Origin of the sequence: Pseudomonas sp. R5-89-07, from assembly GCF_003851685.1 — a bacterium.
Classification (GTDB): domain Bacteria; phylum Pseudomonadota; class Gammaproteobacteria; order Pseudomonadales; family Pseudomonadaceae; genus Aquipseudomonas.
This window is the reverse complement of record NZ_CP027727.1, coordinates 4797280-4854439: the sequence shown is the minus strand read 5'-3', so window position 1 is coordinate 4854439 and position 57160 is coordinate 4797280. Positions and strand designations below refer to the sequence as shown.

The window sequence follows — 57160 nt, the reverse complement described above, 5'->3', positions numbered from 1 at the left end:
TCGGCTCCAAGCTGATCGTCCTCGGCGGCCCGGCGATGCTCATCGGCCTGGGCGGCGGCGCGGCTTCCTCCATGGCCACCGGCACCAGCTCGGCCGACCTGGACTTCGCTTCCGTACAGCGCGAAAACCCTGAAATGGAGCGTCGTTGCCAGGAAGTCATCGACCGTTGCTGGCAGTTGGGTGACAAGAACCCGATCAGCTTCATCCACGACGTCGGTGCCGGTGGCTTGTCCAACGCCTTCCCGGAACTGGTCAACGATGGCGAGCGCGGTGGCCGTTTCGAACTGCGCAACATTCCAAACGACGAGCCGGGCATGGCCCCGCACGAAATCTGGAGCAACGAATCCCAGGAACGCTACGTTCTAGCCGTTGGCCCTGAAGACTTCGCGCGCTTCCAGGCCATCTGCGAACGCGAGCGTTGCCCGTTTGCCGTGGTCGGCGAAGCCACTGCCGAGCCGCAGTTGACCGTTACCGACAGCCACTTCGGCAACAGCCCGGTGGACATGCCGCTGGAAGTGCTGCTGGGCAAAGCCCCGCGCATGCACCGTTCGGCGGTACGTGAAGCCGAGCTGGGCGATGATTTCGACCCAAGCACGCTGGACCTGGCCAACAGCATCGAACGCGTGCTGCACCACCCGGCCGTGGCGAGCAAAAGCTTCCTGATCACCATCGGCGACCGCACCATCACCGGCCTGGTAGCCCGTGACCAAATGGTGGGCCCATGGCAGGTGCCGGTGGCCGACGTTGCCGTCACCGCCACCAGCTTCGACGTCTATACCGGTGAAGCCATGGCCATGGGCGAGCGCACGCCGCTGGCCCTGCTGGACGCTCCGGCGTCGGGCCGCATGGCCATTGGTGAAACCCTCACCAACATTGCGGCCTCGCGCATCGGCAAGCTGTCCGACATCAAACTGTCGGCCAACTGGATGTCCGCTGCCGGCCACCCCGGTGAAGACGCGCGCCTGTACGACACCGTCAAGGCTGTCGGCATGGAGCTGTGCCCGGAACTGGGTATCACCATTCCGGTGGGCAAGGACTCCATGTCCATGGCCACCCGCTGGAACGAAGACGGCACCGACAAGAGCGTTACCTCGCCACTGTCGCTGATCGTCACCGGTTTCGCACCGGTCACCGACATTCGCCAGACCCTGACGCCGCAGCTGCGCATGGACAAGGGCACCACTGATCTGATCCTGATTGATCTGGGCCGTGGCCAGAACCGCATGGGCGCCTCGATCCTCGCGCAAACCCACGGCAAGCTCGGCAAGCACGCGCCGGACGTCGACGACGCTGAAGACCTGAAGGCCTTCTTCGCCGTGATCCAGGGCCTCAACGCCGATGGCCACCTGCTGGCTTACCACGACCGTTCCGACGGTGGCTTGCTGACCAGCGTGGTCGAGATGGCGTTTGCCGGTCACTGCGGCCTGAACATCGTGCTCGACAGCGTTGCCGAGGATGCTGGCGAAATCAACGGCATCCTGTTCAACGAAGAGTTGGGTGCGGTGATTCAGGTGCGCCAGGACGCCACTCCAGACGTTCTTGCACAGTTCAGCGCCGCTGGCCTGGCCGAGTGCGTGGCGGTGATCGGCCAGCCGATCAACAACGGCGAAGTGAATATCTCGTTCAACGGTGACACGGTATTTACCGGTCAGCGTCGCCTGCTGCAACGCCAGTGGGCCGAGACCAGCTACCAGATCCAGCGCCTGCGCGATAACGTCGACTGCGCCGAGCAGGAATTCGACGTGATCCTGGAAGAAGACAATCCGGGCCTGAGCACCATGCTCAGCTTCGACGTCAACCAGGACATCGCTGCGCCCTACATCAAGAAAGGCATTCGCCCACAGGTTGCTGTACTGCGTGAGCAGGGCGTCAACGGCCAGGTGGAAATGGCGGCCGCGTTCGACCGCGCCGGCTTCAATGCGATCGACGTGCACATGAGCGACATCCTCGCCGGTCGCGTTGACCTCAACGAGTTCAAAGGCCTGGTGGCCTGCGGTGGTTTCTCCTACGGCGACGTACTGGGTGCCGGTGAAGGCTGGGCCAAGTCGGCGCTGTTCAACAGCCGTGCCCGCGATGCGTTCCAGGGCTTCTTCGAGCGCAACGACAGCTTTACCCTGGGTGTGTGCAACGGTTGCCAGATGATGTCCAACCTCAGCGAACTGATCCCGGGCAGCGAGTTCTGGCCGCACTTCGTGCGTAACCGTTCCGAGCAGTTCGAAGCCCGTGTCGCCATGGTGCAGGTGCAGGAATCCAACTCGATCTTCCTGCAAGGCATGGCCGGTTCGCGCATGCCGATCGCCATCGCCCACGGTGAAGGCCATGCCGAGTTCGCCAGCGAAGAAGCGCTGCTCGAAGCCGACCTGTCCGGCACCGTGGCCCTGCGCTTTGTGGATAACCACGGCAAGGTCACCGAGACCTACCCGGCCAACCCGAACGGCTCGCCGCGCGGCATCACCGGCCTTACCAGCCGCGACGGCCGCGTGACCATCATGATGCCGCACCCGGAGCGTGTATTCCGCGCCGTGCAGAACTCGTGGCGCCCGGAAGAGTGGAACGAAGACGGCGCCTGGATGCGCATGTTCCGCAACGCTCGCGTGTGGGTGAACTAAGGCGGTGTATAAGCTCGCCTTCTTCGTACCCGACAGCCACGTGGAGACGGTGAAAACCGCCGTCTTCGCTGCCGGCGGCGGGCGCATCGGCGACTACGACAGCTGCGCCTGGCAAGTGCTGGGCCAGGGCCAATTCCGCGCGCTGGACGGCAGCCAGCCGTTTATCGGGCAGGTGGGTCAGGTTGAAGTGGTCGAGGAGTGGAAGGTTGAGCTGGTGGTGGCGGATGAGTTGATCGTGGCTGTGGTGGCTGCGCTCAAACTCAGCCATCCGTACGAAACACCGGCGTATGAGGTGTGGCAGTTGGCGGATTTTTGATGCGCTGGCTGTAAACGCAAAAAACCCGCTGGGCCTGTTTGGCCAGCGGGTTTTTTGTTGGCCGTCGGGGCCTCATCGGGGGCAGCCCCCTCCCACAGTTGACCGAGTTCCAGCTTTGGAATGCAGTCCAATGTGGGAGGGGGCTTGCCCGCGATGAGGCCAGAAAAGCCACTACTTTTCTAAACCCTGGCGCTGACCTCGCGGCCACTGACCAGCCGCTCCAGTGCTTCACCCAGCCCGGCCGCCGTGTCGCCAATCAACAGGTGCCAAACCCCGCTGTCGAGCTGGCTTACACCCTGGCAACCCAGTGCGGTCAGGTCCGCTTCGGACAACCCCGAGTCATCCGCCAACTCCACCCGCAAGCGGGTCATCGCCACCGCTTCCAGCTGGCGCACATTCGCGCGGCCACCCAACGCGCTCAGCCATTTCCCGGCCTCCTGCACATCCACCGCCACCGGCTTATCCACAGGCGCAACCGCCGCTGGCGCAGTGGCAACAAACGAAGGCATGGCCAGCCGGATCTCATCGGCAATGCTATCGGCCATCGGCCCGACCACCACCTGCAGGCTTCCGCCATTGCCTGGGCGAACCACCGCCATGGCGCCCAATGCTTTCAACTCACTGTCGATGGCCTTGTTGCGATCCACCATGTCCAGGCGCAGACGCGTGGTGCAGGCGCCGACGCTCAGCAGATTTTGCGCACCGCCCAACGCCTGGATATAAGCCGTAGCCCGCTGGTTATCGGTCATCACCTCGGCCTGCACCACCTGGATATCTTCACGACCCGGCGTCTTCAGGTTGAAGCGGCGGATGCAGTAGGTGAAGACCGAGTAGTAGATCAGCGCGTAAGCCAGGCCAACCGGGAACACCAGCCAGCCGTTGGTCGACTTGCCCCAACCGAGCACCATGTCGATGAACCCGCCGGAGAAGGTAAAGCCCAGGTGGATATTGAGCATATTGGTCACGGCCATCGACAGGCCGGTGAGCACCGCGTGGATCAGGTACAAAAAGGGCGCGAGGAACATGAACGCGAATTCGATGGGCTCCGTTACCCCGGTCAGGAACGAGGTCAGCGCCATCGACAGGAAAATCCCGCCCATCACTTTGCGCCGCTCCGGCAGGGCATTGCGGTACATGGCCAGGCACGCGGCCGGCAGGCCGAACAGCATCACCGGGAACATGCCGGTCATGAACTGGCCGCCTTTCGGATCGCCGGCGAAGTAGCGGGTCAGGTCGCCGGTGACCACTGCGCCCGTCGCCGGGTCGGTAAAGCTGCCGAACACGAACCACGCCATGTTGTTGAGGATGTGGTGCAGGCCGGTGACGATCAGCAGGCGGTTGAACACACCAAACACGAACGCGCCGAGGCTGCCGCTCTCCATCAGCAGCACGCCGAAGCTGTTGATGCCGTGCTGGATCGGTGGCCAGATCAGGCCAAAGATCACGCCCAGGCCCACCGCCGAAAACCCTGTGACAATCGGCACGAAGCGCCGCCCGCCGAAGAACGCCAGGTATTCCGGCAGTTTGATGTCCTTGAAGCGGTTGTACAGCCCGCCGGCCATCAGGCCGCTGGCGATACCGGCGAGCATGCCCATGTTGATGGAGGTGTCCATCACCTTGAGCGTGGAGATCATCACCAGGTAGCCAATCGCCCCGGCCAGGCCGGCCGTGCCGTTATTGTCGCGGGCAAAGCCGACGGCGATGCCGATGGCGAAGATCAGCGCCAGGTTGGCGAAGATGGCCTGCCCGGCGTCGTGCATCACCGCGATGTTGAGCAAATCGGTGTCGCCCAGCCGCAGCAACAGGCCGGCGATCGGCAGGATCGCAATCGGCAGCATCAGGGCGCGGCCCAGGCGTTGCAGGCCTTCGATGAAATGTTGGTACATGGCGTGTCTCCCTATTCTTGTTGTTTTCAGCTCAGCGGCCAGTGGTGTTGACAGGCTTGGCGAACGGCCTTGGCGCTGCTCAGGTTGAGCAGGCCCTGGCTCAGTTGCCGGCATTGCGCCGCGTCCAGGTGGCGGACGCGGTCCTTGATTTCGCCGATCTGCGGCGGGCTCACCGACAGCTCGCTGACGCCCAGGCCGACCAGCACGGGCGTGGCCAGGGGGTCGGAAGCGAGGGCGCCACACACGCCGACCCAGCGCCCGTGTTTTGCCGCTCCGTCGCAGGTCTGGGCGATCAGCCGCAGCAAGGCCGGGTGCAGCGCATCGACCCGGGCAGCGAGGCCGGCGTGGTCGCGGTCCATGGCCAGGGTGTACTGGGACAGGTCATTGGTGCCGATGGACAGGAAGTCCGCATGCTCGGCCAATTGCTCCGCCATCAGCGCGGCAGCGGGCACTTCGATCATCACCCCCAGTTCGGGGCGCTGGGTCAGCCCCAGCTCTTCGCACAATTGCTCCAGGCGCTGGCGGATCTGCAGCAGTTCATCCACTTCGCTGACCATCGGCAGCAGGATGCGGCAACGCTGCAGCGGGCTGACCTGCAGCAGGGCGCGCAATTGCTGGTCGAGCAGTTCCGGGCGCACCTGGGCCATGCGAATTCCGCGCAGGCCCAGCACCGGGTTGGCCTCGACGGGCAGCGGCAGGTAGTCCAGTTGCTTGTCGCCGCCCACGTCGATGGTGCGGATGATCACGGACTTTTCGCCCATGGCATCGAGCACGGCTTGGTAGGCCTGGCGCTGCTCCTGTTCGTCCGGCGCGGTGCGGCGGTCGACGAAGAGAAATTCGGTGCGCAGCAGGCCGACACCGTCGGCACCGTTTTCAAAGGCGAGCTGGGCTTCGGCGCTGGAGGCGACGTTGGCGGCGATTTCAATGCTCACGCCGTCGGTGGTGCATGCCGGCAATTGGGCCTGGGCCTGTTGCTGCTGGCGGCGCACCTTCTGCGCGTCGCGAATCTGATGCACCTGGGCATGGCGCGCGTCGCTGGGGGCCAGTTCCAGGCGGCCATTGACCGCGTCCAGCACCACGCGCTGGCCCTGGGGCACATCAAGCACCTCGGCACCCAGCGCCACCACACAGGGTAAGCCTTTACCCCGCGCCAGAATGGCCACGTGGGACGTGGCGCCGCCTTCGGCCATGCAGATCCCCACGGCCTGCTGTTCGCTCAGTTGCAGCAGGTCGGAGGGGGTGAGTTCATGGGCGCTGACAATCGAGCCGGCGGGCAATTCGAAGTGCCAGGCTTCGCCGAGCAGCGCCCGCAGTACGCGCTGTTGCAGGTCGCGCAGATCGTTGGCGCGTTCGGCAAACAAGGGCTTGCCCAGCGCCAGCAATACCGCGCACTGGGCTTGGATCGCGTCACGCCAGGCGTGGGTGGCGGCGCTGCCCTGGGCAATGGCGCCGGCAGCCGCTTGCAGCAGGGCTGGGTCTTCCAGCAGGGCGAGGTGGGCGGCGAAGATCTCTTCTTCGTCGACGTGCTTGCGTTGGCGGGCGTGGTCCAGGGTGCTGCGGATCTCGCCGCGCACCTGCTCCAGTGCCGCGTCCAGACGCTGCGTTTGCTCGCTGGCCGAATGGTTGCCGGTGTCTTCGGGCAGCTCGACGCCAGTCAAGCGGAACAACGGGCCACACACCAGGCCGGGCGCTGCACAAACGCCTTGCAACACATCGGCCTCCACACTGGCGCGACGTGGTACAGCAGCCACTACGCGAGTGTGATGTTCTTCGCTGACCGCAATGGACAGCGCCGCGATCAATGCGTGCAAGGCAGCATCGGCATCGCTGCCACGGCAGCTGACGCGCACCTCGTCACCTTCGCCAATACCCAATCCCATCAAGCCAATCAGGCTGTCACAGGCTGCCGACCTGTCACCGAAGTGCAGGTGCGACTGGCTGCTGAAACCCTGGGCTGTCTTGCGGATCAGCGCAGCGGGGCGCGCATGCAAACCGCCGCGGTGGGTGATGTTTACGCTGGCGCTGGCTTCGGCACTGGAGTTATCCACAGCCACGTGAACGGGGGCGGTGGAACGCAACGCCACTTGCATCAACGGCGCGCCGACCTTGACCGTGCCGAGCGGGCAGGGGCTCAGTTCAAAACGGTCGCTGTTGGTCAGAATGATCAGGCTCACCAGGCTCTTGCACTGGCGCGCAATGCGGTCCAGATCGAATTGCACCAGCGCCTGGCCCTGGCTCACCCGAGCGCTTTCCTTGACCAGCAAGGCAAAGCCTTCGCCATTGAGTTCAACGGTGTCGATACCGATGTGCATCAGTATCTCCGCGCCGTTGTCGGCACGCAGGGTCAGCGCATGCCCGGTGCGGGCGACGTGGATGACCACCCCATCACAGGGCGCGTGCAGGCAATCGTTCAACGGGTCGATGGCAATACCGTCGCCCATGGCGCCGCTGGCGAACACTTCGTCTGGGACACTGCCCAGGGCCAGCACCGGACCACTCAAGGGGGCGCTTAGGGTGAGTCGGTTATTGTTGTTGGACATGGGCACGGTACTCATCAGGAAAACACGGCACTCGACTCAGTGAGTGCGAGTGACTTTGCTCAGGTGACGCGGCTGGTCGGGGTTCATGCCCCGCGCAACCGCCAGGCCTGCGGCCATCACATAGAAACTCTGGATGGCCAGGATCGGGTCGAGGCTCGGGTGTTCGGCGCGGCTTAAGGTCAGGTCGCGTTCGGCGATATCGTCCGGCGCGGCCAGCAGCACGCGGGCGCCGCGCTGGCGCATATCGGCGGCCAGGGTCAGCAGGCCGGCCTGTTCGGCGCCGCGTGGGGCGAATACCAGCAACGGGTAGTCTTCATCGATCAAGGCCATCGGCCCGTGGCGCACTTCGGCGCTGCTGAAGGCTTCGGCCTGGATCGCCGAGGTTTCCTTGAGTTTGAGCGCGGCTTCCTGGGCGATGGCAAAACCGGCGCCACGGCCGATCACCATCAGGCGCTGGCTGTCTTTGAGGGCCTCGATGGCGGTACGCCAGTCCTGTTTAGCGGCGTCGCGCAGGCCCTCGGGCAGCGCCTGGCAGGCGTGCAGCAGGTCGGCTTCCTGGTTCCAGTGGCCGACCAGCAACGCGCTGGCGCTGAGGGTGGCGATAAAGCTCTTGGTGGCGGCCACGCTCAGTTCCGGCCCGGCGCACAGCGGCACGTGAAACTCGCAGGCAGCTTCCAGCGGCGATTCTTCGGCGTTGACCATCGAGATGCTCAAGGCCCCGCGCTTGCGCAGCAGGCGCAGGCTGTTGACCAGGTCCGGGCTCTGTCCCGACTGGGAGAAGCCAAACGCGACCTGGCCGCTGACCTTCAACGGTGCCTGCAGCAACGTCACCACCGACATCGGCAGCGACGCCACTGGTATCCCCACGTGCTGCATGGCCAGGTAGGCGAAGTAGCTGGCGGCATGGTCCGAGCTGCCACGGGCGACGGTCATCGCCACTTGTGGCGGCTGGCGGCGCAGGCGACCGGCGACTTCTTCCAGCATCGGCTCCAGGCGTTGCAGTTGCGCGGAGACGGCATCACAGGAGGCCAGGGCCTCTTCAAGCATTTTTGAAGTCAATGGTTTCTCCTTCGACCATTACGTCGGTGAGTGTCAGGTAGCGGTCCAGGCGCACGCAGTCGGCAAAGCTGCCGGGTTGCAGGCGGCCGCGTTCTTCCAGGCCCAGGTAATTCGCAGGAAATTGCGACAGGCGTTGTGAGGCTTCGCTGATTGGCAGGCCGATCTTCACCAGGTTGCGTAGCGCCTGGTCCATGGTCAGGGTGCTGCCGGCCAGGGTGCCGTCAGCCAGGCGTACGCCACCCAGGCATTTGGTCACGGTGTGGCTGCCCAGCTTGTATTCGCCATCGGGCATGCCGGCGGCGGCAGTGGAATCGGTGACGCAATACAGGCACGGGATCGAGCGCAGCGCCACGCGCATGGCGCCGGGGTGCACGTGCAGCAGGTCGGGGATCAATTCGGCGTACTGGGCGTGGGCCAGCGCGGCGCCGACGATGCCCGGCTCGCGGTGATGCAGCGGGCTCATGGCGTTGTACAAATGGGTAAAGCTGGTGGCGCCGGCGGCGAGGGCGGCCACGCCTTCTTCATAGCTGCCCAGGGTGTGGCCGATCTGCATGCGCACGCCGCGTTCGCTGAGGGCGCGGATCAGGCCGTCGTGGCCGGCAATTTCCGGGGCGATGGTGATCACCCGGATCGGCGCCAGGCGCAGGTAGGCTTCGACTTCGGCCATCAATGCGGTGTGGGCGAAGTTGGGTTGGGCGCCGAGTTTTCCAGGATTGATGTAAGGGCCTTCCAGGTGTACGCCGAGCACGCGGGCACTGCCGGTAGGACGCTGCTCGCAGAAGGTGCCGAGCTGGCCGAGCACGCGGGAGATTTCATCCACCGGAGCCGTCATGGTGGTGGCCAACAGCGAGGTGGTGCCAAAGCGCACATGGGTGCGGGTGATGGTCTCGAAGGCTTCGACGCCTTCCATGATGTCTTTGCCGCCGCCGCCATGCACATGCAGGTCGATAAAGCCCGGCAGCAGGTAGGGCAGGTTGTTGTCGGCCGGATCGCAAGGCGTGCCTTCGATGGCGACGACCTTGCCGTGCGCGTGCACCAGGCGGCCGCGCATCCAGCCGCTGGGCGTGAGGATATTGTCTTCGGACATGGGCAGTTCTCTAAGGCCGCAACGCGGCGGCAAGGCTTTACCTACGCAGCTCTGCGACAAAGTCGTAGTAGTCGTTGCGGCAATAGGTGTCGGTGATTTCTATGGGGGTGTTATCGATTGTGTAGCCGACCCGGGTCATCAGCAGCATGGCGGTGCCGGGGGCAATGCCCACCAGCTTGGCGAACTCATCCGACGCGTTGATCGCCTGTACATGCTGGAGCGCGCGGACGATGGGCTTGCCGATGCTTTCGAAGTATTCGTACAGCGAGCTGCCCAGGGCCTGGGGCTGTGGCAGCACCGAGGCGGGGACAGCGGTCATTTCAATGGCCATGACCGTGTCGTCGGCTTTGCGCAGGCGCTTGAGGCGCGCCACTTTGTCATTGGTCGACAGGCACAGGCGGATCAATTCTTCATGGGTGGGCGGGGTGATGTCGCGCTCCAGCCACTGGGAGCCCGGCACAAAGCCCTTCAGACGCAGCATCTCGCTGAACCCCGACAAGCGCGACAGCGGCTGCTCCAGGCGTGGCGTGATAAAGGTGCCGGAGCCCTGGCTGCGACGGATAAGGCCTTGCTCGAACAGGACTTCCAGCGCTTTGCGGGCAGTCACCCGAGAAATGCTCAGCTGCTCGCTGAGCGCGCGTTCCGAGGGCAGGGCTTGCTCGGACGTCCACTGGCCGGCATGGATCGCCGCTTCGAGCTTGCGCGCCAATTGCAGGTACAGCGGCGTGGATTGTTTGTCGTCGGGGCGCAAGGCCAGGATGGGATTCATCTGTCAGGTTTCCGATGCGTTATTGGAGTGTTGTCGCCCGGTATGGGTCGGAAATTAATACCACTTAAATACCATGTCAATGCGGCCACAACGGTGCGTTCAATGGATTAAGGCACCGCAACGGTGCCTGGTATCAAGTGGTATTAGAAAGGTCTTTATGACGCGCACAACGGCGCAGCCCGCGCGGTGAACTGGTATTCACAGGCGGGTGCTGCTCGGGGCAGGAAATATTTTCGAATTATTTTACGAGTGGTCGACGATCAGGGCCGAATCTCGATCAGCGTGCCATCCTTGACCAGGCTCCAGACCTCACGCATGTCCACGTTGCGCATGCCAATGCAGCCGTCGGTCCAGTCCAGGGTGTGGAACCACTGTTCCGGGTATTCCTCGGTGTCGGGGGTGCCGTGGATCATGATCATGCTGCCCGGTTTCACCCCTTCGCGGCGGGCACGGGCGGCATCACTGATGTTGGGGTAGGAAATGTGCATGGCCAGGTTGAAGCGCTCGCTGGTCTTGCGCCAGTCGATCCAGTACAAGCCTTCAGGCGTGCGGCGATCGCCCTCGAACAGCTTGTGGCCTTTGGGGTTTTTACCCAGGGAAATGCGATAGGTCTTGAGGGGCTTGCCGTCGTTGATCAGCTGCAACTGGTGGGCGGATTTGAGCACCAAGACCTTTTCGACGGGTTTGCCGCCGAGTGTTTCCACCGTGGAGGCCGAGGACAGGGCAGCGAACGACAGGCAGATCAGAGCAAGCAACCAACGCATTGAAACGATTTCCCTTTGGCGACGATTGGCCGGCTTGTTATTGGGCGGGCTTGGACAGCGGTGGCACGGACTCGCTGCGTACCGGGAACAGCTGTTGCCGGCGGTCGGCGAAGAAGCATTCTAAGGTACGCCCGACCGTGCGGAAAGCCAGCTCGGACCAAGGGATATCGGCTTCAGCGAACAGCTTCACTTCCAGGCTTTCGATGCCGGCGGCGAAGTCCAGGTCGATCAGTTCGGCGCGATAGAAGATATGCACCTGGCTGATGTGCGGCACATTGATCAGGGTATAGATGCTCAGGTTGCGCACGCGGGCGCAGGCTTCTTCCAGCGTCTCGCGCATGGCGGCCTGTTCCACGGTTTCGCCGTTCTCCATAAAGCCTGCGGGCAGGGTCCAGTAACCCAGGCGCGGCTCGATGGCGCGGCGGCACAGCAGCACCTTGTCGCCCCACACCGGTACGGTACCCGCGACGATATTGGGGTTCTGATAATGAATGGTCGAGCAGTGGTCGCAGACATAGCGCAGGCGTGCGTCGCCTTCGGGAATGCGTTGGGTAACCGGTTTACCGCACTGGCTGCAGAAGTTCATGCTGGGGTTCCTGGAGAGTGGGCCTATCTTGGCGTGGCGGGCAGGGCGCTGCAAGTTGTCGTTTAGCGACACGCCAGCGGTTTTGGGCTTGGGCGCCTGCGCGCTTTGGTGCATGATGCAAGGTAGCCAACAGACCGAGATGACTCATGCTGGACGAGCTACTTCGCCGGGTAAGCAATCACACCCCTCATACCCTGGAGACCGACGGGCGTTTTCCCGAGGCCGCGGTGCTGGTACCGATTACCCGCAGTGACGAACCCGAGCTGATCCTGACCCTGCGCGCCAGCGGCCTGTCGACCCATGGTGGCGAAGTGGCCTTTCCCGGCGGGCGCCGTGACCCCGAAGACCCGGACCTGATCTTTACCGCCCTGCGCGAAGCCGAAGAAGAAATCGGCCTGCCGCCTGGGTTGGTCGAAGTGATCGGGCCGCTGAGCCCGCTGATCTCCCTGCACGGCATCCGCGTCACGCCGTACGTGGGCGTGATCCCCGATTACGTCGAATACCTGGCCAACGACGCCGAAATTGCCGCTGTGTTCAGCGTCCCGCTGGATTTCTTCCGCCAGGACCCCCGCGAGCACACCCATCGCATCGACTACCAGGGCCGCAGTTGGTATGTGCCCAGTTATCGGTTCGGCGAATACAAGATCTGGGGCCTGACCGCAATCATGATCGTCGAGCTGATCAACCTGCTCTATGACGATGCGCAGATCAGCCTGCACCAGCCACCCAAGAGCTTCATCAATATCTAAGCCATCGCTTGAATGGCGAGCCGTGAGGGAAAACCATGAAATACCGCCTGGGCGATGCCAGCGTCGAGACCCATCCACACAGCTGGGTGGCACCCAATGCCACGCTGGTGGGCAAGGTAAAGCTGGAGGAGGGCGCCAACGTGTGGTTCAACGCGGTGTTGCGTGGCGACAACGAGCTGATCCTGATCGGCAAGAACAGCAACGTGCAGGACGGCAGCGTGATGCACACCGACATGGGCTACCCACTGACCCTCGGCACCGGCGTGACCATCGGCCATAACGCCATGCTGCATGGCTGCACCGTCGACGACTACAGCCTGATCGGCATCAATGCGGTGATCCTCAATGGCGCCAAGATCGGCAAGCATTGCATCATCGGCGCCAACTCGCTGATCGGCGAAGGCAAGGAAATTCCCGACGGCTCGCTGGTGATGGGCTCGCCGGGCAAGGTGGTGCGCGAGCTGACCGAAGCGCAGAAGCGCATGCTGGAAGCCAGCGCCGCGCACTATGTGCATAACGCGCAGCGGTACGCGCGGGACCTGGTCGAGCAGGCAGAATGAGTGCGGTTGAACGCCCCGTTGCCTCGCCTTGCGTGAGCATTTGCGCGCTGGATGATGACGATATCTGCACCGGGTGCCAGCGTACCGTGGAGGAGATTACGCGCTGGAGCCGCATGGACAACGCCGAGCGTCGGGTGGTGTTGGGGTTGTGTCATGAGCGGGCGGTGGCGAGTGGGTTGGTGTGGATGACGCCCAAGCGCTCGGGTGGCTGATCGATTGCTATCGGGGGCAAGCCCCCTCCCACATGTTGATCTGTGAACACATTCAAGTGGGAGGGGGCTTGCCCCCGATGAGGCCCTCCCAGACAACACATTTCCAAATCTTACCCACAGGTCCATCCTCCATGTTTTTCCTGATCGCCTACATCAGCAGCGTCGTGCTGATCAACTTCGCCTTTTCCACCGCCCCCCACCTGGACGTCATCTGGTCTGCCTGGGGCGGCCTGGTATTCATCCTGCGCGACATGGTGCAAACCCGCTTCGGTCACGGCGCGATCATCGCCATGCTGGCGGCGCTGGTGCTGTCGTATATCACTTCCGACCCGTCCATCGCCCTGGCCAGCGCCACGGCCTTTGCGGTGTCCGAATGCATCGACTGGCTGGTGTTCAGCATCACCCGGCGCCCGCTGCACGATCGCCTGTGGATAAGTTCGGCGCTGAGCATTCCCCTGGATACCTTTATCTTTTTCGGCCTGATCGGTGCGCTGACGCCGGCCGTGGCGGGCACTGCGCTGGTGTCGAAATTCGCCGGTGTCACCGTGGTGTGGCTGGTCATGGCCTGGCGCATCCGCCGGCGCGCCATCGCCAACTGAGGCCAATTTTTGCAGTTCATGTAAAATGCCGGCCTTTCTCCCCCTGATCCGCTCCCCTGAGGACCTGAGATGACCCGAATCGGAACTCCATTGTCGCCAACCGCGACCCGCGTTTTGCTGTGTGGCTGCGGTGAGCTGGGCAAGGAAGTGGTAATCGAACTGCAACGCCTGGGCGTTGAAGTGATTGCCGTGGATCGCTACGCCAACGCGCCGGCCATGCAGGTTGCGCACCGTAGCCATGTGATCAACATGCTCGATGGCGCCGCGTTGCGCGCCGTGATCGAGGCGGAGAAGCCGCACTTCATCGTGCCGGAAATCGAAGCCATCGCCACCGCCACCCTGGTGGAGCTGGAAGCCGAAGGCTTCACCGTGATCCCGACCGCGCGGGCCACCTCGCTGACCATGAACCGTGAAGGCATCCGCCGCCTGGCCGCCGAAGAGCTGGACCTGCCGACCTCGCCGTACCACTTCGCCGACACCTTCGAAGACTACAGCAAGGCCGTGCAAGACCTGGGCTTCCCCTGCGTGGTCAAGCCGGTGATGAGTTCCTCGGGCAAGGGCCAGAGCCTGCTGCGCAGCGCCGATGACGTGCGCAAAGCCTGGGATTACGCCCAGGAAGGCGGGCGCGCCGGCAAGGGCCGGGTGATCATCGAAGGCTTTATCGACTTCGACTACGAAATCACCCTGCTGACCGTGCGCCACATCGGCGGCACCACCTTCTGTGCGCCGGTCGGTCACCGTCAGGAAAAGGGCGACTACCAGGAATCCTGGCAGCCCCAGGCCATGAGCCCGATTGCCCTGGCCGAATCCGAGCGCGTCGCCAAAGCGGTGACCGAGGCCCTGGGTGGTCGTGGCCTGTTTGGCGTGGAGCTGTTCATCAAGGGCGATCAAGTATGGTTCAGCGAAGTGTCGCCGCGCCCGCATGACACGGGCCTTGTGACCCTGATTTCCCAGGACTTGTCGCAGTTCGCCCTGCACGCGCGCGCCATCCTCGGCCTGCCGATTCCATTGATTCGTCAGTTCGGGCCGTCGGCGTCGGCGGTGATTCTGGTGGAAGGGCAGTCGACCCAGACGGCGTTCGCCAACCTGGGCGCCGCGTTGAGCGAGCCGGACACGGCGTTGCGTCTGTTTGGCAAGCCAGAAGTGAATGGTCAGCGCCGCATGGGCGTGGCATTGGCGCGGGATGAGACGATTGAAGCGGCTCGGGCCAAGGCGACCCGTGCTTCCCAGGCTGTTGTGGTAGAGCTGTAAAAGCATCGGGGGCAAGCCCCCTCCCACATTTGAAAGTATTCACAGTTCAAAGTGTGGGAGGGGGGCTTGCCCCCGATAGCGGCTATCAGGCCACCCTGTTCAAATCATTATCCCGCGTCTCTTTCAGGCACAGCACAGCAATCAAACTCAGCAACGCCGCCGCCGACACATACCCGCCGACATAACTCAACCCGCCCATCGCCACCAGCTTGGTCGCGAAGAACGGCGCCGCCGAGGCCCCCACAATGCCGCCCAGGTTATACGCCGCCGAAGCACCGGTATAACGCACGCGGGTCGGGAACAATTCCGGCAGCAGCGCACCCATCGGCGCGAAGGTCACGCCCATCAGGAACAACTCCAGCGCCAAAAACAGCGCCACGGCCCAGGTTGAACCGTGGGTCAGCAGCGGCTCCATGGTAAAGCCCGACAGGATTGCCAAGACCGCGCCGACAATCAGCACCGGCTTGCGCCCGTAGCGGTCACTGGCCAGCGCCGCCAGTGGCGTCGCCAGGCCCATGAACAGCACCGCGAAGCACAACAGGCCGAGGAAGGTTTCACGGCTGTAGCCGAGGGTCGACACCCCGTAGCTCAGGGAAAACGCCGTAGTGATATAGAACAGCGCATAGCACACCACCATCGACGCGGCGCCCAGCAGCACCGGCAGCCAATGTTGGCTGAACAGTTCCACCAGCGGCACCTTCACCGGTTTTTCGTGGGCCACGGCGTTGGCGAACACCGGCGTCTCGTGCAGCTTGAGCCGTGCGTACAGGCCCACCATCACCAGCGCCGCGCTGAGGATGAACGGAATGCGCCAGCCCCAGCTGCGGAACTGCTCGTCGTTCAGGCTCATGGCCAGGATCAGGAACAAGCCGTTGGCCGCCAGGAACCCAATCGAGGGGCCCAATTGCGGGAACATGCCGAACCAGGCGCGCTTGCCTTTGGGGGCGTTCTCGGTGGCCAGCAATGCCGCGCCGCCCCATTCGCCGCCCAGCCCCAGGCCCTGGCCGAAGCGCAATACACACAACAGAATCGGAGCCCAGGCACCAATGCTGTCGTAGCCGGGCAGCAGGCCGATCAGGGTGGTACACACGCCCATCAACAGCAGGGAGGCCACCAGCGTCGACTTGCGGCCGATGCGGTCGCCGAAGTGTCCGAACAGTGCCGAACCCAGTGGGCGCGCGATAAAGGCGATGCCGAAGGTCAGGAACGACGCCAGCATCTGCGCGGTGCCGGACGTCTGCGGAAAGAACACCGGGCCGATGACCAGCGCAGCAGCCGTGGCGTAGATATAGAAATCGTAGAACTCGATGGCGGTGCCGACGATGCTCGCGGTCGCCACGCGGGCCGTCGAGTTGGTCGGGGCGGCGGTTGCGGCCTCGTTATACGTGGTGCTCATGAAGGTATCCCTGACGGTCATTGCGCGTTTGGACGCGGATTATTATTGGTCGAACACCCATGGATCAGGGTTGTGCGCGGGGTGGCTCGGGATGGGAGCAAACACCGCTCGGACATGGTGACGCGGTGCCTGGACACGCTGGGTGCGGGTAGCACGCGGTCGGGCAGGGCTTGGGTAAGCCGCTGGGATTATAGGAAGGGGTATGGAAATACAACAAGTGGCTGGAGCGCCGCAATTCCAAATGTGGGAGGGGGCTTGCCCCCGATAGCGGTAGATCAGTTATAGATGAGCAGACTGACACACCGCCATCGGGGGCAAGCCCCCTCCCACATTGAATTGCTGGGTGTCAGGAGGTTAAGCGGCAACGAGCACATGGCTGGTATGCCAGATCAGCACCTTGCTCACCCGGTTGTCCTCGGTTTCGAGGATTTCCAGGCGGTAGCGCCCAATTTTCAGGCATACAGCGCAGTCCGGAATGGTCTCCAGCGCTTCGGTCACCAGGCCATTGAGGGTCTTGGGGCCGTCGCTGGGCAGGTGCCAGCCCAGGCTTTTGTTCAGCTCGCGGATCGAGGCTGCGCCGTCGATGATGTAGCGGCCATCGGGCTGGGCTTCGATATGGGGATTATCCACAGCCTGATCGCTTTCGAATTCGCCGACGATTTCTTCCAGGATGTCTTCCAGGGTAACGATGCCCAGCACTTCGCCGTATTCGTCCACCACCATGCCCAGGCGGCGCTGCTGTTTGTGGAAGTTCAGCAACTGCAGCTGCAAAGGCGTGCTTTCCGGCACGAAGTAGGGGTCGTGACAGGCGGCCAGCAGCGCTTCCTTGGTCAGGCTGGCGTCGGGGAGCAGATGCTGGATCTGCCGCGTATTGAGTACCGCTTCAACCTGGTTGATATCGCTGTGGAACACCGGCAGCCGCGTGCGCTGGGAGGTGCGCAGTTGCTCGATGATCTCTTCAATCGGGTCATCCAGGTTGATGCCGTCCACTTCGCTGCGCGGCACCAGGATGTCGTTGACGGTGATGTTGTCCAGGGCATGGATGCCAGGCATGCCGGGCAGACGCTCTTCGTCGGCGTCATGGGGTGGTTCATCGTCGTGATCGGAGGACGGTTCGTCGCTCTTTTTCACCACGCCCAGCTTGCGCGCGAACGGGCGCAGCAATAGCAGGCTGATGCCATTGAGCAACCAGGCCGCGGGGTAGAGGATCTTCAGCGGCACGCCCAGCAGAGTGTTACCAAAACCCAGTATGGCCTGCGGATAGCGAGTCGCCAGGGCGCGGGGCAGGTAGTCGGCGAGGATCAGCAGCAAGGCGCAGGAGATCAGCCAGCCGAGCCACGGCCCGTTTTGCGCCCAGGCGTAGATCGCCAGCAGCGTGCACAGAATCACAACGGCTGCGCGACACAGGCTGTTGCACAGGATCAGGCTGTGGCGCGGAAAGCTCAGGCGTGCGGCAGCCTTGTCGCCCTGGCGGGTGCCGGGGCGCAGGGCCAGCAGGTGTTGCTGCGCGGCTTCGATGGCGGTAAACAGCGCTGCCCATAAAGTCAGCAGGGCAATTACGGCGAGCATCGGCCCCAGGGGCAAGTTGTCCATGATCGCCGCCCGTCAGATATGCAGGATGTATTCGCGAACCAGCTTGCTGCCGAAATAGGCCAGCATCAGCAGGCAGAAACCGGCCAGGGTCCAGCGGATGGCCTTGTGCCCGCGCCAGCCGAGGCGGTTGCGGCCCCACAGCAATACGCTGAACACCACCCAGGCCAGGCAGGCCAACAGCGTTTTATGCACCAGATGCTGGGCGAACAGGTTCTCGACGAACAGCCAGCCGGAAATCAGCGACAGCGACAACAAGGTCCAGCCGGCCCATAAAAAGCCGAACAACAGGCTTTCCATGGTTTGCAGCGGCGGGAAGTTCTTGATCAGCCCGGACGGGTGCTTGTGCTTGAGCTGATGGTCTTGCAACAGCACCAGCAGCGATTGGAACACCGCGATGGTGAACATGCCGTAGGCAAGGATCGACAGCAGGATGTGCGCAAGGATGCCCGGCTCTTCATCGATCACCTGGACGGTGCCGGTGGGCGCGAATTGCGCCAGCAGCACCGTGAGCATGCCCAGCGGGAACAGCAAAACAAGCAGGTTCTCGACCGGAATCCGGTAGCACGCCAGCAGCGTCAGCGCGATCACGGCGGCGGCGATCAGGCTGGCGGCGCTGAAAAAATCCAGGCCCAGGCCGACCGGGGTCATCAGGTGGGTAAACAGGCTGGCGGCATGGGCCAGCAGGGCGAGCACGCCAAGGCCTGTCAGCAGACGCTTGTCCGCTTTGGCGCCTTGGGCCAGACGAGTGCCCTGATAGAGGGTCGCAGCGGCATACAAAATGGCGGCGGCGAGGCTGGGTAGCAAACTGGGTGACAAGGGGAGCATAAATCCTGATAGACAAGCCCGAAAGGCGCTGAGTTTGGCACACACCCGCGTTGCACGAAAGACTCCCGGGCCAGACAGCGGGTGTGCACGGGCGCAGTCTTCGCTATAATCCGCGACCTGCCCACGCCGCAGGCTCGCCGAGCGCTGTTTTTAATAGCGATTTACCACAGCCTGGGCTGCCATTACCTCGGTCTACCAATGCATTTCGTTGAATAGGGCCTGAAAGGATCGCGCATGTTTGAAAACTTGACTGACCGTCTCTCGCAGACGCTGCGCCACGTAACCGGCAAGGCCAAGCTGACCGAGGACAATATTAAAGACACCCTGCGTGAAGTGCGCATGGCGTTGCTGGAAGCCGACGTGGCTTTGCCGGTGGTGAAGGACTTCGTCAACTCGGTCAAGGAACGTGCGGTCGGCACTGAAGTGTCGCGCAGCCTGACCCCGGGCCAGGCGTTCGTGAAGATCGTCCAGGCCGAGCTCGAAAGCCTGATGGGCGCGGCCAACGAAGACCTGAACCTGAGCGCCGTGCCACCGGCCGTCGTACTGATGGCCGGCCTGCAAGGTGCGGGTAAGACCACCACCGCCGGCAAGCTGGCGCGCTTTCTTAAAGAGCGCAAGAAGAAGTCGGTGATGGTGGTGTCGGCCGACGTTTACCGCCCGGCCGCTATCAAGCAGCTGGAAATGCTCGCCGGCGAAGTGGGCGTGACCTTCTTTCCGTCGGACCTGAGCCAGAAGCCGGTCGATATCGCCAACGCGGCTATTAAAGAAGCCAGGCTGAAATTCATCGACGTGGTCATCGTCGATACCGCCGGTCGTCTGCACATCGACGAAGAGATGATGGGCGAGATCAAGGCGCTGCATGCCGCGATCAACCCGGTCGAGACGCTGTTCGTGGTCGACGCCATGACCGGCCAGGATGCGGCGAATACCGCCAAGGCCTTCGGTGATGCACTGCCGCTGACCGGCGTGATCCTGACCAAGGTCGACGGCGACGCCCGTGGTGGTGCCGCGCTGTCGGTGCGTGCCATCACCGGCAAGCCGATCAAGTTCATCGGTATGGGCGAGAAGAGCGAAGCGCTCGAGCCGTTCCACCCGGAGCGTATCGCCTCGCGCATCCTCGGCATGGGCGACGTGCTCAGCCTGATCGAGCAGGCCGAAGCCACGCTCGATAAAGACAAGGCCGACAAGCTGGCCAAAAAGCTGAAGAAGGGCAAGGGCTTCGATCTCGAAGACTTCCGTGACCAGCTGCAGCAAATGAAGAACATGGGCGGCCTTGGCGGCCTGATGGACAAGCTGCCGAACATCGGCGGTGTGAACCTGGCGCAAATGGGTAACGCCCAGGGCGCGGCAGAGAAGCAGTTCAAGCAGATGGAAGCCATCATCAACTCTATGACCCCGGCCGAGCGCCGCGACCCTGAGCTGATCAGCGGTTCGCGCAAGCGCCGGATCGCCATGGGTTCCGGCACCCAGGTGCAGGACATCGGTCGCTTGATCAAGCAGCACAAGCAGATGCAGAAGATGATGAAAAAATTCTCCGCCAAGGGCGGTATGGCCAAGATGATGCGCGGCATGGGCGGTATGTTGCCCGGCGGCGGCATGCCGAAAATGTAAAGTATTCGAGCGCAAGCCCAGCTTGTGCTCCGACCCACAGGGATGTGGGATCTCCAGCAAACCCGCCGTTGGCGGGCGCTGACCTGCCGTTTTAACCGACGGCTCTATAGCAGATCTGAGTGGCACGCTGATAGGCGCCAGAAAAAGACATTTGCAAAAGTCCGGATATTCCTTAGAATATGCGGCCTTTCGGGCACCTATGCCCGCTGTGCATTTAGATTTGCAGCACCGACTACAGGAACGATGTTCACATGCTAACAATCCGTCTTGCCCTTGGCGGCTCCAAAAAGCGCCCGTTTTACCACTTGACCGTAACTGACAGCCGCAACCCACGTGACGGCTCTCACAAGGAACAAGTTGGCTTCTTCAACCCGATCGCTCGTGGTCAAGAAGTCCGCCTGTCCGTGAACCAGGAGCGCGTAGCCTACTGGCTGAGCGTTGGTGCACAGCCTTCTGAGCGTGTTGCCAAGTTGTTGAAGGACTCGGCTAAGGCCGCAGCCTGAGCAATATGAACGCGACGCCAACCGTTGCTGATGATTTGATCGTTATCGGCAAGATTTACTCTGTTCATGGCGTTCGCGGCGAAGTGAAGGTGTATTCCTTTACTGATCCGACTGAGAACCTGTTGCAGTACAAAACCTGGACGCTCAAGCGCGAAGGTAGCGTGAAACAGGTCGAGCTGGTCAGTGGACGCGGGAGCGACAAGTTCCTGGTCGCAAAGCTCAAGGGTCTTGATGATCGTGAAGAAGCTCGTCTTCTGGCTGGTTATGAGATCTGCGTGCCGCGCAACCTGTTCCCTGAATTGACCGACGGCGAGTACTACTGGTACCAGCTGGAAGGTCTGAAGGTTATTGATCAACTGGGGCAGCTGCTCGGGAAAATCGATCATCTTCTGGAAACCGGCGCCAATGATGTAATGGTGGTCAAGCCTTGCGCTGGCAGCCTGGATGATCGCGAACGCCTGTTGCCCTATACCGGGCAGTGCGTGTTGGCCGTCGACCTGGCAGCGGGCGAGATGAAGGTGGAATGGGACGCGGACTTCTAAGCGTGGCTAATTTGCGCATTGAAGTGATCAGTTTGTTTCCTGAGATGTTTTCCGCCATCAGCGAGTACGGCATCACCAGTCGGGCGGTGAAACAGGGGCTGTTGCAGCTCACCTGTTGGAACCCGCGAGACTACACGACGGATCGACATCACACTGTGGACGATCGCCCATTTGGCGGTGGCCCGGGCATGGTGATGAAGATCAAGCCCCTGGAAGACGCGTTGGTTGAGGCCAAGGCCGCCGCCGGGGAGAAGGCGAAGGTGATTTACCTGTCCCCTCAAGGCCGTCAGCTGAAACAGGCTGCGGTACGCGACATGGCGAATGAGGAAGCATTAATCCTGATTGCCGGTCGCTATGAAGGCATTGACGAGCGTTTTATTGAAGCTCATGTCGATGAAGAGTGGTCGATTGGGGACTATGTCCTGTCTGGCGGCGAGCTGCCGGCGATGGTCCTGATAGATGCGGTTACACGACTGCTGCCTGGAGCTTTAGGGCATGCGGACTCCGCGGAGGAAGATTCCTTCACGGATGGTTTGCTGGATTGCCCGCACTACACCCGTCCGGAGGTGTATGCGGATCAGCGTGTTCCCGACGTATTGCTAAGTGGCAATCACGCACACATCCGGCGTTGGCGTTTACAGCAGTCCCTTGGTCGGACCTATGAACGACGCGCCGATCTTCTGGAAAGCCGCTCGCTTTCTGGAGAAGAGAAGAAGCTGCTCGAGGAATACATCCTCGCGCGGGACGATAGTTAACAACGTATCGATGGTAGGTCCATTGACTTACCTTAGGAGCACAGCATGACTAACAAAATCATCCTTGCACTCGAAGCAGAGCAGATGACCAAAGAGATCCCTACCTTTGCCCCGGGCGACACCATTGTCGTTCAGGTGAAAGTGAAGGAAGGCGACCGTTCGCGTCTGCAAGCGTTCGAAGGCGTGGTAATCGCCAAGCGTAACCGTGGTGTGAACAGTGCTTTCACTGTTCGTAAAATCTCCAACGGTGTTGGCGTAGAGCGTACTTTCCAGACCTACAGCCCGCAAATCGACAGCATGGCTGTGAAACGTCGCGGTGACGTACGCAAAGCCAAGCTGTACTACCTGCGTGACCTGTCCGGTAAAGCAGCTCGCATCAAGGAAAAACTGGCTTAAGTCCAGCTTCCCGATGCAGAAAGAAGCAGCCTACGGGCTGCTTTTTTGTGCCTGAAATTTGCCCAATGCCCGGTATTTGTCCATGACCACCCGCCTCGAAGAAATCCAGCGCCGCACCGACCTGTCCGTGACTCACGTGACCAAGGCGGTGTTTCCGCCGACCACCAACCACCACAACACCTTGTTCGGCGGCACAGCGCTGGCGTGGATGGACGAAGTGTCGTTCATCACCGCCACGCGCTTCTGCCGATTGCCTCTGGTGACGGTCTCCACCGACCGCATCGACTTCAATCATGCGATCCCGGCCGGTTCCATCGTTGAGTTGATCGGCCGTGTGGTCAAAGTCGGTAACACCAGCCTCAAGGTAGAAGTCGAAGTGTTTGTGGAGAGCATGAGCGCTGATGGCCGTGAGCGGGCGATCCAGGGCGTGTTCAGTTTTGTGGCAATTGATGCCGACAAGCGCCCGGTGCCGGTGCTGCCTGGGTTTGTGGATTGATCTGAAACCGAGTCGTGGCCAGCGCAGGCAAGCCAGCTCCCACATTGGAGCGCATTCCCCCTGTGGGAGCTGGCTTGCCTGCGATAGCATCCGTCGCACATCACCTTCATTCGCCTGAGCCTCTATGCCCGCCATTGACCACCCCCTGATCGACCGCTTCCTTGACGCCCTCTGGTTGGAAAAGGGCCTGTCGGATAACACCCGCCAGGCCTATCGCAGCGACTTGGCGCTGTTCAATGGTTGGTTGCAGGAGAAAAACCTGGAGTTGATCAATGCCGGCCGGGAGCTGATCCTCGATCACCTGGCCTGGCGCCTGGAGCAGAACTACAAACCGCGCTCCACGGCGCGCTTTCTCTCCGGCGTGCGTGGCTTTTATCGCTACCTGCTGCGGGAAAAACTCATCGCTGTCGACCCAACCCTGCAAATCGACATGCCACAGCTGGGGCGGCCACTGCCCAAATCCCTGTCGGAAGCCGACGTGGATGCCTTGCTCGCCGCCCCCGACCTCAGCGAAGCCATCGGCCAGCGCGACCGCGCCATGCTGGAAGTGCTCTACGCCTGCGGGCTGCGGGTGACCGAGTTGATCAGCCTGACCCTGGAGCAGGTCAACCTGCGTCAGGGCGTGTTGCGGGTGATGGGCAAGGGCAGCAAGGAACGCCTGGTGCCCATGGGGGAGGAGGCGATTGTGTGGGTCGAGCGTTACATGCGTGATGCGCGCCACGAACTGCTTGGTGGCCGCCCCAGTGATGTGCTATTCCCCAGCCTGCGCGGCGAACAGATGACCCGGCAGACCTTCTGGCACCGCATCAAGCACCAGGCCAAGGTGGCCGGGATCGGCAAGACGCTGTCGCCCCACACCCTGCGTCATGCATTTGCCACGCACTTGCTCAACCACGGGGCGGATTTGCGTGTGGTACAGATGCTGCTCGGGCACAGTGACTTGTCCACCACCCAGATTTACACCCACGTGGCACGGGCGCGCTTGCAGGATATGCACGCCAAGCACCACCCGCGCGGCTGAAAAATCCCAATTTACCCTGCCACGGGCTGCCCTGCGGCCCAACTGTGGTAGGCTTTGCCGGTTCAAAGGCGACGGTCACAGCCCCCAGTTTCCAATCGGCGTACCTGCACCCGTCCCTGCATCTGCCTTCAGGAGTTCCCATGCGCTTGACCCAGATTATTGCCGCCGCAGCCATTGCGCTGGTTTCCACCTTTGCTGTCGCCGATGATGCGGCCGAGCAGGCCATTCGCAAGAGCCTGGTCAACCTGCAACTCGACACGCCCATCGAAAGCATCAGCGCCAGCCCGATGGCCGGCCTGTATGAAGTCAAGCTCAAGGGCAGCCGCGTGCTGTACGCCAGCGCCGACGGCCAGTACATCGTTCAGGGCTACCTGTTCCAGCTCAAGGACGGCAAGCCCGTCAACCTGACCGAGAAAGCCGAACGCCTGGGCGTGTCCAAGCTGATCAACGGTATTCCGGTGGCTGAAACCGTGGTGTACCCGGCCATCGGCGAAACCAAGACCCACATCACCGTGTTCACAGATACCACCTGCCCGTACTGCCACAAGCTGCACGCCGAAGTGCCTGCGCTGAACAAACTGGGCGTGGAAGTACGCTACGTCGCGTTCCCGCGCCAGGGCCTGGGCTCGCCGGGGGATGAGCAGTTGCAGGCGGTGTGGTGCTCGGCCGACAAGAAAGCGGCCATGGACAAGATGGTCGACGGCAAGGAAATCAAGGCAGCCAAATGTGCCAACCCGGTTTCCAAGCAATTCGCCCTGGGCCAGTCCATCGGCGTGAACGGTACACCGGCCATCGTTTTGGCCGACGGCCAGGTGATTCCGGGCTACCAGCCGGCGCCACAAGTTGCCAAACTGGCACTGGGTGCCAAGTAAGCTTTAATCGTCGAGCCTTTGACGAGCATGACCCGCCGAACCGTCGGCGGGTCATTAATTGAGAGCCGCCGTTGTGCGGCTGTGTTCCACGGCCGACCTCGAGTCGGCCGTTTCATGGGGAGTTCTTCAGTGAAACCGGTCAAAGTAGGCATCTGTGGGTTAGGGACCGTCGGTGGCGGCACCTTTAACGTGCTTCAGCGTAACGCTGAAGAAATTTCCCGCCGTGCAGGGCGCGGGATTGAAGTGGCGCAAATTGCCACGCGTTCGCCAAAGCCTCAGTTCGAAACGACCGGTATTGAAATTACCAACGATGTGTTCGCCGTGGCCACCAACCCTGAAATCGATATTGTCATCGAGCTGGTAGGTGGCTACACCGTGGCCCGCGAGCTGGTGCTCAAGGCCATTGAGAACGGCAAGCACGTCGTCACCGCCAACAAGGCGCTGATCGCGGTGCACGGCAACGAGATCTTCGCCAAGGCGCGTGAGAAGGGCGTGATCGTGGCGTTCGAAGCGGCGGTGGCCGGCGGCATTCCGGTGATCAAGGCGATTCGCGAAGGCCTGTCCGCCAACCGCATCAATTGGGTGGCCGGCATCATCAACGGCACCGGTAACTTCATCCTCACCGAGATGCGCGAAAAGGGCCGTACCTTCGAAGACGTGCTGGCCGAAGCCCAGGCCCTGGGTTATGCCGAAGCCGACCCGACCTTCGACGTGGAAGGCATTGACGCGGCTCACAAGCTGACCATCCTGGCGTCCATCGCCTTTGGTATCCCGCTGCAGTTCGACAAGGCCTACACCGAAGGCATCACCAAGCTGACCACCGCCGATGTGAACTACGCCGAAGCCCTGGGCTACCGCATCAAGCACCTTGGCGTGGCGCGCAGCACCCCGGCCGGTATCGAGTTGCGCGTGCACCCGACGCTGATCCCTGCCGACCGCCTGATCGCCAACGTCAATGGCGTGATGAATGCGGTGATGGTCAACGGTGACGCCGCCGGTTCCACCCTGTTCTATGGCGCCGGTGCCGGCATGGAGCCGACCGCCTCCTCGGTGATCGCCGACCTGGTGGACGTGGTTCGTGCCATGACCAGCGACCCGGAGAACCGTGTGCCGCACCTGGCCTTCCAGCCGGACTCGCTGTCGGCCCACCCGATCCTCCCGATCGAAGCCTGCGAAAGCGCCTACTACCTGCGCATCCAGGCCCAGGATCATCCGGGCGTGTTGGCCCAGGTGGCCAGTATCCTGTCGGAGCGCGGGATCAACATCGAGTCGATCATGCAGAAGGAAGTCGAGGAGCAGAACGGCCAGGTGCCGATGATCCTGCTGACCCACCGCGTGCTCGAGCAGCATATCAACGATGCGATCGCCGCCCTGGAAGCGCTGCAGGGCGTAGTGGGCCCGGTCGTTCGCATTCGCGTCGAACATTTGAATTAATCCAGCTGCAAGCGCCAAGCTACAAGCTTCAAGTAGAAGCAGATCTGCTTTAACTTGAAGCTTGTCACTTGAAGCTTGAAGCCCAAACCGAAGGTTTGCCCCTATGCGCTACATCAGCACCCGCGGCCAGGCACCGGCCCTGAATTTCGAAGACGTTCTGCTGGCAGGCCTTGCCACCGACGGCGGCCTGTACGTGCCGGAAAACCTGCCACGCTTCACCCAGGAAGAAATCGCTTCCTGGGCCGGCCTGCCGTACCACGAGCTGGCGTTCCGGGTGATGCGCCCGTTCGTCACCGGCAGCATCCCGGACGCGGACTTCAAAAAGATCCTGGAAGAAACCTACGGCGTGTTCTCCCACAGCGCCATTGCCCCGCTGCGCCAGTTGAACGGCAACGAGTGGGTGCTTGAGCTGTTCCACGGCCCGACCCTGGCGTTCAAGGACTTTGCCCTGCAATTGCTCGGTCGCCTGCTGGACTACGTGCTGGAGAAGCGCGGCGAGCGCGTGGTGATCATCGGCGCTACGTCCGGCGATACCGGCTCGGCGGCCATCGAAGGGTGCAAGCACTGCGAAAACGTCGACATCTTCATCCTGCACCCGCACAAGCGTGTGTCGGAAGTGCAGCGTCGCCAGATGACCACCCTGTTCGGTGAGAACATCCACAACATCGCCATCGAAGGCAACTTCGATGACTGCCAGGAAATGGTCAAGAACAGCTTCGCCGACCAGAGCTTCCTCAAGGGCACGCGCCTGGTGGCGGTGAACTCGATCAACTGGGCGCGGATCATGGCCCAGATCGTCTACTACTTCCACGCCTCCCTGCAGCTGGGCGGCCCGGCGCGTTCGGTGTCGTTCTCGGTGCCGACCGGCAACTTCGGCGACATCTTCGCCGGCTACCTGGCGCGCAACATGGGCCTGCCGATCAACCAGTTGATCGTCGCGACCAACCGCAACGACATCCTGCACCGCTTCATGAGCGGCAACCAGTACGTCAAGGAAACCCTGCACGCCACGCTGTCGCCGTCAATGGACATCATGGTCTCGTCGAACTTCGAACGCTTGCTGTTCGACATGCACGGTCGCAACGGCGCGGCGCTGGCCGAACTGATGAACAGCTTCAAGCAAGGTGGCGGTTTCAGCGTCGAGCAAGAGCGCTGGACCGAAACCCGCAAGCTGTTCGACTCCCTGGCCGTAGACGACGCGCAGACCTGCGAAACCATCGCCGAGGTGTATGCCCAGACCGGCGAGCTGCTGGACCCGCACACTGCCATTGGTGTGAAGGCCGCCCGCGAGTGCCGTCGCAGCCTGGATATCCCGATGGTAATCCTGGGCACCGCGCACCCGGTCAAATTCCCGGAAGCAGTGGAAAAGGCCGGTGTCGGCAAAGCCCTGCAGCTGCCGGAGCACCTGGCCGATCTGTTCGAACGCGAAGAGCGTTGCACGGTGTTGGCCAACGATCTGAAGACGGTGCAGGCGTTTGTCAGCCAGCACGGCAATCGGGGCAAGCCGCTGTAAGGCACACCCGCGTAGACAAAAACGCCGCTTTCCCTTCCCTGGGTCAGCGGCGTTTTTTGTTGCTGGCAGGCCCGGCAGTCATATTGTTTATGTGAGCAGCTTATGCGCCAGCGCCATTACCGTACCAACAGCCGTAAAAAAGCCTATTGCGATGCCCACGGGGTACCAGAAGATCTCGCGGGTTATCTTGTGGACTTCAGCATTGAACTTGCGCTGTTCGGCATAAATGCGTGATATGTCCGCGTGAATTTTCTCGATCGATGCTTGTTGTTCATTGTGTTCCAACATCCTCTTCATCCTTCGCAATAAGGGCCATATGACATGCGCTCTACCCGCACGGCCGAGTGATCAGCGCTCACCGAGTATAGGATTCACCCCCGGCCTGCGCGCTCGGCGAACCCCAAAACAGCAGCCCATTGCGTAAGCACTTATGTGCGGCCGTTTTTTCGTTGTCATGTTGCAGGCGCATGCTGGAATCCGTCACCCCCTGCGGCCCCACAGAGACGAAAAAGCGAACTTTCCTACGTCACAACCAGTCACTAGGAGAGATGCAGCACCCGTTGAAACGATTGTTCCCGAACTATTGAGTGGTGATCGAGATGGAAAGTATCAGCCTGTTGCTTGAAGAAGCACTGAGCCCTTATCTGGTTACGCTGACCACCTCTGGTGTGCAGGGCGAATGCATGGTGACCGTGAAAAACCCCGGTGGCGCCATCATGGTCGAGCGCGAAGTCAACCGCGCACAACTGAGCGACAAGCGCGCGCTGGTGGATGTGGTGGATTGCCTGCTGCGCGATTTGAAAATCGCCGAAGGTCGACTCGAGCCCTCGGTCATCGCAGCCTTGCGAAACGCCGCCATGACACGAACCCCGGTATGCGCATGAAGAATTATTTATCCTTCGAAACTTCCTACAACACGGCCGGTCAGAGTTTGTAACAGCAAGAGCAAACATTGTGCTCCGGTGTTTGTGGCTTGTTGTACTGGTCTTTGTAGATCACGTTTAACCCCGAGTTGTCTCCCCACTCCTCGGGGTTTCTTTTTGCCCGGAATTTGGCGCGACACGCCCTCAGATCGCGCCATCCGCGCGCAAGCGGGCGATGGCTGGCGCGTCATAGCCCAGGGCGCCGAGCACCACACTGTTGTGCTCGCCCAATTGCGGCCCCACCCATTCACAGCTGCCTGGCGTGTCTGACAGCTTGGGCACGATGCCCGGCATTTTAAAATCCTTGCCGCCCGGCAACCGGGCGCTGAGGAACATCTCCCGGGCCAGGAATTGCGGATCGCCGAGCATGTCTTCGGCACTGTAGATGCGGCTGGCGGGCACTTGGGCCGCGTTCAGTTGCGCCATGACCTGCTCCAGCGGCAAGCCGTTGACCCAGCGGTCGATCACCCCGTACAGCTCGTCGCGGCGGCTGTCGCGCCCGTCATTGCTGGCCAGCGCTGGGTCGTTCGCCAAGTCGTCGCGGCCGATGGCGGCCATGAAGCGCTTGAAGATCGCATCGCCGTTGGCGCCGATCTGTACATGTTTGCCGTCGGCGCTGGTGTGGATCGAGGAGGGGGTAATACCGGGCATGATGTTGCCGGTGCGTTCGCGAATGAACCCGAACACGTCGAACTCGGGGATCATGCTTTCCATCATGGCGAAGATGGCTTCGTACAGCGCCACATCCACCACCTGGCCCAGGCCACCGTTGACCTCGCGATGACGCAGCGCCATCAGCGCGCCGATTACGGCCCACAGCGCCGCAATCGAGTCGCCGATGGAAATCCCGGTGCGCACGGGCGGGCGATCTTCGAAACCGGTGATATAACGCAAACCTCCCATGGACTCGCCCACCGCACCAAAGCCCGGCTGGTCTTTCATCGGCCCGGTCTGGCCGAAGCCCGAGAGGCGCACCATGACCAGCCGGGGGTTGAGTGCGTGCAGGGTTTCCCAGCTCAGGCCGAGCTTTTCCAGCACGCCGGGGCGGAAGTTTTCGATCAGGATGTCAGCGTCGGCCAATAACTGCTTGAGGATCGCCAGGCCCTCGGGGTGCTTGAGGTTGAGGGTCAGCGACTGCTTGTTCCGCGCCTGCACGAACCACCACAGCGAGGTACCTTCGTACAGCTTGCGCCATTTGCGCAGCGGGTCGCCGCCATCCGGGGATTCGACCTTGATCACCTCGGCGCCGAATTCAGCGCAGATCCTTGAGGCAAACGGGCCGGCGATCAAGGTGCCCAGTTCGATGACTTTCAGGCCTGCAAGCGGTTTGGCATTGAGCGACATGGGGATCCTTACACGCGGGGGACGGTGGCGTACTGCTTTTTAACATAGGCGAGCCGCCCAGATGCAGCGCAGTATTCGTTGAATGACCTCGCCATCGGTTAGACTGGCCGCCTTTCCTTGTCTTTAGAAGCCCGTTCATGGCCCAGCCGTCCACGACCTACAAATTCGAACTCAACCTCACCGACCTTGACCGTTCGGTGTACGAGAGCGTTAAACAGACCATCGCCCGCCACCCTTCGGAAACCGAAGAACGCATGACCGTGCGCCTGCTGGCCTACGCCCTCTGGTACAACGAGCAGTTGGCGTTCGGCCGTGGCTTGTCGGATGTCGACGAACCGGCCCTGTGGGAAAAGAGCCTGGATGATCGGGTGTTGCACTGGATCGAAGTCGGCCAGCCGGATGCAGACCGCCTGACCTGGTGCTCGCGCCGTACCGAACGTACCAGCCTGCTGGCGTACGGCAGCCTGCGCGTGTGGGAAGGCAAGGTCGTGCCGGTGGCCAACAACCTGAAAAACGTCCACATCGCCGCGGTACCCCAGGAAGTTCTTGAGACCCTGGCCCAGGACATGCCTCGCGTGATCAAGTGGGATGTGATGATCAGCGAAGGCACTATCTTCGTCACCGACGACCGTGGCCAGCATGAAGTGCAGTTGCAATGGCTGGTGGGCGGGCGTGATTGAAACAGTGTGGGAGGGGGCTATCGGTCAGCTTATCTTTAGCTGACCCGCCGCTATCGGGGGCAAGCCCCCTCCCACAGTTGATCTGCGTTGATTTGAGTCGTGTTGTTTAACCGTCGTATTAGAAGAGAAGCGCCTGTCACCGTATGCGTATCGATCCCCGTCCCTTGCCCGCCGTCCTGCCATTCCTCGGTGAATTGCCACCGCTGCTGACCCGTCTTTACGCCGCACGCGGGGTGCAATCGCAAGCCGAGCTGGACAAGAGCCTGGCGCGGTTGATCCCCTACCAGCAGCTCAAGGGCATCGATGCCGCCGTCGACCTGCTGGTGACGGCGCTGGAGCAGCGCCAGCGTATCCTGATCGTTGGTGACTTCGACGCCGACGGCGCCACCGCCAGCACCGTGGGCACCCTGGGCCTGCGTTTGCTCGGTGCCGCCCATGTCGATTACCTGGTGCCCAACCGTTTCGAGTACGGCTACGGCCTGACGCCGGAGATCGTTGCGGTGGCGCTGCAGCGCGAGCCGCAGTTGCTGATCACGGTGGACAACGGCATCTCCAGCGTCGAAGGCGTGGCCGCGGCGAAGGCGGCGGGGCTGAAGGTGCTGGTGACCGATCACCACTTGCCGGGCGATGAACTGCCGGCGGCGGATGCGATCGTCAATCCGAACCAGCCGGGCTGCACGTTCCCCAGCAAGGCGCTGGCCGGCGTGGGTGTGATCTTCTACGTATTGATGGCCCTGCGCGCGCGTTTGCGCAGCCTGGGCTGGTATGACAGCAGCCCGCAGCCGAACATTGGCGAACTGCTCGATCTGGTGGCCTTGGGCAGCGTCGCCGACGTGGTGCCGCTGGACGCCAACAACCGCATCCTGGTGCACCAGGGGCTGGAGCGTATTCGTGCCGGTCGGGCGCGGCCGGGGATCAAGGCGATCCTTGAAGTGGCTAAGCGCGACCACGCCCGTATCACTTCCACCGACCTCGGCTTCATCCTCGGCCCACGACTCAATGCCGCCGGGCGCCTGGACGATATGAGCCTGGGTATCGAATGCCTGCTCACCGCGGACTTTGCCGCGGCGCGGGAAATGGCCGCGCAACTGGACGGCATGAACCAGGACCGCAAGTCCATCGAGCAAGGCATGCAGCGCGAGGCGCTGGCGCAACTCAAGGATTTGCCGCTGGAGTCGATGCCGTTCGGCTTGTGCCTGTTCGACCCGGAGTGGCACCAAGGGGTGATCGGGATCCTGGCATCGCGCATGAAGGAGCGCTATTTCCGTCCCACCATCGCGTTTGCCGATGCCGGCGATGGCCTGCTTAAGGGCTCCGGGCGTTCGGTGCAGGGCTTTCACATCCGTGATGCGCTGGCGGTGGTTGCCAGCCAGCATCCCAACCTGATCGCCAAATACGGGGGGCACGCGATGGCGGCGGGCCTGACGCTGCCCGAAGCGAATTTCCCCTTGTTCGCCGAAGCCTTCGACGCCGAAGTGCGTCGGCAGCTGCGCGAAGAAGACCTCACCGGTCGACTGCTCACCGACGGCACCCTGGCGGTGGAAGAGTTTCACCTGGAACTGGCCCGCGCGCTGCGCCATGCCGGCCCGTGGGGGCAGCACTTTCCCGAGCCATTGTTTCACGGCGTGTTCCAGTTGGTGGAGCAGCGGGTGGTGGGCGAACGGCACCTGAAGGTGGTGCTCAAGAGCGAATGCGGGTCAGTGAAGCTCGATGGCATCGCGTTCGGCGTGGACCGTGAAATCTGGCCGAACCCGACGGTGCGCTGGGTGGAGTTGGCCTACAAGCTGGATGTGAACGAGTATCGTGGCAATGAAACGGTGCAGCTGATGATTGCGCATATCGAACCGCGTTAGAGCTAACTGATACTGCAGTACAAATGTGGGAAGGGGCTTGCCCCCTCCCACATTGGGTTGTGTGTAGTGCTTACTCGGCTTTGGCCTGGTGCTTGACGATGATATCCACCAAACGCTTGGCCAGCGCCGGGTAGTTCTCGTCGAAGTGATGCCCACCTGGCAGCTTCATGGCTTCGCCTACGGCGGTCTTGTCGGTGCAGCCGCTCTCGTCGACTTCCTCGGCGCCGTAGATGCACACCACCTTGTCTGCTGGCAGCTTGGCCATTTCCGGGCCGGTCGCAGCTTCTTTGCCGGCATTGCCCAGCCAGCCTTCCACTTCAATTTCAAAGCTGCCGGTGCGGGCGAAGGCCAGCAGGATGATCGCGTCGACCCGTTGCTGCTCGTTTGCCGGCATGCGGTTGTAGATCGCCGGCAGTACGTCGGCGCCGAATGAATAACCGGTCAGCACGAAGCGCTTGGTGCCCCATTTCTGCCGATAGTGCTGCATCAGTTCGGTAAGGTCCTTGGCGCTCTGTTCCGGGCTCTTGTGCTGCCAGTAGTAGCGCAGGGTGTCGATGCCGACCACCGGGTAGCCGATCTTCGCCATCTCGCCGGCCACGTCGCGGTCCAGGTCGCGCCAGCCGCCATCACCGGAGAGGAACAGGGTTACCGTGTCCTTGGCCTGGCCTGCTGGCACTTCCACCACTGGAATCGCCAGGCCGCCGTTGTCCGAACCCACCAGTTGCTTGCGCAGTTCGTTGTTCAGGACCTGCGGGTAATGAATGTCGTAGTCGCTGATGCTGGTGGTGGCACGCGGTGTGTCGCGTACGAAACTGGCGCTTTCATCGTCAGGGTTGTCGTTCCAGGCCACCAGCCAATTGCCATGGGCGGTGGTTTTCGGCAGCGGGTCGTTGCAGCCTTCCTGTTTCAGGGCGAAGCCGACGGAGATGGCGTTGGCCTTGTCGTCGTTCTGGGTGGCCAACCAGCGCCAGGCAAGCGCGGCGCCAGGGCCGATGCCGCTGACCAGGGTCGCCGGGCCTTTAAGCTGGCCCAGGGCGCTTTGCAGCGCTTGCTCCTGCAGTTTGCAGTCTTCCTTGGGCAGGACCACCTGGACGATCTGCGCCGAGCCGCCCTGGCTCAGGGCGATCAGTTGGCTGTCGGTGAGGGTTTCGTCGGCCATCACGGCCACTGCCACGCGGGCTTTGGCCGTGCTGGCGGGGGTTACGCGGGTCATCACTGAGCCATCGGCCTGGGGCAATTGCTCCAGGGTCGGCTGTGGGGCAGGGCGGTTCCAGTACCAGTAGCCGCCGCCCAGGATCAGCGCGAGCAGCACTACAAAAGCCAATACATACCGCCAGGAGCGTCGAATCATCAGCGTTTCACCAATCCAGTCAAGCCGCCCGCGATCAGGGCGGCGGTGTCGGCCAGTGCCACCAGCGGATCAAGTCCTGCGGGCACGGCCATATAACGGGGTTCCCAGTCAGGCTGGAACTTGTCTTTGAAGCGGCGCAAGCCTTGAAAGTTATACAACTGCTCGCCGCGGCGGAACACCATCGAGCCCAAGCGTTGGGTCAGTGGCGCGCCACGCCGTGGTTGCAGGCCCGACAACGGCACCATGCCGAGGCTGAAGCGGGCGTAGCCGTGGTTCTTATAATGTTGAATCAGGCCGACCATCATGAATTCCATGGTCAGCTTAGGCGCGTCCGGGTGCGCGCGCATCAGGTCAAGACTGGCCAGGTCATGGTTGTACGTCTCGAGCAGGTTGGCGAAGGCCACCGGGCGCCCTTCGAAGCGAATGATCGCGATACGAAAGTGCTTGAGGTAGTCGTCGCTGAAGCGGCCCAGGGAGAAGCCTTTTTCGCGCACATTCTTACCGGTTAGCCAGGCGTCCGAGATAACTTTTAATTCATCCATCGGCGCCGTGCCCGGTTCGCAGATTTCCAGGGACAGGCCGTCCCGGGTGCCACGGTTCCAGGTGTAGCGCAGATCCTTCATTTCCTTGCCCTTGGCTTCCAGGTCAAAGCGCTTCAGATCGACACGGGCTTCTTCGCCCAGCTTGATCGCGGTGAGCCCGATGTCCATGTAGTACGGCAGGTTCTCGGCGCGCACTTGATAGAACACAGGGCGTGCGTGGTGGATGTCGCACAGGTCGCGGAACTGCCAGATCATCTCGGCGCGCGGCTGGGTCGGGCCGATCGGATCGTACAAGGCCACCAGGCTGCGCCCGCGACGGGCATACATCAAAAAGGCTTCATCGTTGGGGTGGAACAGCAATGCCTTGTCGCCGGTCAGCGCCAGGCCACCGTCCGGTTGCGAGGACGCCATCAGGATTTTGGAGGCGCGCTCGAGTTCTTCCGGGGTTGGCAGATGGATCACCGGGCGCGCGGTACGCAGCAGCCAGGTCAGCGACACGATCACCAGCAAAACGGCGGCACCCAGCAATGAGCGCAGGCCGCGCGGGGCGTTGGCATCGAGGGTGAATTGCCACCAGAGTTGATGGCTGTAGGGCACGTCCTGATAGGCAAACAGCAGCAGCCAGATCGACGCACCCAACACGCACACGCTGGCCACCAGGTACAGCGGCGAGAAGGGCAGTTCGGTCAAGCGGCTGGCGCGGTAGAAGGAGCGTCGGAAGATCGCCAGCAGCACGGCGGTCATGGTCATCAGGCTGGCTTCTTCCCAGTCGAAACCCTTGAGCAGCGAGAGCAGGGCGCCGACCAGCAGCAGCACCATGGTCAGCATCCAGGCGGCCGACAAACGCCGACGCAGGCCCTGGGCCAGTAACAGGCACAGCACGCCGATCAGGCTGGCACCGAAGTGCGAAGCGTCAATCAGGCGGTGGGGAATCAGGAAACCGATGTTTTCCAGGCGTGAATCGATCTCCGGCGTGGCGCCGGAAAACAGCAGGACCACGCCGGACAAAAAAACCAGTACGGCCAGCACCGGTGCTGCCAGGCCCGAGGCGACCCGCAGGCTCTGCTGAGTCTGGAACAGGCGCTGGGCCTCGTTGACCAACAGGAAGACACACGCGATCAGCAGCGGCAACACCACGTAGATCATCCGGTACAGCAGCAGGGCCGCCGCCAGTGGCGCGGCGCCGAGTTTGTCGGCGAAGGCCGCCAGCAGGATCGCTTCGAAAACCCCGACGCCTCCCGGTACGTGGCTGAGCACACCGGCGGCCAGGGCCAGCAGGTACACCAACAGGAACGGGCCGAACGGCGGTGCTTCGGGCAGCAGCAGATAAAGGACCGTGGCTGCGGCGGCGACGTCCAGTGCGGTGATGATCAACTGCAGGAACGTCAAGCGACGGCCAGGCAGGCGCAGGGTGCGACGCCCGGCCTTGACCAGCAGGTTATCCGGGTAGGGTTGTTCCGGCAGGCGACGGCGATAGATGCCGATGCACAGCATGGCCGACAACAGCAGCACCGCGCCGGCAACGCCACCGAGCAGGCTCTGCGGCAAATGCAGGTAGGTCGATGCGGCCGGCAAGTTGCTCAACGTGGCCAATGCGGCCAGTGGCGGCAGCGCGCAGCCCAGCGCCAGGCTGGCGAATACGGTCATGTGGGCGACTTCTGAAGCGCCAATGCCATGACGTGCATATAAACGGTAGCGCACCGAACCGCCCGAGAGCATCGACAAGCCTATGGCGTTGCCGATGGCAAAGGCGGTGAAGCCACCCAGTGCCAGCGTCTTGGCGGGCAGTGTCACGCCGGCATAACGTGCGCCGGAGAATTCATAGCCCAGCAGAATGATGAAACCGGCCACCGCTGCCGCAAACGCGCCGAGCAAGGCCGGCTTAGGCACCTCCAGGATCGAGTCGTGAAGGGCGTAGAGGTCGAGTTCCAACAACAAGTGTCGGCAGGCGATCAGGGCAATTGCAAACAGCAGCAGGGTAACGGCCAGGCCGATGGGCTGACGGTATTTGCTCAACAGATCCAGCCAACGCAAACGGGTGGGAGGGATCGGTTGTTCCGCTGTGACGGTGTCGTGTGGTTCAGACGAGTTGGCGCGCATCAATCACCTCGTGGATTGTGCGCGACAGGATGGAGGTATCCAGCCAAGTTACCAATCCCTATGGACAAAATAATTACAAATATTAACGCGGATCACCGAGTGCGGCGACTGCGGCCATTGGTCGTAGAGGGTAGCGCTTGAGCACTGAGCATAGCGTGCAATGAGATGGACTCTATAAACCGTCTACGGTTTCATGAAAGATGCCATGCCATTGTTTCAGAAGAACTTTTTTACCGGATACAAAAAAGGCCACTCTTTCGAGTAGCCTTTTTTGATGTTTGGTTGCGGGAGCCGGATTTGAACCGACGACCTTCGGGTTATGAGCCCGACGAGCTACCAGACTGCTCCATCCCGCGTCTGTGGGCGGCATTCTACAGTCCAGCGCCGAGGTGTCAACCGTTAATCAGCCGATGGCTCAAATTAGTGTGATTTATTCAAAATCAAGGCCTTGGCATCTCCCTGTAGGAGCGAGCTTGCTCGCGAAAAACTTCCAGATACCGCTGGCTACCTGAAGTGCTGCGTTATCGTTGACGTCTTTCGCGAGCAAGCTCGCTCCTACAAGGGGTGGGGTAAAAACAGGCGCGCACAAAAAAGGCCACTCTTTCGAGTAGCCTTTTTTGATGTTTGGTTGCGGGAGCCGGATTTGAACCGACGACCTTCGGGTTATGAGCCCGACGAGCTACCAGACTGCTCCATCCCGCGTCTGTGTGTCGGCATTCTACAGAGGAACGCGAGGGTGTCAACCCGAAAACTGAACAAAAGCGCTTGTGGTTCAATCGGTTAGCTCTCCAAGACGCGCGGCTGGGGGGCGCGGAGCCAGTCGGGCCAAGGCTTTCAGCTCTATTGGAAGGTTGAATTCGATTGAGAAAATAAATTCAGCTGCGATATTTCCTACCGCTCAGGCAGAAGATTCAAACTACTGGTGCTATATACAGGGGTGAATGCGATACTGGCCACCCGTTGGTTCACACCCCGTTTATATGACGCAGCGCAAAATCATCCACGTCGACTGTGATTGCTTCTACGCCGCCATCGAGATGCGCGATGACCCGAGCCTGGCGCAAAAGCCCCTGGCTGTCGGCGGCTCGGCGGATCGACGGGGGGTGATCGCCACCTGCAATTACGAGGCGCGGGCGTACGGGGTGCGCTCCGCAATGTCATCACGTCACGCGTTGAAGCTGTGCCCGGACCTGACCATCGTCAAGCCGCGCATGGATGCGTATAAAGAAGCGTCGAAGGAAATCCAGACGATCTTTCGCGACTACACCGACTTGATCGAGCCGTTGTCGCTGGATGAAGCCTACCTCGACGTCTCCGACAGCCTGCACTTTGGCGGCAGCGCCACGCGCATCGCCCAGGACATCCGCCGGCGCGTGTCCAACCAATTGCATATCACCGTGTCTGCCGGCGTAGCGCCCAACAAGTTTCTGGCCAAGATCGCCAGCGACTGGAAGAAGCCCAACGGCCTGTTTGTGATCACCCCGGACCAGGTCGAAGATTTCGTCTCCCAGCTGCGGGTGAGCAAATTGCACGGGGTCGGCAAGGTCACCGCCGACAAGCTGGCGCGCCTGGGCATCGAGGACTGCCTGCAATTGCGTGAGTGGAACAAGCTGGCGCTGGTGCGCGAATTCGGCAGTTTTGGTGAACGGCTCTGGAGCCTTGCCCGTGGGATCGATGACCGGGTGGTGCATAACGATAGTCGGCGCCAATCCATCAGTGTGGAAAATACCTACGATGTGGACCTGCCGGACCTTTCCAGTTGCCTGGCGAAGCTGCCCGAGCTGATGGAAACCCTGGCAGGGCGCATGGCGCGTATCGACAGCAGCTACCGGGCGGGCAAGCCGTTCGTGAAGGTCAAGTTTCATGACTTCACCCAGACCACCCTGGAGCAGGCGGGGGCAGGGCGGGACCTGGAAAGTTATCAACAGCTGATGACCCAGGCATTCAATCGTGGTGCAAAGCCGGTGCGGTTGCTGGGGATTGGGGTGAGGTTGCTGGATTTGCGCAGCGGCAATGAACAGCTGGAGTTTGCCTGGTAGAAACCGGGATTAAAAAATGTAACAGATCAAATGTGGGAGGGGGCTTGCCCCCGATTGCAGTGTGTCATTCAGTACATCTGACATTGACGCACCGCTATCGGGGGCAAGCCCCCTCCCACATTTTGATCCGCGCAAACCTTGAGAACTCAGCGTGCGCCAGGATCTGCAACCAATCGCCCTGCATCCTTGGCCAGGGCCTGCAAAAACTCCTGCTGCAGCTCCGGATCATTGCGCGTCAGTTCGATCAGGCTTTGTTCCAGTTCGCTGGCTTCTTCTTCCAGGCCCAGCTCCGAAAGGCGCTTGACCCGGTGCACCCACTGGCTCACTTCGTCGTCTTCAAGGTCGTCGTAGATCAGGCCATGGGCTTCCAGCAATTTGCCGCGCAGGGTGTTGCTGATTGCCAGGGTCGAGTCGGTGTGCACATCGTCCTGGCCGTCTTCCACGCTGATCTTCAAGGTGGTGACGCGGTTGAGGTCCTGCTCGGCAAATGGACTGTCCAACAGGTTCAGGCGCAGCACGCCGTCGCGGTCGGTGGTCAGGTCATGGGTCTGCTTGCCGGCGGTGACCTGTACCGGGCGCTCGCTCCACGGCAGGCTTGAGTATTCCAGGCGCTTGTCACGCTGGATTTCATCGATGCCCGCGAGGTTCTGTTGCGCACGGCCGTGGGATTGCACGTTCATGAACGGGTTGATGCCGTCCACGCCATAGCTCAGCCAATCGCGCGTCATGCTGGCAGGCAGGTTACCGAGGGCGAAGATATTCACCACATTGGCGCCCGCGCCAGCCACCAGGGCTACCGCCCCCAGGGGCATCTCATAGAGTTTGCGCCAGGGCTGATAGGGCGTGTAGCGGTCGTAACGCCGGGTGACTTCGAATTCGGTGACTTCAAAGGTCTTCTGCTCGTGAATCCGAACCCGACGTTGCGGCAGCTCCAGCACTTTGGGCTCGCCTACATCGATCTGCAGGCTGTGGTCGAGCAACTTACGCTCGACCCGCTCCTCGTGCTCACTGCGTTGCGACATCTGGTTGGCGCAGCCGCTGACCAGCAGGGCGCCGCACAAGGCGGCGCCCCCCAGGGCTCTGGTGTTTCGCTTGAACATGACTTCTCTTGATCTGGTTTTCAGCGACGAATACGCGCCTGAAGGAAAGACAGCACGTCAGCCACCGGCAACGGTTGGGCTTGGGCTTCGGTCCGGCTCTTGTATTCCAGATTGCCATCGGCCAGGCCGCGGTCACTGACCACGATGCGGTGGGGGATGCCAATCAGTTCCATGTCGGCGAACTTGATGCCCGGGCTGGTTTTCTTGTCCCGGTCATCGAGCAGCACTTCAAAACCGGCGGCCGTCAGTTCGCCATACAGTTTGTCGGTGGCTTCGCGTACTTGCTCGGTTTCATAGCGCAACGGCACCAGCGCCACCTGGAACGGTGCCAGGGCGTCGCTCCAGATGATGCCTTTCTCGTCGTTGTTCTGCTCGATGGCAGCGGCGACCACACGGGATACGCCAATGCCGTAGCAGCCCATGTCCAGGGTGATCGGCTTGCCGTTCTCGCCCAGCACTTCGCACTTCATCGCCTTGCTGTACTTGTTGCCCAGCTGGAAGATGTGCCCGACTTCGATGCCGCGCTTGATCTCCAGGGTGCCCTTGCCATCCGGGCTCGGGTCGCCGGCCACGACGTTGCGCAGGTCGGCCACGGTCGGAACCGGCAGGTCGCGTTCCCAGTTCACGCCGAAGTAGTGCTTGTCGTCGATGTTCGCACCGATACCGAAGTCGCTCATCAGCTCGACCGAGCGGTCGATGATGATCGGCAGCGGCAGGTTCAGCGGGCCGAGGGAACCGGCGCCGGCGCCAATGGCGTCGCGCAGTTCGGCATCGGTGGCCATGACCAGCGGGCTGGCCACGCCAGGTTGCTGGGCGGCCTTGATTTCGTTGAGTTCGTGGTCGCCACGGATCACCAGGGCGATCAGCTTGCCTTCTTCTTCGGCGCGCACGATCAGGGTCTTGATGGTCTTTTCAATCGGCAGATTGAATTTTTCCACCAGGGCCGCGATGGTCTTGGTATCTGGGGTGTCGACCAGGCGCAGCTCCTCGGCTGGCGCTGGGCGCGAGGTTTCCCGTGGGATGGCTTCGGCCTTCTCGATGTTCGCCGCGTAATCCGACCCGTTGCTGAACACGATATCGTCTTCGCCGGATTCGGCCAGCACGTGGAATTCGTGGGAACCGGCACCGCCGATGGAGCCGTTGTCCGCTTCAACCGGGCGGAATTTCAGGCCCAGGCGCGTGAAGATATTGCAGTAGGCCTGGTGCATGCGGTCGTAGGTCGCCTGCAGGGAAGCCTGGTCGGCGTGGAACGAATAGGCGTCCTTCATGATGAATTCACGGCCGCGCATCAAACCGAAGCGTGGGCGGATTTCGTCACGGAATTTGGTCTGGATCTGATACAGGTTCAGCGGCAGCTGTTTATAGCTGCTCAACTCGTTGCGCATCAGGTCGGTGATGACTTCTTCATGGGTGGGGCCTGCGCAGAAATCGCGGCCGTGACGGTCCTTGAAGCGCAGCAACTCGGGGCCGTACTCTTCCCAGCGCCCGGATTCCTGCCACAGTTCAGCCGGTTGAGTGCTCGGCATCAACACTTCCAGAGAGCCGGCGGCGTTCATTTCTTCACGAACGATGGCTTCGACCTTGCGCATCACCTTCAAGCCCATGGGCAGCCAGGTGTACAGGCCAGAGGCCAGTTTGCGGATCATGCCGGCGCGCAGCATCAGCTGATGGCTGATCACAACCGCATCGGAAGGCGTTTCTTTCTGTGTGGCGAGCAAATATTGACTGGTACGCATGGTAGGCCGTTGTCGGTTGCTTGGACTTGAAATGACTTGGGATTGTACGGGCGCGGGCTGCTGGAGTACAGGTATCAGAATGCAGAGCGTATGTGGGAGGGGGCTTGCCCCCTCCCACATTGTCAGTCCTCTGTTGGAGGGTTCAACCGAATGCGCCGGTTCTCCTGGAACCAGTGCAAGGCAATCAGGAACAGCGTCGGCACACCCAGCAGGCAGGTGATCATGAAGAAGTTGTGATAGCCGAACTTCTCCACCATCACCCCCGAATAGCCACCGATCAGGCGCGGCAGCAACAGCATGATCGAGCTGAGCAGCGCGTATTGGGTGGCGGAGAACTTCAGGTTGGTCAGGCTCGACAGGTAGGCGACGAACGCCGACGTGGCCAGGCCCGAACTGAAGTTATCCAGGGAAATGGTGACGATCAGCATCTGCAGGTCGGGGCCCATGTCGGCGAGCATCACGAACAGCAGGTTGGTGCCGGCCGAGGCCACGCCGCCGATGAACAGGATCGGCAGAATACCGAACCGCACGATCAACAGGCCGCCCATGCCGGCGCCAAGCAGGGTCATGATCAGGCCGAAGATCTTGCTGACCCCGGCAATCTGGTCCTTGGTAAAGCCCTGGTCGATATAGAACACGTTGGCCATCACGCCCATGACCGTGTCGGACATGCGATAGGTGGCGATCAACCCGAGCAGCAGCAGCGCCTGCCAGCGGTAGCGCAGGATAAAGTCGTTGACCGGTGTCAGCACCGGCGCCAGGCCACGGCGGCCCATGGCCGAGAGGCACAGGCTGGTGAGCAGGATATAAAGGATGGCGCGCAGGAATGCGCGGTCTTCCATCAGCAGTTCCCACAGGCTTACACCCTGGAACAGCACGCTGGCGAAATCGGTGTTGTACAGCTGGGTAAACATCGCCGGCACCGACACCAGCAACACGATCAGCACGAACACCGACACCAGCTGATGTACGAAGCTGTAGCGCCCGGCCTGCAGCTGGGTGCGCAGCGGCACGTTGGGTTCGCGCATGAACAGGCTGGTGAGCAGCGCCGGAATCATCAACACGCCGAACAGCACATAGGTGCCGGTCCACGCCGAGTGTTTATAGTTGAAACCGGTGGAGCCGAAGCCTTCGGCAAAGAACAGCGCACCGGCCGTGGCGAGCAGGGCGGCGATGCGATAACCGGACATATAGCTGGCGGCGAGGGCGGCCTGGCGGCTGTCGTCGGCGATTTCCAGGCGGTAGGCATCGACGGCGATGTCCTGGGTAGCCGACGCGAAGGCAACGACGACGGCAATAGCGATCAGCCAGGACAAGTGTTTTTGCGGGTCACAAAAGCCCATGCCGATCAATCCGAGGATCACCAGCGACTGGGCGAGCACCAGCCAGGAACGCCGGCGCCCGAGTTTTCCGAGCAACGGCAGGCGCCATTGGTCGAGCAGCGGCGACCAGACCCATTTGAAGGCGTAGGCCAGCCCGATCAGGCTGGCGTAACCGATGGTCTCGCGAGCAACACCCGCTTCACGCAGCCACACGGAAAGCGTCGAGAACACCAACATATAAGGCAGGCCGGCAGCGAAACCGAGCAACAACAGCACTAACGTCGAGGGGCTGGCATAGGCGGCGAGCGCGGCGCGCCAGGTTTTACGGGGCATGGGCTGGAGTCTGCCTCAGATTTGCGGAAACAAAGCGCGCACTCTAACCGCTGTGCTCTACCGGGCGCCAGCCATGGCGCTGAATATCAACGCGATTGTTCAGGATACTGACACCTTCGCTACGTAAACGCGCACGTTGTTCGTCACCTGAGGCGCTGCCCACCGGCAGACTTATCCGACCACCGGCACCCAGCACCCGGTGCCAGGGCAGTCGGGTGTCCGCCGGAAGCTGGCTCAAGGTACGTCCGACCCAGCGCGCAGCGCGCCCCAGCCCTGCCAGGTGTGCCAATTCGCCATAGCTTACGACGCAACCTGGCGGTACTTGCGCCAACGTCAGGTACAGCGCGGTGCGGCGCATGTCGGCGGGGCTCTGCGGGGTGTCGGCAGGTTCATTCACTGTGAGGCTATCCGTTGAGAACGTCGGAGTTTTTGTGAGAAACGTCTGTAAACTTGGCGGTGAGAATTGAACTCACTATAAATAGTTGAGTCAGTTCAGGCTATCTACGACGATAGCCCCTTCTTTTCGCCACCCCCGAGCCCCGTATCTGCTTATGTTGTCCAGAACCCTGCTGTGCCTCGCTGTCCTCAGTGCTTCCACGCCTTTGCTCGCCGATACCGTCTGGTTGAAGAACGGTGACCGCCTGACCGGCAAGATCAAAGTCTTCGACGGCGGCAAGTTGCTGATCCAGACCAGCTACGGCGGCGCAATCCCGGTTGACTGGAAACAGGTCAAAACCCTGGAGAGCGACCAGGAACTGCTGGTCAAACAGGACGCCTATACCGGTGAAAAGGCCAAGTCCCTCAAGGCCGCCGAAGATGGCAAGGTGGTGCTGGCCAACGGCGAAGCGCCCAAGACCGTAGACCTGGCCAGCATCCAGCAGATCATCAAGCCCAAGCCTGTGATCGAGGACCTGGTGTGGAAGGGCAACGTCGACCTGGCGCTGGACTACAAGCGCGCCGACAAAGACACCAACGACTACGATATCGACTTCAAGACCTCGGCCCGTCATGGCCAGTGGCGCCACACCGGCACGGGCGAATACAACCGCGAATTCCAGGACGACGTCACCACCACCGACAACTGGGCCCTGGAATACGACCTGGATCGCTTTATCACCGAGCACTGGTTCTGGCAGGGCCGCCTGACCTACAAGCGCGACAAGGTCGAAGACCTGGCGCGCCAGCGCACTGTCGGTACTGGTCCCGGCTATCAGTTCTGGGACGATGAACTGGGCGCGTTCTCCCTCGGCTCGCTGGTCAACCGCACCGATTACGAATACGCCGATGGCGGCAAGGACAACTTCTATTCCCTGGCCATGAAGTGGAACTACAACCGCTACCTGGTGGGCAAGACCGTTGAATTCTTTACCAACGGCGAACTGGGCAAGCCGCTGGACGGCCCGGCCGAGTATGCGCTGGATGCCGAGATGGGCCTGCGCTACAAGGTCACCGAATGGGCATCGCTCAACCTCAAGGCGGAGCGCGACGTCATCAGCGGCGACTCCGACAGCAGCCTGAGCAAGACCCGTTACACCGCAGGGTTTGGCGTGGCCTGGTAAAGCGGCGTCGAGCGCTCTGGCAACCTGCGCGGATATTGATTACCTTGTGTTGAGATCCATTCCCATATGCCATGGGCGGCGAAACAACCAGGAGTCATACATTGAGCGCGCACGTTGCCAGGAACGCCCGAGAGCTGTTGCTCAAAGAATACCGTGGGGCCTTGGCCACACTGTCCAAAGCCATGCCCGGTTTTCCCTTCGGTTCGGTCGTGCCGTACTGCCTCGACGAGCAGGGCCGCCCGCTGATCCTGATCAGCCGCATCGCCCAGCACACCCACAACCTGCAGAAGGACCCCAAGTGTTCGTTGCTGGTCGGTGAGCGCGAAGCTGACGATGTGCAGGCCGTCGGGCGCCTGACCTACCTGGCGCAAGCCGAAAAACTCGACGACCCGGCTGCCATCGAAGCCGCTGCCGAGCGCTACTACCGCTACTTCCCCGAGTCGGCCAACTACCACAAGGCCCACGACTTCGACTTCTGGGTACTCAACCCGGTGCGCCACCGTTATATCGGTGGCTTTGGCGCGATCCACTGGGTCGACCAACTGACCTTGGCCAATCCGTTCGCGGGCAAGGTTGAGCGCAGCATGATCGAGCACATGAACAGCGATCACGCCAAGGCCATCGCCCATTACGTCGACCTCGCCGGTTTGCCCACAAGCGAGCCTGCGCAACTGGCCGGTATCGACAGCGAAGGCATGCACCTGCGCATCGGGCAATCCCTGCATTGGTTATCGTTTGCCGAACCCTGCAACACGCCGACACAAGTACGCGAAGCCCTGGTTTCATTGGCTCACGCCGAGATCTGGCCGAAAAAATCAGAGGTTAGCGCTTGAATTCACGAAAAGGCGACGTCATCTAAGGTGGACTAGCAAGGCATTCTTGCGTTGAGGAACCATTTGATGCGCCCTTTTTTGCTGCTTTTTCTCTTGTTCCCGGTGCTGGAGCTGTTCGTATTCGTTCAAGTCAGCGGTGCGATCGGTTTTTTCCCGGCACTGTTGCTGATCATTCTCGGCTCGATGCTCGGCGTTCTGGTGCTGCGCGTCGCCGGCCTGGCCACGGCGCTGCGTGCCCGTGAAAGCCTGAACCGCGGCGAACTGCCCGCCCAGACCATGCTCGAAGGCCTGATGATGGCCCTGGCCGGTGGCTTGTTGATCCTGCCGGGCTTTATCAGTGACGTGGTCGGCCTGGTCATGCTGCTGCCGGTCATCCGTAAATTGCTGGCCGGCAAGATGCGCCAGCGTGCCGAAGAAGCGGCCATGCGCCAGCGTGCCTTCGCCGACGACCTGCAACCCCGTGGCGGCCCGGCCCCGCGCCAGCCCCTGGGGCGGGAAGGCGATGTGATCGAAGGCGAGTTCGAACACCGCGACAGCAAATAACCGCTTCACTGGCACGGCACCTTCGGGTGCCGTGTTGCATTTACCCTTGAGCAGACACAAAAAATTTCATTCGCTGCCCCTTGTAATAAACCTGGGCGCCCTTATGTAACGGTCACCGCAAGGTTTCTGGTGGTGACACTAGACAGACTTCCGTGGCTCGCCCAGCGAACCGCGACCGGCACCGCCGGAATTTAACCCGCCGGAATTGATACCGGCCGATGAAAAACACAATTAGGAGAGATCGACAATGAGCAAGCTTCGTCCTCTGCACGACCGCGTCGTCATCCGTCGCAGCGAAGAAGAAAAGAAAACCGCTGGCGGCATCGTTCTGCCAGGTTCGGCTGCTGAAAAAGCCAACCACGGCGTGATCATCGCTGCAGGCCCAGGCAAAGCCCTGGAAAACGGTGAAGTACGTGCGCTGGCCGTGAAAGTGGGTGACAAGGTTGTTTTCGGCCCTTACTCCGGCAGCAACACTGTGAAAATCGACGGCGAAGACCTGCTGGTAATGGCTGAGAACGAAATTCTCGCCGTTCTGGAAGACTGATTTCCCCGCTCATTTTCCCGTTTACTCCAAAGTATTTAAGGAATATCGATCATGGCTGCTAAAGAAGTTAAATTCGGCGACTCCGCCCGCAAGAAAATGCTCACCGGTGTTAACGTCCTGGCTGACGCAGTAAAAGCGACCCTGGGCCCGAAAGGTCGTAACGTGATCATCGAGAAGAGCTTCGGCGCTCCGACCATCACCAAGGACGGCGTTTCCGTAGCCAAAGAAATCGAACTGGAAGACCGTTTCGAAAACATGGGCGCGCAGCTGGTCAAAGACGTTGCCTCCCGTGCCAACGATGACGCCGGTGACGGCACCACCACCGCTACCGTTCTGGCTCAGGCCATCGTCAACGAAGGCTACAAAGCCGTCGCTGCCGGCATGAACCCGATGGACCTCAAGCGCGGCATCGACAAGGCGACCATCGCCATCGTGGCCGAGCTGAAAAACCTGTCCAAGCCATGCGCTGACACCAAGGCCATCGCTCAGGTAGGCACCATCTCCGCAAACTCCGACAGCTCCATCGGCGACATCATTGCCGAAGCCATGGAAAAAGTCGGTAAAGAAGGCGTGATCACCGTTGAAGAAGGCTCGGGCCTGGAAAACGAACTGTCGGTTGTAGAAGGCATGCAGTTCGACCGTGGCTACCTGTCCCCGTACTTCGTCAACAAGCCAGACACCATGGTTGCCGAGCTGGACAGCCCGCTGATCCTGCTGGTCGACAAGAAGATCTCCAACATCCGCGAAATGCTGCCAGTACTGGAAGCCGTCGCCAAAGCCGGCCGCCCACTGCTGATCGTTTCCGAAGACGTTGAAGGCGAAGCCCTGGCGACCCTGGTCGTGAACAACATGCGTGGCATCGTCAAAGTCGCAGCCGTCAAGGCTCCGGGCTTCGGTGACCGTCGCAAGGCCATGCTGCAGGACATCGCCGTATTGACCGGCGGTACCGTTATCTCCGAAGAGATCGGCCTGAGCCTGGAAAGCGCGACCCTGGAAAACCTGGGTAGCGCCAAGCGCGTGACCATCTCCAAGGAAAACACCATCATCGTTGACGGTGCTGGCGTTGAAGGCGACATCGAGTCGCGTATCGCTCAGATCCGCGCCCAGGTGGCCGAGACTTCCTCGGACTACGACCGTGAAAAACTGCAAGAGCGTCTGGCCAAGCTGTCCGGCGGCGTTGCAGTGATCAAGGTTGGCGCTGGTTCCGAAGTTGAAATGAAAGAGAAGAAGGCCCGCGTTGAAGACGCCCTGCACGCAACCCGTGCAGCCGTTGAAGAAGGCGTGGTACCTGGCGGTGGCGTTGCGTTGATCCGTGCTCTGGAAGCCCTGACCAATCTGACCGGCGACAACGCTGACCAGAACGTCGGTATCGCTGTACTGCGTCGTGCCGTTGAAGCGCCGCTGCGCCAGATCGCTGCCAACTCCGGCGACGAGCCAAGCGTTGTGGTCAACGAAGTCAAGAACGGCAAAGGTAACTACGGTTACAACGCTGCGACTGGCGTGTACGGCGACATGATCGAAATGGGCATCCTGGACCCAACCAAGGTGACTCGTTCCGCGCTGCAGGCAGCAGCCTCCATCGGTGGCCTGATCCTGACCACCGAAGCTGCAATCGCTGACAAGCCTAAGGCTGAAGGCGCTGGCGGCGGCGGTATGCCAGACATGGGCGGCATGGGTGGCATGGGCGGCATGATGTAAGCCAGCCTTACCCGGCTACTGAAAAACCCCGCCTGCAGCGATGCAGGCGGGGTTTTTTTATGGGTGTTGCGCAAGCCGTCAACGGGACGTGGCGGGCTTCGATGGCCGGTACAACAGCAGGCAATACAGGCCCAGGCAGATCAGCCAGCAGAAGATTGCTGTCCACACGTTGTGGGAAAAAAAATGCGCGCCTTGCAGCATGCGGCTGACGGAAAACACGCTGCCCAGTCCCACCGCAAAGATAAACGCGTTGCGCGCCATGCGTGGCCGGCGATCGCGCAGGGCAAAGAACCAGGCGAACAAGGCGAACCCGGTTGCCGCATGGCCGCCGGGCCAGCAGCGCCCGGGCTTGTCGGTAGGCGGGCGAGGGCTAAGCAGTTCGCTGTAGGTTTCCTGGCCGCCGAATTCCTTGAGGCTCCACGGGCATTGCACGGCGGTGACGGTTTTCAATGGCGCTACATAGGCCGTCGCCAATCCCAGGGAAAGCACCAGGCACACCAGCTCGCGGCGATAAGGCTTGAGTCGCTGCAGGATGAAGCTGCCGACCAGCCCGAGAATCGCCAGTACCGAGAACAGGATCACCAGTTGCTTGGCGCGATCATGCAGGATGTCTTCGAGAAAGAAGCTGTAGCGGCCGATGAAACCGCCCTGCTCGGGGTCGTAGAAACGCTTGGCCAGGTCCATGTCCAGCGAGGTCAGCTGCAGCAGCAGCAAGGCCAGTGCTGCGCCGGTGGGCAGGCCCAGGCACAGCCAGAAATTCAGCGGTTTTGAAACGGGAATAGAGGCGGGGGGATTCATGACGAACCTTGGCAAGAAAAGTCCCGTACTCACCTGTACGGGACTTTCCGATTAGCGTGTGCTCAAGACCGGGGCCTCTTCCTTGGGGGCTCTCCAACTCAGCAGTTGTTGTTTGTAGCCATAGCTGGCGGCCTGGTAATAGGTGATCGCCCGTTGGATCAACGGGTCATCGCTGCCGACACGCAGTTCCTGGCTGTCACCCAGCGCCTGGTCATGGCGACGCAGGCCTTTGCGCGGGCTGAGGATCGCCAGGTTGGTCCCGTCAAACAGGCCCAGGTGCTGGTAGTTGCCGACCACCACCCGCGGTGGCAGCGGATTGTCCTGCAACAGGTTGCGGCCGAAGAACGTCGATTCGTAGCTCAGGTTTATCAGGCCCAGCAGCGTGGGCGCCAGGTCGATCTGGCTGGCCAGTTGCGCGTTTTCCCGCGCATCGATCAGCTTCGGTGCATAGATAAACAGCGGAATCTGGTAGTTGGTGATCGGCAGGTCTTCCTTGCCTGCGCTGCCGGCGGTGTGGTCGGCGACGAACACGAAGATCGTGTTATCGAACCAGGGCTTCTGCCGCGCGGCGTCGAGGAACTGGCCGATGGCGTAGTCGGTGTATTTCACCGCGCCGTCGCGGCCCTTGCCGGATTTGATATCGATGCGCCCGTCCGGGTAGGTGTAGGGGCGGTGGTTGGAGGTGGTCATCAACTGCAGCAGGAACGGCTGTTGCTTGGCGTAGTCGGCGTCGGCCAATTTCAGGGTTTGTTTGTAGAGGTCCTCGTCGGCCATGCCCCAGGCATTTTTGAACGAGATTTCCGCTTCGGGCACGCTGCTCTGGTCGACGACGCGGTAGCCATTGCCGCTGAAAAACGCGTTCATGTTGTCGAAGTAACCGCGCCCGCCGTAGACGAACACGCTGTCGTAGCCAATCGCGGAGAGCTGCTGCCCCAGGCTGGCGAAACCGCTTTCGCGGCCGATGCGCTTGACGATAGAGCGCCCAGGCGTAGGAGGAATCGCCAAAGTGATAGCTTCCAGTCCACGGTCGGTACGCGTACCGGTGGCATAGAAGTTATTGAAGAACAGGCTCTGTTTGCGCAGCGCATCGAGGTTGGGCGTGAGGTTGCGCTCGTCGCCATTGCTGCCCATGTATTTCGCGCTGAAGCTCTCGATGGTGACCAGCACGATATTGGGTTTGCGCAGCGTGCCGGGGTTGGTGATGGCGCGGCGGATGTCCAGCGGGTCTTGGTCGATGAAACGGGCGTTAGGTTCGCTGAGTTCGGCGCGCAATTGCTTGGCGACCACATCGGTTGGCAGGCTTTTATAGAACTGCGTGTAATCCAGTTCATTGTTACGGAACGCGGCAAAGAACTGATAGGGGCCATTGCTGGCCAGTTCGTTGTTGTAGGCGTTGCCACCTTGGGTGCGCGGGCTGTCCTGGCTGATCAATTGCAGACTGAGGCCGGCGACCACCAGCAAGGCCAGGGCATTCACCAACCGGCCACGCAGCGCCGGCAGGGGCGCGGCCATCGCGGCGTTGAAAGGCTTGCGCAGGGCCACGCTGAGAATCAGTGCCAGCATCGCCAGCAGGCTGAGCAGCTTGCCGATCGGATAGGACTCCAGCAGGTTGTTCATGACCTCGTCGGAGTACACCAGGTAATCAACGGCGATAAAGTTGAAGCGCACGCCGAACTCATCCCAGAACAGCCATTCGGCCACCGACGTGAACAGCATCGCGAACAGGCTCACCGTGAGCAGCGCTTGCAGGAACCAGCGATGCCCGCGGCGGCGCCACAGCGCAGGCGGGCACAGCAGCAGATACAGCCCCAGCGGCAGCGCCGCATAGGCCAGGAAGCCGAGGTCGTAGAGCAAACCCACGCCGAATACCGGCAGCAGGTTGCCGCTGACTTCATCCAAATGCGTGATGAGCAGTACGCTACGGGTGAGCAGGAAAATAACCAGCCAGGCGCCGGTTATCAGCAGCAGATAGCGCATAGGCGCGGTTTTGGGAAAACCCATGTCCAATTTCCTTTTATCAATGGGGGCGATCTTCACGCTGACACTGTAGTCAGTTTGTGAAGCTATAGTGAAAAACTCGTTTAGTTCAATAATCGGTTGAAAACCTTTATCGACGGGCCTTGCAGGTCTATCCCTGAGCGACACTTGGCCTTAAGCTGCGCGAGCCAACACGGCCGTTACCGCGTACGGAGACACTGCCCATGCGAATTTTATTGGTTGAAGACAACCGCGATATTCTGGCCAACTTGGCCGATTACCTGGGGCTAAAAGGCTACACAGTGGACTGCGCGCAGGACGGTCTGTCAGGCCTGCACCTGGCCGCCACCGAGCATTACGACTTGATCGTGCTCGACATCATGCTGCCGGGCATCGATGGCTACACCCTGTGCAAGCGCCTGCGCGAAGATGCACGCCGCGACACGCCGGTGATCATGCTCACCGCCCGTGACCAGTTGGACGACCGGCTGCAGGGCTTCAAGTCCGGAGCCGATGACTACCTGCTCAAGCCATTCGCCTTGTCCGAACTGGCCGCGCGTATCGAAGCGGTGCTGCGCCGTGCCCAAGGTGGCGGGCGCCGTGCCTTGCAAGTCGGCGACCTGAGCTACGACCTTGATACCCTGGAGGTCACGCGCGAAGGGCGCCTGCTCAAACTCAACCCGGTCGGCCTGAAACTGCTGGCGGTGCTGATGCAGAAGAGCCCGCACGTATTGCGCCGGGAAATCCTCGAAGAAGCCTTGTGGGGCGATGATTGCCCGGACAGCGACAGCCTGCGCAGCCACGTTCACCAGTTGCGCCAAGTGATCGACAAGCCCTTCGCCAAGCCGCTGCTGCAAACGGTGCACGGTGTGGGTTATCGCCTGGCCGAGGGCCGTGATGGAGTTTAAGCAAAGCCTTGCCCAGCGGATCATCATCGCCTTTGCGTTGATGAGCGCGTTGGTGGCAGGCGCCTTCGCCATGGGCATCGTCGCCACGGTGCACCTGGTGGAAGAGAAGCTGATTTCGGCGGGCCTGGGCGGCGACCTGCAACGCCTGCTGTTGATGGACAGCATGGAAGACTGGCGACACCGGCCCGAGCCCGACCAGTTGTTCTATTTCAGCGGCGGCCCCGGCGATTTCGAACTGCCCAAGGATTTGCGCCATCTGGAGCCAGGCTTTCATGAAGTGTTTCGCGAGTCGCTGTCGTACCACGCCATGGTCGAAGTGATCGATGGCCGGCGCTATGTGCTGCTGCAGGACCAGAGCGATTTCGAAGAGCGCGAGCGCGTCCTGTTTGCCGTGGTGTTGGTGGGCTTCGTGCTCAGCCTGGCGCTGGCGGTGTTTCTCGGCTGGGTGCTGGCGCGCAAAGTGATGGCGCCGGTCGTGCGGCTGGCTCGCCAGGTGCGCCATCGCGACCAACTGCTGGGACTTGCCCCGCCTCTGGCGCCGGATTATGCGGCCGACGAAGTGGGTGAGTTGGCGGTGGCATTCGATGCCACGCTGGGTCGCTTGCGTCAGGCGCTGTCGCGCGAACAGTTGTTCACCAGCGATGTGAGCCATGAGCTGCGTACACCCTTGATGGTACTGGCCAGCTCCTGCGAGCTGCTGCTGGAGAACCCCGCCATCGATCAGCGAGGTCGCAACCAGGTCCAGCGCATCGCTCGCGCCTGTGAAGAAATGCGCGAACTGGTGCAGACCTTCCTGATGCTGGCCCGCGCCAAGCATGAAGATGCCGCCATGTTGGCCCAGGTCAACCTGACACAGGTCGCCGAGGATCTGCTCGGGATCTGGCGTGGGCCCATCGAGCAAAAAGGCCTGGAGCTGATCTATTGCCCAGGCAGCCCGCTGGACACACGCTACAACACCACGTTCCTGCATGCCGTGATGGGCAACCTGTTGCGCAATGCACTGCATTACACCGAGCAAGGCTTTATTCGCCTCACCCTGGAGCCGAGCGGTTTCGTGGTGGAGGACTCCGGTGTGGGCATTCCCGAAGACAAGCGTGAAGCGATGTTCGAGCCGTTTGTACGCGGCAGCGAGAAGCGCGGTGATGGCCTTGGGCTGGGCTTGTCGCTGGTGCAACGTATCTGTGAGAGCCAGGGCTGGAGCGTGACCCTTAGCACCATGGAGCCCAACGGCTGCCGTTTTCATGTCGAATTGAACCCAGTCAAAACCTGACCGTTCGGTCTATCAATTTGCTGCTGCACGATGGCGTCTTTTCAGCGAAGATGGCCCGATGCTACTGAATGTTTCTGTAAAGTCTTGAAATGTATGCAATTGGACAGGACAACTTTTTCACAACGAGTTGACTTGTTGATCACAGTTCGCTGCTTAGGGTTGTAGGCATCAGTTACCGGAGACATAAGATGCCTTCCCCGATCAAGTTGGAATTCTCAGAAAAGTACGACGATCAACACGCGCAGCAATATTTGCTCAAGCATCAGGACAATCTGGCTCGCCGGTTGTCCCACAAGCGCGACGAGCAACTGGCGCGCGGTGCGCTGGCCTTGGCCGGTGAGCCGGGCCTGGTGCTGGACTTGCCGTGTGGCGCCGGTCGGTTCTGGCCATTGCTGGCCGAGAAACCCAACCGCGTGATTATCGGTGCCGACAATTCGGAGTCGATGTTGAAGGTGGCGACGGTGGCCCAACCGGCTGACGTGGTGAAACGGGTACGCCCTTTGCAGACATCTGCCTTTGATATCGATTTGCCAGATAACTCGGTCGACAGTATTTTCTGCATGCGCCTGATGCACCACATTGGTGACCCTGCGCACAGAATGACAATACTGCGGGAGTTTCAGCGTGTTACCCGCGACAGCGTGATTATCTCGCTGTGGGTGGATGGCAATTTCAAGGCTTGGAAGCGCAAGCGCGCCGAAGTGCGTCGTCGTAACAAAGGTGAGCAAGAAGGTTACCAAAACCGGTTTGTGTTACCGGCTGCTACTGTCGAGGCAGAATTCGAGCAGGCCGGTTTCCGAGTTCAGGAATCCCTGGACTTCATGCCGCTCTACGCCATGTGGCGAGTTTATGTATTGCGTAAGAGGTAACAGGATGGCAGTTGAGTGCGTAGTAGGCAGTCATGTAGCTCCCGAAGAACGATTTGATTTTTTCTGGCGCCAGCAGGGTGAATGGGTAGAAGAGCCCAATCGTCGACGTGGCGGTGAGAGTGGCGTACAGCGGGTGGTCAGCCCCAATGGACGCTTGCTCTATTGCAAACGCCAGACCGGCCACATCTACCGCAGTTGGTTGCATCCGTTTGGACGTCCGACCGTGCTGCGTGAGCGCGATGCCCTCAAGGGCCTGCGCTTGCTGGATGTGCGAGTGCCGGAGCTGGTGTTCTGCGAGGCGCGACGCGACCCCGAGCATCAGTGGAAGGCCTTGCTGGTCACCGCTTCGCTGGACGGTTTCGACGAGATCGAAAACTGGTACGCCGCTGGCGGCCGTGAGCAATACGGCGAGGTGGTGCACGAGCGCCTGCTCGAGGAACTGGCCGGCACCCTGGCGCGCATGCACAAAGGGCGCTGGCAACATGGTTGCCTGTACATCAAGCATATCTTCATAAGGGTCACCGGCGAGGGCGATGCGGTGAAGGTGGAAGTGGCACTGCTGGACTTTGAAAAATGCCGCCAGCGTTTGACCGCTTATCGGGCCGCCTCCCATGACATGCTGCAATTGCGCCGCCATTCGTCGTGGAACGATACCGACTGGAAGAAACTCAGCTACTTTTATGAGACGGCGTTTGGCAGCGCTATCAAGGGTTTAACCAGATGAAGCTAGAAATAGCACGAGGTTTGTTCCTGGTCGGGGCGTTGGGCGTTGCAGCCCTCGCCCTGGCCGCCTGGGAGCAGCCTCGCACGCAGGTACTCAGTGCGGTGCAAGGCGGTGGGCAATGCCTGCTGCCACGTGTCGCCAAGGCCAGTGTGCCCGCCAAGCCCGATCATGAATTGCTGTTATTCATGTTCGGGATGTCTCAGGCGATGAGGCCGCAGAGTTGAAACGATTGAACCCCCCGGAAAGGGCCTTGCGATGCGAGGCCCTTTTTTTTGCCTGGGTGATCGTGAATCAGATCAGGTGCAGGTGGTTATCCCAAAACCCTGCCGGCAATTCCAGCGGTTGCGCGAGCAGTTTTTCCTGGCGGCAATCATAGAATCGGCAACGTCCCTGGCCTGACGTCACAACGAAGCCATCCGCCACCGCACCCACACCGGCACAGTCGGGCAATGGCCCATCCAGGCGCAGCTCGCCGCTGTCCATGTCCCAGATAAAGAACCGATTGCCACGCGGCGCCGTCAGCGCCACCAGCCGCAGCTCACTGTGCACCGCGACGCTGGCAGTGTAGTGCCCCATCGCCTGTAATTGCTCATCAGCCACGGGAAACGCCACGAACGGTTGACCCGGCCGCTTGATCGCGAGCAATTCGGAACGCTCCTGGGACGGCCCCATGAACTGCTGTCCGGTGAGGATGGTGCCATCGCTGACGATCCCCATATGGCGCACGCTGTTCATCTGCTGGCCCAGGGTTTCCTTGCTGATCAGGCGGCCGTCGCGGTGCATCAGCACCAGGCTCGGTTCCATCGCGTTGAGGTTCATCTCCACGCGGCTTTCGGCTTCGGTGCGAATGCCGCCGTTGGCCACCACCAGGGTTTCGCCATCGGGCATCCATGACACCTGATGCGGGCCGATACCGTGGGTCGAGAGTTCCCCGCTGTGCACCAGCCGCTCGCCTTCGAACCGGTACACCCCGAGCAAACCACGGCCGGGGTCGGACGTGTCGTTCTCGGTGGCGTACAGCCATTCACCGTCTTTGTGGATCACGGCGTGTCCATAAAAGTGGCGGTTGGCATTGGACGTAATGGTTTGCAGCAACGTGCCGTCACGCAGGTCGACCAGGTAACTCTCGGTGCCCGGGCGACGGGCGACGAACAGCGCAATCGGCAGCGTCGGATGGTTGATGATGTCGTGGCAGCGCTGGCCCACCTGGGTGGCGAACACCTGCTTGCCGTCCAGGCGATAACCTACGGCGTAGTGCTTGCCGTCGGCATCATCGCGCGCCGACAGCAGCAACGGGCCATGTTTGCTGTGTGAAGCGCCGTTACCTTTGAACAGCGTCCAGCCACCCAGCGTGAGTGCGCTGAGCAGTGCGCTGCCAATCGCCAAAGCCTGTCGCCTGAGCATCATCAGTCACCGTCGTTGGCGTTGAAGCCCAGTTGGATTCCCAGCGCCTTGGCCAGCTCGCCTTCATGCAGGCGATGAACCACGTTGAGGCTGTCGTAGAGATCGTTGAGTTGCTGGCGCCCGGCGTCATCGTTCAACAGTTCGTTGAGGGAGCGCTGGTTGCTGGCGAACAGTTTGAGTGACGCGGCGTACGCAGCGTCGATCTTCTCGGCCAAGGCTTTCTGATCGGCCGGCAGCAGGCCGCGCAGGCCTTTGTTGTCCACGCCCACCCAAACCGTCTGCGCTGCCGCGAGGCTCGCTTCGAGGCTCTGCAGGGACGACTGGCTGCGCCACGCGTCGGCCTGGAACGGTTGCGGGATGCCCTTGGTCTGGCGGCCCATCGGCGTGCCGAGTTTTTTCTTCAGGGTATCCAGGGCGGTCACTTGCACGCGCAGCAGGTCAGCGATGGCTTCGTGGGAATCGGCATAGCGCTGGTTCGGGAACTTGGTCATCTGCGCCAGCATGCCGTCGGTGCTGTTCCAGCTGGCCAGGATCTCTTCGGCCAGGGCTTTCTGGCGTTCGCCGATGGCGATCAGCAGCGGGCAATACCGGGCTTTCTGGGCTTCGTCGGCGACGTCAGGCTTGGCGTCGTAGAGGATGTATTCGTAGGCCGACAGGCCTTGCACCACCACGCTGGATTTGGCGAGGGCGGCGCCGTCGATCTGTGGCTGGCTGGCAACCAGTTGCTCCACCTGGCGACCCACCAGGTTCTTCTTGTCTGGCCAGA

Annotated in this window: 53 protein-coding genes and 2 tRNA genes (2 of these 55 running past the window's edge); 31 read left to right on the top strand and 24 right to left on the bottom strand. The window is 61.5% G+C overall.

Annotated features, from left to right (window positions below; genetic code table 11):
* Together purL and C4J94_RS22180 are read left to right on the top strand one after the other, a co-directional pair.
* Positions 1–2609: the 3' portion of a phosphoribosylformylglycinamidine synthase gene (gene purL, locus C4J94_RS22185; RefSeq protein WP_124389033.1), read on the top strand. Its footprint begins 1288 nt before the window's first position; the window shows 2609 of its 3897 coding nt (coding positions 1289–3897); its start codon lies beyond the left edge, outside the window; the stop codon is at positions 2607–2609.
* Between the two features lie 4 nt (positions 2610–2613).
* Positions 2614–2925, top strand: coding sequence for an NIF3 1 (locus C4J94_RS22180; RefSeq protein WP_003193986.1), 312 nt, complete (start codon positions 2614–2616; stop codon positions 2923–2925).
* Between the two features lie 179 nt (positions 2926–3104).
* Here C4J94_RS22180 and nagE read toward each other — a convergent pair whose 3' ends face one another.
* From nagE to C4J94_RS22145, 7 genes are all read right to left on the bottom strand, one after another.
* The gene (gene nagE / locus C4J94_RS22175; protein WP_124388076.1) at positions 3105–4811 is read right to left on the bottom strand and encodes an N-acetylglucosamine-specific PTS transporter subunit IIBC; all 1707 of its coding nucleotides are present in this window, start codon (positions 4809–4811) and stop codon (positions 3105–3107) included.
* Between the two features lie 26 nt (positions 4812–4837).
* Positions 4838–7351: a phosphoenolpyruvate--protein phosphotransferase gene (ptsP, locus tag C4J94_RS22170; RefSeq protein WP_124388075.1), complete on the bottom strand. Its 2514-nt coding sequence runs from the start codon at positions 7349–7351 to the stop codon at positions 4838–4840.
* Positions 7352–7387: 36 nt separating this feature from the next.
* Entirely contained in the window at positions 7388–8410 is a 1023-nt protein-coding gene (locus tag C4J94_RS22165; RefSeq protein WP_124388074.1) for an SIS domain-containing protein, read from the bottom strand.
* The gene (gene nagA, locus C4J94_RS22160; protein WP_124388073.1) at positions 8391–9497 is read right to left on the bottom strand and encodes an N-acetylglucosamine-6-phosphate deacetylase; all 1107 of its coding nucleotides are present in this window, start codon (positions 9495–9497) and stop codon (positions 8391–8393) included. The genes C4J94_RS22165 and nagA overlap by 20 nt, the downstream gene beginning before the upstream one ends.
* A 37-nt stretch (positions 9498–9534) precedes the next feature.
* On the bottom strand, positions 9535–10266 hold the full coding sequence (locus tag C4J94_RS22155; protein WP_124388072.1) for a GntR family transcriptional regulator: 732 nt from the start codon (positions 10264–10266) through the stop codon (positions 9535–9537).
* Positions 10267–10526: 260 nt separating this feature from the next.
* Complete coding sequence (locus tag C4J94_RS22150) at positions 10527–11030, bottom strand: murein L,D-transpeptidase family protein (RefSeq protein ID WP_124388071.1); 504 nt, start codon at positions 11028–11030, stop codon at positions 10527–10529.
* 37 nt (positions 11031–11067) lie between these two features.
* Positions 11068–11616, bottom strand: coding sequence for an NUDIX hydrolase (locus tag C4J94_RS22145; RefSeq protein WP_124388070.1), 549 nt, complete (start codon positions 11614–11616; stop codon positions 11068–11070).
* Between the two features lie 146 nt (positions 11617–11762).
* Here C4J94_RS22145 and C4J94_RS22140 point away from each other — a divergent pair, with 146 nt between their 5' ends.
* The 5 genes from C4J94_RS22140 to purT all read left to right on the top strand — a co-directional run bounded on the left by C4J94_RS22140 (position 11763) and on the right by purT (position 14987).
* The gene (locus C4J94_RS22140; protein ID WP_033898592.1) at positions 11763–12365 is read left to right on the top strand and encodes a CoA pyrophosphatase; all 603 of its coding nucleotides are present in this window, start codon (positions 11763–11765) and stop codon (positions 12363–12365) included.
* A 35-nt stretch (positions 12366–12400) separates the two neighbouring features.
* Complete coding sequence (locus tag C4J94_RS22135; RefSeq protein WP_124388069.1) at positions 12401–12925, top strand: gamma carbonic anhydrase family protein; 525 nt, start codon at positions 12401–12403, stop codon at positions 12923–12925.
* On the top strand, positions 12922–13137 hold the full coding sequence (locus C4J94_RS22130; RefSeq protein ID WP_124388068.1) for a DUF1289 domain-containing protein: 216 nt from the start codon (positions 12922–12924) through the stop codon (positions 13135–13137). Before C4J94_RS22135 ends, C4J94_RS22130 begins: the two co-directional genes overlap by 4 nt.
* A gap of 131 nt (positions 13138–13268) precedes the next feature.
* On the top strand, positions 13269–13736 hold the full coding sequence (locus C4J94_RS22125; protein WP_124388067.1) for a preQ0 transporter: 468 nt from the start codon (positions 13269–13271) through the stop codon (positions 13734–13736).
* A gap of 69 nt (positions 13737–13805) precedes the next feature.
* Positions 13806–14987 carry a formate-dependent phosphoribosylglycinamide formyltransferase gene (purT, locus tag C4J94_RS22120; RefSeq protein WP_124388066.1) on the top strand — a complete coding sequence of 394 codons (1182 nt, stop codon included), beginning with the start codon at positions 13806–13808 and terminating at the stop codon, positions 14985–14987.
* An 85-nt stretch (positions 14988–15072) separates the two neighbouring features.
* On the opposite strand, the gene C4J94_RS22115 is transcribed toward purT, so the two are convergent.
* The 3 genes from C4J94_RS22115 to C4J94_RS22105 form a co-directional block, all read right to left on the bottom strand.
* Positions 15073–16383, bottom strand: a complete 1311-nt coding sequence (locus C4J94_RS22115; protein ID WP_124388065.1) for an MFS transporter — start codon at positions 16381–16383, stop codon at positions 15073–15075.
* Positions 16384–16737: 354 nt separating this feature from the next.
* A complete protein-coding gene (locus tag C4J94_RS22110) occupies positions 16738–17976 on the bottom strand; it encodes a transporter associated domain-containing protein (protein WP_124388064.1) in 1239 nt (412 codons plus the stop codon).
* Positions 17977–17988: 12 nt separating this feature from the next.
* Positions 17989–18801 carry an inner membrane protein YpjD gene (locus tag C4J94_RS22105; protein ID WP_124388063.1) on the bottom strand — a complete coding sequence of 271 codons (813 nt, stop codon included), beginning with the start codon at positions 18799–18801 and terminating at the stop codon, positions 17989–17991.
* Positions 18802–19035: 234 nt separating this feature from the next.
* Between C4J94_RS22105 and ffh the strand changes: the two genes are divergently transcribed.
* The 10 genes from ffh (at position 19036) to thrC (ending at position 27944) form a co-directional block, all read left to right on the top strand.
* Positions 19036–20412, top strand: a complete 1377-nt coding sequence (ffh, locus tag C4J94_RS22100; RefSeq protein ID WP_003175900.1) for a signal recognition particle protein — start codon at positions 19036–19038, stop codon at positions 20410–20412.
* 251 nt (positions 20413–20663) lie between these two features.
* Entirely contained in the window at positions 20664–20915 is a 252-nt protein-coding gene (rpsP, locus tag C4J94_RS22095) for a 30S ribosomal protein S16 (RefSeq protein ID WP_003238923.1), read from the top strand.
* A 5-nt stretch (positions 20916–20920) separates the two neighbouring features.
* Positions 20921–21457 carry a ribosome maturation factor RimM gene (rimM, locus tag C4J94_RS22090; protein ID WP_057723919.1) on the top strand — a complete coding sequence of 179 codons (537 nt, stop codon included), beginning with the start codon at positions 20921–20923 and terminating at the stop codon, positions 21455–21457.
* Positions 21439–22212, top strand: a complete 774-nt coding sequence (gene trmD, locus C4J94_RS22085) for a tRNA (guanosine(37)-N1)-methyltransferase TrmD (RefSeq protein WP_174562741.1) — start codon at positions 21439–21441, stop codon at positions 22210–22212. The genes rimM and trmD overlap by 19 nt, the downstream gene beginning before the upstream one ends.
* Before the next feature lie 45 nt (positions 22213–22257).
* Positions 22258–22608: a 50S ribosomal protein L19 gene (gene rplS, locus C4J94_RS22080; protein ID WP_003175895.1), complete on the top strand. Its 351-nt coding sequence runs from the start codon at positions 22258–22260 to the stop codon at positions 22606–22608.
* A gap of 82 nt (positions 22609–22690) precedes the next feature.
* Positions 22691–23104, top strand: coding sequence for an acyl-CoA thioesterase (locus C4J94_RS22075; protein WP_124388062.1), 414 nt, complete (start codon positions 22691–22693; stop codon positions 23102–23104).
* A 124-nt stretch (positions 23105–23228) separates the two neighbouring features.
* Complete coding sequence (xerD, locus tag C4J94_RS22070) at positions 23229–24125, top strand: site-specific tyrosine recombinase XerD (RefSeq protein ID WP_124388061.1); 897 nt, start codon at positions 23229–23231, stop codon at positions 24123–24125.
* A gap of 140 nt (positions 24126–24265) precedes the next feature.
* Entirely contained in the window at positions 24266–24997 is a 732-nt protein-coding gene (locus C4J94_RS22065; protein WP_057723916.1) for a thioredoxin fold domain-containing protein, read from the top strand.
* A gap of 129 nt (positions 24998–25126) precedes the next feature.
* Positions 25127–26431 carry a homoserine dehydrogenase gene (locus C4J94_RS22060; protein ID WP_124388060.1) on the top strand — a complete coding sequence of 435 codons (1305 nt, stop codon included), beginning with the start codon at positions 25127–25129 and terminating at the stop codon, positions 26429–26431.
* Between the two features lie 103 nt (positions 26432–26534).
* Complete coding sequence (thrC, locus tag C4J94_RS22055) at positions 26535–27944, top strand: threonine synthase (protein ID WP_124388059.1); 1410 nt, start codon at positions 26535–26537, stop codon at positions 27942–27944.
* Positions 27945–28031: 87 nt separating this feature from the next.
* Here thrC and C4J94_RS22050 read toward each other — a convergent pair whose 3' ends face one another.
* Positions 28032–28232: a hypothetical protein gene (locus C4J94_RS22050; protein WP_057723913.1), complete on the bottom strand. Its 201-nt coding sequence runs from the start codon at positions 28230–28232 to the stop codon at positions 28032–28034.
* Between the two features lie 311 nt (positions 28233–28543).
* Here C4J94_RS22050 and C4J94_RS22045 point away from each other — a divergent pair, with 311 nt between their 5' ends.
* Positions 28544–28828, top strand: a complete 285-nt coding sequence (locus C4J94_RS22045) for a DUF3509 domain-containing protein (RefSeq protein ID WP_124388058.1) — start codon at positions 28544–28546, stop codon at positions 28826–28828.
* Between the two features lie 183 nt (positions 28829–29011).
* Here the strand turns inward: C4J94_RS22045 and C4J94_RS22040 are convergent, their stop codons facing one another.
* Positions 29012–30211, bottom strand: coding sequence for a CaiB/BaiF CoA-transferase family protein (locus tag C4J94_RS22040; RefSeq protein ID WP_124388057.1), 1200 nt, complete (start codon positions 30209–30211; stop codon positions 29012–29014).
* Positions 30212–30348: 137 nt separating this feature from the next.
* Between C4J94_RS22040 and C4J94_RS22035 the strand changes: the two genes are divergently transcribed.
* Complete coding sequence (locus C4J94_RS22035; RefSeq protein WP_124388056.1) at positions 30349–30891, top strand: YaeQ family protein; 543 nt, start codon at positions 30349–30351, stop codon at positions 30889–30891.
* A gap of 143 nt (positions 30892–31034) precedes the next feature.
* Entirely contained in the window at positions 31035–32744 is a 1710-nt protein-coding gene (gene recJ, locus C4J94_RS22030; protein ID WP_124388055.1) for a single-stranded-DNA-specific exonuclease RecJ, read from the top strand.
* A gap of 70 nt (positions 32745–32814) precedes the next feature.
* On the opposite strand, the gene C4J94_RS22025 is transcribed toward recJ, so the two are convergent.
* From C4J94_RS22025 to C4J94_RS22010, 4 genes are all read right to left on the bottom strand, one after another.
* Complete coding sequence (locus tag C4J94_RS22025; RefSeq protein ID WP_124388054.1) at positions 32815–34095, bottom strand: virulence factor family protein; 1281 nt, start codon at positions 34093–34095, stop codon at positions 32815–32817.
* Positions 34095–36737 (bottom strand): bifunctional lysylphosphatidylglycerol flippase/synthetase MprF, encoded by a 2643-nt coding sequence (gene mprF, locus C4J94_RS22020; protein ID WP_124388053.1) that lies wholly within the window; start codon positions 36735–36737, stop codon positions 34095–34097. The genes C4J94_RS22025 and mprF overlap by 1 nt, the downstream gene beginning before the upstream one ends.
* Before the next feature lie 279 nt (positions 36738–37016).
* A tRNA-Met gene (locus C4J94_RS22015) sits at positions 37017–37093 on the bottom strand.
* A gap of 269 nt (positions 37094–37362) precedes the next feature.
* Positions 37363–37439 (bottom strand) — tRNA-Met (locus C4J94_RS22010).
* 278 nt (positions 37440–37717) lie between these two features.
* Here C4J94_RS22010 and dinB point away from each other — a divergent pair.
* Positions 37718–38776 carry a DNA polymerase IV gene (dinB, locus tag C4J94_RS22005; RefSeq protein WP_124388052.1) on the top strand — a complete coding sequence of 353 codons (1059 nt, stop codon included), beginning with the start codon at positions 37718–37720 and terminating at the stop codon, positions 38774–38776.
* A gap of 146 nt (positions 38777–38922) precedes the next feature.
* Here dinB and C4J94_RS22000 read toward each other — a convergent pair whose 3' ends face one another.
* The 4 genes from C4J94_RS22000 to C4J94_RS21985 all read right to left on the bottom strand — a co-directional run bounded on the left by C4J94_RS22000 (position 38923) and on the right by C4J94_RS21985 (position 43625).
* Positions 38923–39876 carry a hypothetical protein gene (locus C4J94_RS22000; protein ID WP_124388051.1) on the bottom strand — a complete coding sequence of 318 codons (954 nt, stop codon included), beginning with the start codon at positions 39874–39876 and terminating at the stop codon, positions 38923–38925.
* 20 nt (positions 39877–39896) lie between these two features.
* Positions 39897–41612 carry a proline--tRNA ligase gene (locus C4J94_RS21995; RefSeq protein ID WP_124388050.1) on the bottom strand — a complete coding sequence of 572 codons (1716 nt, stop codon included), beginning with the start codon at positions 41610–41612 and terminating at the stop codon, positions 39897–39899.
* 122 nt (positions 41613–41734) lie between these two features.
* The gene (locus C4J94_RS21990; RefSeq protein ID WP_124388049.1) at positions 41735–43267 is read right to left on the bottom strand and encodes an AmpG family muropeptide MFS transporter; all 1533 of its coding nucleotides are present in this window, start codon (positions 43265–43267) and stop codon (positions 41735–41737) included.
* A 43-nt stretch (positions 43268–43310) separates the two neighbouring features.
* Entirely contained in the window at positions 43311–43625 is a 315-nt protein-coding gene (locus tag C4J94_RS21985) for an MGMT family protein (RefSeq protein ID WP_256657733.1), read from the bottom strand.
* 193 nt (positions 43626–43818) lie between these two features.
* Here C4J94_RS21985 and C4J94_RS21980 point away from each other — a divergent pair, with 193 nt between their 5' ends.
* The 5 genes from C4J94_RS21980 to groL all read left to right on the top strand — a co-directional run bounded on the left by C4J94_RS21980 (position 43819) and on the right by groL (position 48444).
* Positions 43819–44826 (top strand): DUF481 domain-containing protein, encoded by a 1008-nt coding sequence (locus C4J94_RS21980; protein ID WP_124388047.1) that lies wholly within the window; start codon positions 43819–43821, stop codon positions 44824–44826.
* A gap of 101 nt (positions 44827–44927) precedes the next feature.
* A complete protein-coding gene (locus C4J94_RS21975; RefSeq protein WP_124388046.1) occupies positions 44928–45659 on the top strand; it encodes a HugZ family protein in 732 nt (243 codons plus the stop codon).
* Between the two features lie 66 nt (positions 45660–45725).
* Positions 45726–46202: an FxsA family protein gene (locus tag C4J94_RS21970; protein ID WP_124388045.1), complete on the top strand. Its 477-nt coding sequence runs from the start codon at positions 45726–45728 to the stop codon at positions 46200–46202.
* A gap of 247 nt (positions 46203–46449) precedes the next feature.
* The gene (gene groES / locus C4J94_RS21965; protein ID WP_124388044.1) at positions 46450–46746 is read left to right on the top strand and encodes a co-chaperone GroES; all 297 of its coding nucleotides are present in this window, start codon (positions 46450–46452) and stop codon (positions 46744–46746) included.
* A 51-nt stretch (positions 46747–46797) separates the two neighbouring features.
* Positions 46798–48444, top strand: coding sequence for a chaperonin GroEL (gene groL, locus C4J94_RS21960; RefSeq protein ID WP_065887544.1), 1647 nt, complete (start codon positions 46798–46800; stop codon positions 48442–48444).
* 78 nt (positions 48445–48522) lie between these two features.
* Here the strand turns inward: groL and C4J94_RS21955 are convergent, their stop codons facing one another.
* Positions 48523–49242 carry a phosphatase PAP2 family protein gene (locus tag C4J94_RS21955; RefSeq protein WP_124388043.1) on the bottom strand — a complete coding sequence of 240 codons (720 nt, stop codon included), beginning with the start codon at positions 49240–49242 and terminating at the stop codon, positions 48523–48525.
* Positions 49243–49293: 51 nt separating this feature from the next.
* Entirely contained in the window at positions 49294–51243 is a 1950-nt protein-coding gene (locus C4J94_RS21950) for an LTA synthase family protein (RefSeq protein ID WP_124388042.1), read from the bottom strand.
* A gap of 200 nt (positions 51244–51443) precedes the next feature.
* On the opposite strand from C4J94_RS21950, the gene colR reads away from it, so the two are divergent.
* The 5 genes from colR (at position 51444) to C4J94_RS21925 (ending at position 55214) form a co-directional block, all read left to right on the top strand.
* Positions 51444–52127: a two-component system response regulator ColR gene (gene colR, locus C4J94_RS21945; RefSeq protein ID WP_003175870.1), complete on the top strand. Its 684-nt coding sequence runs from the start codon at positions 51444–51446 to the stop codon at positions 52125–52127.
* Positions 52117–53397, top strand: a complete 1281-nt coding sequence (locus C4J94_RS21940; RefSeq protein ID WP_124388041.1) for a HAMP domain-containing sensor histidine kinase — start codon at positions 52117–52119, stop codon at positions 53395–53397. The genes colR and C4J94_RS21940 overlap by 11 nt, the downstream gene beginning before the upstream one ends.
* 188 nt (positions 53398–53585) lie before the next feature.
* Positions 53586–54266, top strand: a complete 681-nt coding sequence (locus C4J94_RS21935) for a class I SAM-dependent methyltransferase (protein WP_124388040.1) — start codon at positions 53586–53588, stop codon at positions 54264–54266.
* A 4-nt stretch (positions 54267–54270) separates the two neighbouring features.
* Positions 54271–54990 carry a lipopolysaccharide kinase InaA family protein gene (locus tag C4J94_RS21930; protein WP_124388039.1) on the top strand — a complete coding sequence of 240 codons (720 nt, stop codon included), beginning with the start codon at positions 54271–54273 and terminating at the stop codon, positions 54988–54990.
* Positions 54987–55214, top strand: a complete 228-nt coding sequence (locus tag C4J94_RS21925; protein ID WP_124388038.1) for a hypothetical protein — start codon at positions 54987–54989, stop codon at positions 55212–55214. The genes C4J94_RS21930 and C4J94_RS21925 overlap by 4 nt, the downstream gene beginning before the upstream one ends.
* A 67-nt stretch (positions 55215–55281) precedes the next feature.
* Here the strand turns inward: C4J94_RS21925 and C4J94_RS21920 are convergent, their stop codons facing one another.
* Together C4J94_RS21920 and C4J94_RS21915 are read right to left on the bottom strand one after the other, a co-directional pair.
* Positions 55282–56394, bottom strand: a complete 1113-nt coding sequence (locus tag C4J94_RS21920; protein ID WP_124389032.1) for a DUF1513 domain-containing protein — start codon at positions 56392–56394, stop codon at positions 55282–55284.
* Positions 56395–56396: 2 nt separating this feature from the next.
* Positions 56397–57160, bottom strand: partial view of an imelysin family protein gene (locus C4J94_RS21915; RefSeq protein ID WP_124388037.1) — the 3' portion only. It continues 301 nt past the right edge of the window; 764 of the gene's 1065 nt are visible here — the last part of the coding sequence; its start codon lies off the right edge, out of view; the stop codon is at positions 56397–56399.

Coding starts and splice junctions, on each gene's coding strand:
- nagE (WP_124388076.1), bottom strand. CDS start 4,811: ATGTACCAACATTTCATCGAAGGCCTGCAACGCCTGGGCCGCGCCCTG.
- ptsP (WP_124388075.1), bottom strand. CDS start 7,351: ATGTCCAACAACAATAACCGACTCACCCTAAGCGCCCCCTTGAGTGGT.
- nagA (WP_124388073.1), bottom strand. CDS start 9,497: ATGTCCGAAGACAATATCCTCACGCCCAGCGGCTGGATGCGCGGCCGC.
- C4J94_RS22155 (WP_124388072.1), bottom strand. CDS start 10,266: ATGAATCCCATCCTGGCCTTGCGCCCCGACGACAAACAATCCACGCCG.
- C4J94_RS22150 (WP_124388071.1), bottom strand. CDS start 11,030: ATGCGTTGGTTGCTTGCTCTGATCTGCCTGTCGTTCGCTGCCCTGTCC.
- C4J94_RS22145 (WP_124388070.1), bottom strand. CDS start 11,616: ATGAACTTCTGCAGCCAGTGCGGTAAACCGGTTACCCAACGCATTCCC.
- C4J94_RS22140 (WP_033898592.1), top strand. CDS start 11,763: ATGCTGGACGAGCTACTTCGCCGGGTAAGCAATCACACCCCTCATACC.
- C4J94_RS22135 (WP_124388069.1), top strand. CDS start 12,401: ATGAAATACCGCCTGGGCGATGCCAGCGTCGAGACCCATCCACACAGC.
- C4J94_RS22130 (WP_124388068.1), top strand. CDS start 12,922: ATGAGTGCGGTTGAACGCCCCGTTGCCTCGCCTTGCGTGAGCATTTGC.
- C4J94_RS22125 (WP_124388067.1), top strand. CDS start 13,269: ATGTTTTTCCTGATCGCCTACATCAGCAGCGTCGTGCTGATCAACTTC.
- purT (WP_124388066.1), top strand. CDS start 13,806: ATGACCCGAATCGGAACTCCATTGTCGCCAACCGCGACCCGCGTTTTG.
- C4J94_RS22115 (WP_124388065.1), bottom strand. CDS start 16,383: ATGAGCACCACGTATAACGAGGCCGCAACCGCCGCCCCGACCAACTCG.
- C4J94_RS22110 (WP_124388064.1), bottom strand. CDS start 17,976: ATGGACAACTTGCCCCTGGGGCCGATGCTCGCCGTAATTGCCCTGCTG.
- C4J94_RS22105 (WP_124388063.1), bottom strand. CDS start 18,801: ATGCTCCCCTTGTCACCCAGTTTGCTACCCAGCCTCGCCGCCGCCATT.
- ffh (WP_003175900.1), top strand. CDS start 19,036: ATGTTTGAAAACTTGACTGACCGTCTCTCGCAGACGCTGCGCCACGTA.
- rpsP (WP_003238923.1), top strand. CDS start 20,664: ATGCTAACAATCCGTCTTGCCCTTGGCGGCTCCAAAAAGCGCCCGTTT.
- rimM (WP_057723919.1), top strand. CDS start 20,921: ATGAACGCGACGCCAACCGTTGCTGATGATTTGATCGTTATCGGCAAG.
- trmD (WP_174562741.1), top strand. CDS start 21,439: ATGGGACGCGGACTTCTAAGCGTGGCTAATTTGCGCATTGAAGTGATC.
- rplS (WP_003175895.1), top strand. CDS start 22,258: ATGACTAACAAAATCATCCTTGCACTCGAAGCAGAGCAGATGACCAAA.
- C4J94_RS22075 (WP_124388062.1), top strand. CDS start 22,691: ATGACCACCCGCCTCGAAGAAATCCAGCGCCGCACCGACCTGTCCGTG.
- xerD (WP_124388061.1), top strand. CDS start 23,229: ATGCCCGCCATTGACCACCCCCTGATCGACCGCTTCCTTGACGCCCTC.
- C4J94_RS22065 (WP_057723916.1), top strand. CDS start 24,266: ATGCGCTTGACCCAGATTATTGCCGCCGCAGCCATTGCGCTGGTTTCC.
- thrC (WP_124388059.1), top strand. CDS start 26,535: ATGCGCTACATCAGCACCCGCGGCCAGGCACCGGCCCTGAATTTCGAA.
- C4J94_RS22050 (WP_057723913.1), bottom strand. CDS start 28,232: ATGTTGGAACACAATGAACAACAAGCATCGATCGAGAAAATTCACGCG.
- C4J94_RS22045 (WP_124388058.1), top strand. CDS start 28,544: ATGGAAAGTATCAGCCTGTTGCTTGAAGAAGCACTGAGCCCTTATCTG.
- C4J94_RS22040 (WP_124388057.1), bottom strand. CDS start 30,211: ATGTCGCTCAATGCCAAACCGCTTGCAGGCCTGAAAGTCATCGAACTG.
- C4J94_RS22035 (WP_124388056.1), top strand. CDS start 30,349: ATGGCCCAGCCGTCCACGACCTACAAATTCGAACTCAACCTCACCGAC.
- recJ (WP_124388055.1), top strand. CDS start 31,035: ATGCGTATCGATCCCCGTCCCTTGCCCGCCGTCCTGCCATTCCTCGGT.
- C4J94_RS22025 (WP_124388054.1), bottom strand. CDS start 34,095: ATGATTCGACGCTCCTGGCGGTATGTATTGGCTTTTGTAGTGCTGCTC.
- mprF (WP_124388053.1), bottom strand. CDS start 36,737: ATGCGCGCCAACTCGTCTGAACCACACGACACCGTCACAGCGGAACAA.
- dinB (WP_124388052.1), top strand. CDS start 37,718: ATGACGCAGCGCAAAATCATCCACGTCGACTGTGATTGCTTCTACGCC.
- C4J94_RS22000 (WP_124388051.1), bottom strand. CDS start 39,876: ATGTTCAAGCGAAACACCAGAGCCCTGGGGGGCGCCGCCTTGTGCGGC.
- C4J94_RS21995 (WP_124388050.1), bottom strand. CDS start 41,612: ATGCGTACCAGTCAATATTTGCTCGCCACACAGAAAGAAACGCCTTCC.
- C4J94_RS21990 (WP_124388049.1), bottom strand. CDS start 43,267: ATGCCCCGTAAAACCTGGCGCGCCGCGCTCGCCGCCTATGCCAGCCCC.
- C4J94_RS21985 (WP_256657733.1), bottom strand. CDS start 43,625: ATGCGCCGCACCGCGCTGTACCTGACGTTGGCGCAAGTACCGCCAGGT.
- C4J94_RS21980 (WP_124388047.1), top strand. CDS start 43,819: ATGTTGTCCAGAACCCTGCTGTGCCTCGCTGTCCTCAGTGCTTCCACG.
- C4J94_RS21970 (WP_124388045.1), top strand. CDS start 45,726: ATGCGCCCTTTTTTGCTGCTTTTTCTCTTGTTCCCGGTGCTGGAGCTG.
- groES (WP_124388044.1), top strand. CDS start 46,450: ATGAGCAAGCTTCGTCCTCTGCACGACCGCGTCGTCATCCGTCGCAGC.
- groL (WP_065887544.1), top strand. CDS start 46,798: ATGGCTGCTAAAGAAGTTAAATTCGGCGACTCCGCCCGCAAGAAAATG.
- C4J94_RS21955 (WP_124388043.1), bottom strand. CDS start 49,242: ATGAATCCCCCCGCCTCTATTCCCGTTTCAAAACCGCTGAATTTCTGG.
- C4J94_RS21950 (WP_124388042.1), bottom strand. CDS start 51,243: ATGGGTTTTCCCAAAACCGCGCCTATGCGCTATCTGCTGCTGATAACC.
- colR (WP_003175870.1), top strand. CDS start 51,444: ATGCGAATTTTATTGGTTGAAGACAACCGCGATATTCTGGCCAACTTG.
- C4J94_RS21940 (WP_124388041.1), top strand. CDS start 52,117: ATGGAGTTTAAGCAAAGCCTTGCCCAGCGGATCATCATCGCCTTTGCG.
- C4J94_RS21935 (WP_124388040.1), top strand. CDS start 53,586: ATGCCTTCCCCGATCAAGTTGGAATTCTCAGAAAAGTACGACGATCAA.
- C4J94_RS21930 (WP_124388039.1), top strand. CDS start 54,271: ATGGCAGTTGAGTGCGTAGTAGGCAGTCATGTAGCTCCCGAAGAACGA.
- C4J94_RS21925 (WP_124388038.1), top strand. CDS start 54,987: ATGAAGCTAGAAATAGCACGAGGTTTGTTCCTGGTCGGGGCGTTGGGC.
- C4J94_RS21920 (WP_124389032.1), bottom strand. CDS start 56,394: ATGCTCAGGCGACAGGCTTTGGCGATTGGCAGCGCACTGCTCAGCGCA.